This is a genomic window from Nitrospiria bacterium (genome assembly GCA_035517655.1).
In the GTDB taxonomy this organism is placed as follows: Bacteria; Nitrospirota; Nitrospiria; order JACQBZ01; family JACQBZ01; genus JACQBZ01.
In genome coordinates, this window is the sequence record DATIYJ010000056.1 from 1 (window position 1) to 57,671 (window position 57,671).

Here is a 57,671-nt window from a genome sequence, read left to right on the forward strand (position 1 = left end):
GCGGGAAGGACCGGCAGGATCAGGGCCTCCTCCGGCATTTTTCCCTCCAGGGAATGAAGAAACGCGACGATCGAATCGACCTCGTCGTCCGTCAGCTTCGCGCCGAGCTGAATCCGTCCCATGATCCGGACGGCTTCGCCAAGGTCCCAGATGGAGCCATCGTGAAAATAAGGAGCGGTCCGCGTGACGTTCCTCCACATCGGCACCTTAAAGAAATACTTGTCCGCGTCCTTCTTCGTCACGTTGTACCGGCCCAGATCATCGCTGTATTCGTAGCGGTCCCGGATGCCGAATTTCTGAAACATGCCCCCACCGGCCCCCACCCCGTTGTGGCAGATGATGCAGCCCTTCTTGATGACCAGTCCCAGCCCTTTTTTCTCCGGATCAGTCAGTGCGTCCGACTTTCCCTTGAGAAAGTCGTCGAATCGGGACGGCGTCAACAACGTCCGCTCGAAGGCCGCGATGGCCCGGGCGATGTTGTCATAGGTGATCGGATCCGTATCACCGGGAAAGGCCTTTTTGAACTTCTCGACGTACTCCGGAATGGTTCGGATCCGGGACAGCACCATGCCCTGATCCGGCATGGCCATCTCGATCGGATTTAAGATCGGCCCTTTCGCCTGCTCCTCGAGAGACGCCGCGCGGCCGTCCCAGAACTGGGCGAATTCGAGGCCCGCGTTGAGGACGGTGGGCGCGTTTCGGGGACCGAACTGGGCCAGGTGTCCCATCGACGTCGGAAGGTTGTCCACCCCGCCGGTCGCCAGATTATGACAGGAATTACAGCTGATCGTATCGCCTTTGGACAACCGCGGTTCAAAATAGAGCATCTTTCCCAGGGCAACCTTCTCGGGGGTGGTCGGATTGTCCGCGGGCGCGGGCATCGCGCTCGGAAGCGGTTTAAAAAACTGGTTGGCCTGCTTGATCAGATCGGCGTCTTGAGAATAGGCCTCGGGAGCGCCTAAGATTATACCCAGCCATACCAGTCCCCACGCCGCAATTTTCTTTCGTCGCATTCGATCTCTCCTCTCGTTTCATCCGGGATTTATTAAAGCGCCGATTCCAAGCGAGATCGGTCTCGACCGCTCAACCTGAATCGCGAAAACTTCTAAATCTTCTCCTTGACCATCTCGATCGCGCCGCAGGGACATTCCTTCACGCAGATGCCGCAGCCCTTGCAGTAGTCGTAATTGAAGGCGAAGCGTTTCCCGGGGCCGAGCTTGATCACGGCGTTGTCGGGGCAGACGCCGTAACAGTTGTCGCACTCGAAGCAGTTGCCGCACGACAAACAGCGCCGGGCCTCGAGCAACGCGGATTCCGGATCGAGGCCCCCCGCGACCTCATCGAAGGTGGAACGCCGCCGGGCGGCTTCCAGAACCGGTTGTTTGGACCGTTCGGCGTCGGTGTAATACCACGTGTTGAGCTTGTCAAACGTCGCGACCGGGTGAGCCGCCGCTTTCACGTAACGGGTCCCGCGCAGATAGGCGTCGATATGCCGCGCGGCTTTTTTCCCGTGGCCGGTGGCCACGGTGACCGTGCGCTCGGACGGAACCATGTCGCCCCCCGCAAAGACGCCGGCCCGCCCCGTCATCATCGTCTCGTCCACCCGGATGATGCCGTCCTCGGCGATGACCAGGCCGGGAACGTTCCGTAAAAAACCCGTATCCACGTTTTGGCCCAACGCCAGAATCACCGTGTCCGCGTCGATTTCCTCAAACCGGCCGGTCGGCTTCGGACGGCCGGTTTCATCCAACTCCATCACCTCGACCGTAAACTTTACGTCGTCCGCCTGTTTGATCGTCCGAAGCCAATGGATGACGACCCCTTCTTCGAGCGCCTCTTTAAGCTCAAAATCGTGGGCCGGCATATGCTCGCGGTCCCGCCGGTATACGATCACGGCCTCCTCCGCGCCCAAACGCTTCGCGGTCCGCGCGGCGTCGATCGCGGTGTTTCCCCCGCCGTAGACCATGACCCGCCTTCCGATCTTCGGAGGAGTTTTGCCCTCCATGCTTTTCAGGAAACTCGCCGCATCCAGGATTTTCCCCGCGTCGCGCCCGGGAATCTCGGTCCGCTTGGCGAGATGGGCTCCGACGGCGAGAAAGGCCGCGTCAAACTTTCCTTCGATCAGGGCCGCCTCCAGGTCCTCAACCTTATGATTCAACCGGATCGTAACGCCCATCGCTTCGACCCGGGCGATCTCGGTGTCCAGAATGTCGCGCGGGAGACGGTATTTCGGAATCCCGAAGCGCATCATTCCGCCCGCCTTGGGACCGGCGTCGTAAATCGTCGCGGCATGGCCGAAGCGGGCCAGATGGTAGGCCGCCGACAGGCCGCTGGGACCGGCGCCGACGATCAGGACCTTTTTTCCGGTCGCCGGTCCGCAGACCACCCGCCAGCCTTCCCGGATCGCCTGATCGCCCAGAAACCGCTCGACGGCGTGAATCCCGACCGCCTCATCCAATTGGGCCCGGTTGCAGGCCGTCTCGCACGGATGATAGCAGACACGGCCGTGAAGCGCCGGAAAGGGATTATCCAGCATCAGGACTTCCCAGGCTTCCTTGTACTTTCCTTCCTCGGCCGGGTACAGCCAGCCCTGGATATCCTCGCCCGCCGGGCAGGCGTGGTTGCAAGGCGGCAGACGATCGACATAGACCGGGCGCTCGGTCCGCCACATGCCGGTGTGGTTGGCCAGGCTGCTGTTCGGGTCGAGGCTGATGGCAAAGGGTTTACGTTCCATGGGAGCCCGCTCCTTCCATCAAGCCGTATTCGGCGATATGGCGGTCCGCGACGGCCTGAATGGCCGCGAGGGTTTCCCGATGGGACGGATCCTGGAACAAATGCTTGAAGCGGCCCTGCAGCTCGAGGTAACGTTCCACCGGAACTTTCCGCCGGATCAGGGTCCGGCCGGTGATTTGTCCATGCTCGGCCTCAAACAACGGAAACAGACCGGACTCGACCGCGAGACGGGCGACCCGGATCGTGAGCGCCGGGTCGTGCGCCCATCCCAGCGGACAGGGAACATGGATATGAATGTATCTCGAACCGGTAAGCCCCATCGCCTTCGTTACTTTGGCCTCCAGGTCCCGGAGGTCCGCCACCGAGGCTGTCGCCACGTAGGGAATGCCGTGGGCCATCGCGATGCGAGGGACGTTCTTTCCGGTCTCGAAGGAATTCCCCGGATGCTCCCCCACGGCCGGCGTGGTCATGGTCCGCGCGGCCGGCGGCGTCGAGCCGGAGCGCTGGACGCCGGTGTTCATGTAGCCCTCGTTGTCGTAACAGAGGTACAGAACATCATCGTTGCGCTCAAGCATTCCGGAAAGACATCCGAACCCGATGTCGACCGTCCCCCCGTCCCCGCCCTGGGCGACCACCTTTACGTCCGCGCGGCCCTTGGCCCGAAGCGCGGCCGCGACGCCGGCGGCCACGGCCGGGGCATTGCCGAAGAGCGAATGCAGCCAGGGAATCCGCCAGGAACTCTCCGGGTAGGGAGTCGAGAAAACCTCCAGGCATCCCGTCGCGTTGACCGCGATCAATTTGTTCTGCGCGGCTCGCATGGCGGCGTCGATCGCGTAACGGGCGCCCAGAGCTTCTCCGCAGCCCTGGCAGGCCCGGTGGCCGGAGTTGAGGGAATTGGTCCGGTCCATCCTGGACTGGACGGTCCGGTCCTCCTCCCCCAACAGACGATTTCCCGCGGTGAAGGTTCCGGTTTGATAAAACTTGATCCGTTGCCGATCGGCCATATTGATATAGGGGCTCACGTCGCCCCCTCCACAAGCAGAGCTTGATGGAGCCTCCCCCTCTCGCTCGCGTTGCTCGCTGGGTAGAAACTTTGTTGTCTACCCTCTATAGATGAGACTCCCTTTCACGTCAGCTTCGAGTTGACGGCATTGACGGCCCGCAAGACATGCTCCGGCATCGGGCCCGACCGCCGCCGGCGTTGCTGCCGTTCAAGCTCCTGACGGATCACGGTCCAGTTCAGATCCAGGAAGTGGGGTTCGTCCAGCTTTCCGGCCCGGGCTTCCCCGATCAACCGGATGAGCGACGCCTTCGTGATCGAGCGGCCGCCCAGGCCCGCGATCACGGTCTGGACAACGGTCGGAAGACCGCGCAACGCCATTTTAACGTCGCTGGAGACGATCCCTCCCTTTCCGGGCGCCAGGTCCTTTTCGACCACGATCGCCCGTTTCGCCGGATGAAGAACGGCCCGCACCTGCGCCGTCGGAAACGGACGGTACGAACCGATTTTTAAACTGCCGACCTTCACGCCCTGCTCCCTTAATTCATCGACCGCGTCCCGGATCGTGCCGTTGACCGAGCCCAACGCCACCAAAATCGTATCGGCATCGTCCGTCCGGTAGGCGTCGGTCAAACCGCCGGAGCTTCGTCCGAACCGCCCACGGAATTCGGCGCAGAGCTGTGGAATCCGCTCCAACGCGAGCAGCTGTTTGTGATGGGCGAGATACCGCACCTCGGCGAAGGCCTCCGGGCCGACCATCGCGCCGATGGTCACGGGATCGGCCGGATCCAGAACCTGGATGGGATCGTACGGGGGCAGGAAGGCATCGACCTGCTCCTGAGCGGGAAGCTCGACCGGCTCGTAGGCGTGCGTGAGGATGAACCCGTCCATGCAGACCATGACCGGACAACTCAACTCCTCGGCCAGGCGAAAGGCCTGGATGTGCAGGTCCACCGCCTCCTGATTCGTCTCGGCGAAAACCTGGATCCAGCCGGCCTCCCGCATCGACATGCTGTCGGAATGGTCGTTCCAAATATTGATCGGCGCTCCGATCGCCCGGTTGCCGATCGTCATGACGATGGGAAACCCCAGCCCGGAGGCGTTGTACAGCGCCTCGGCCATGAACAAGAGTCCCTGGGACGCGGTCGCGGTGTAGGTTCGGGCGCCCGCCGCGGAAGCCCCGATCAGGATGCTCAGCGCGCCGAATTCGGACTCGGCGTTGATGAACTGGCAATCTCCGATTTCCCCCCGACGCACGCGCGCGGAAAGGTTTTCCACGATGTGGGTCTGCGGCGTGATGGGATAGCAGGAAATCACTTCCGGCCGGCAGCGCGCCACGGCGGCCGCCACGGCCTGCGAGCCCTCAATTTGTTCCGGCATGACTTTTCTCCCTCGACGGCCATGGACGGCCGGACGCGACGGCCTGATAGGTCGTCTCGGCCGCCTCCGCGTTGGCCTCCCCGACCTTCCCCGGAAATTTCCGGCGTATGGCCCGGCCTACGGCCTCCGAACGGAGAAGACCGGTCAAGGCCACCAGGCCGCCGATCAAGGCCGCGTTGGGAAGGGGGCGGCCGGTCTTTTCAAGGGCGATCTCGGAGGCCGGAGCCGTTCGAAGGTGGCCGGCCGGCAGGCGGGAAATCAACTCGTCCATTCCAAGTTCCTCGGGGGTCCGGGCGGAGTTGATCAGGATGTACCCCGACGGACGGATGCCCGCGAAGAGATCCACCTGATGGAGGAGCGTGGGATCCTGGATGATCAAAGCATCGGGCTCCATCACCGGCTCTCTCAGCCGAATCGCGCGGTCGGCAATCCGGCAGAAGGCCGTAACCGGGGCTCCCATTCGTTCGGATCCGAAACTGGGAAAGGCCTGCGCGTATTTACCCTCCAGAAAAGCCGCCACGGCCAAGATCTCGGCGGCCGTCACGACCCCCTGCCCGCCGCGCCCATGGATGCGGATCTGGAACATTATTTTTCCCTCAGACCGCGTGGATCAACGGGTATCCAGAGCGGATCCGGATTTGGCGGCCATGACTTTTTGCCGAACGGGCGCCTTGGCATCGACTTTGGCTTTGGTTTCGACCTTGGCCTTGGCATCGGCCTTGACCTTCGTCGCGGCCTGGATCAGGCGCTCGGCCTCGAGCCAATCCTCGATATCGTGGCCGTGGAGGCCGCCCCGTTTTTCATACAGCTCATAGGCCTTTTGCGCAACCTGTTCACGAAGCCGGTCCTGAAAAGCAGACGCGTTGGGCCAAACCGATTCGCCACCTTTACCGATCTCGTTCGATATTTTCTTCATTGCCATGCCCTCCCATCATATTCTCAACCCTTTTTAGTTGCAAGGTCCAAAGGTCTGATTGATCAAGATGCCATCTCCCGCCCCTCTTTCCGCTTCAAACGGTTTGAATTTCGGTCAACGGCTCAAGAGGGTTCAGCTTCTCCAGCATGATTTTAATCCGCCGCTCCGAACCCCAATCGCTCCAGTACACATCCCGTACCGGTAGCACTTCCAAATGGGACGCATACTGCACCGAAATAGCCTCCAGCAGTCCTTTCGAAAAATTCACGGGTTCTATTCTCCGGTAAACGTCTTCCACAACCTCGGATTCGGCGGGCGTCCCGACCGAATGCCAGATCCGCTGGAAGGAATGCCAGAGAGCCGGGGCCACTTTACTGGCCAGCGCCAGAAGGGTCTTGGCCTTGAAGGCCATCACCATCGTGTTCCACAATCCTCCATTATGGAACAGTTCCTTCGCGGCGCGGCGGTCCGGCTTTTCGATGAACCGAGAGACCGGACAAATCCCGAGTCGGGAGGATGGGCTCGTGTCGTCGACCGGCAGAATATAGCCGTACTCCGGTTCCGGGGCACGCGGCTCCACTCCCAGCAACACCAGGCGAGACGGATCCTGCTCCACCACACGACAGGCCTGGTCCACGTAACGCATGAACAGGTCTTCCTCCAGCACGAAATGATCGGACGGGAAGACCGCCACCACCGCTTCGGGATATTGCTTGTGAAGATGCATCAGCGGGAGGAAGATCCCCGGTCCGGTCTCTTTGTTCAGGGGCTGAAGGATCACGCTCCCCTTCGGACGATCCGACAGCTGTCGCCAAACCTCCGGATGCCTTAGATGGTCCCGACCCACCACCGTGAAGAGACGATCGGACGGGATCAACCTCTCGGCGCGGTGAAAGGTATGCTCCAACATCGAGCGCGTTCCGACGAAATTGACGTACTGTTTGGGAAGATCCTTCCCGCGCAACTGCCGGATGAACGGCTGAAGGCGTTTCCCCTCCCCGGCCGCCAAGATAATTCCACAACGGACCTGCGAATGGAACAACGGGCTCATTTCATTTCCTCCTTGTGGCGTTTCCTCCTGATGACTCAGGCGCCTGATTCCAGCTTTGCAATCCCTAAGGCCCTTAAGATGGCTCTCTCATAATAGGGCTCGCTCACACCCCCCTTCATCTTGTGCAGAAAATACTTCTCCAGGGCGATCTTGGCCAGATGCACCCACCGCCCCTTTTTGGCCCACGTCACGTTTCGGGGCGCCATTTGAGGCAGCGCCACGAATGCGATGCCGGTATCGCCCATGTCGGCCAGGCAAATCGCGTTCCAGGTGGCGGTCTCCCGCTTCGGGTCGTTCTCGATGTCGGCCTTGATGTTGTGGACCGCGGCCGAGACCATCGACTCGATCATGTAGCCCGTTTTCGGCGCTCCGGTCGGAACCGCCGTCTGTTCCACCGGCGGAATGGCCACGCATACCCCCACGGCGTAGATATTCCGATGGCGGGGATTCGCCTGATAGGCGTCGATATTTACGAACCCCTTGGGATTGCACAGACCGGCCGTCCCGGCCATGGCATCCACGCCGAAAAACGGCGGGATGAACATCGCGTATCGGAACGCGATTTCCTGCCCGCCTTCCAAGAGCAGCTTCCCCGGCTGCACGTCCTTGATCGCGGCGTTTACGACGGACTGAATGGAGTGGTCGGCAAATTCATCCTCCATCAATCGGCGGGACTTGCCGACACCCGCCAGCCCCATGTGACCGACGTAGGGCTCCGGCGTGACGAAATAGATCGGGACTTTCCGTCGCAGCCGCCGCTTCCGGAGATCGGCATCCAGGATAAAGGCCATCTCGTACGCCGGGCCGAAACACGACGCCCCTTGCGCCGCGCCGACGACCACCGGCCCGGGATCCTTCAAGAAGGCCTGGTAGGCTCCCCACGCCTGTTCCGCATGGTCCACCGTGCAGACCGATTGAGTATGCTCGCTCGGTCCCAATCCCGGAACGGCCGCAAAATTCAATTTGGGCCCCGTCGCAACGATCAAATAGTCGTAGGGAACCTGGCCCCGGGCGGTGATGATCCGATTGTGTTCCGGATCGATCCGGTCGGCCGCAGCGTGGATGAATTCGACCCGCTTCTTCTTGAGGATCGGCGCCAGCGGGAAAGAAATATCCTTCCGCGTGCGTCGCCCGACCGCGACCCAGGGATTGGATGGAACAAAGTGGAAGAAATCCACGTTCGAGACCACCGCAACGTCGTGTCTCTTGCCCAGGAGCTTCTGACATTCGTAGGCCGCCGGCAATCCGCCGATGGACGACCCGATGACCACGATGCGCGCCATGATTCTCCTCCATCCCGATGTTCACGGGTCCGATGCCGGCGACGGGCCATGCTTCTATTTCTGTAAATCACCCTTCAGGTAGATGACCAACGCATCCGCTTCGGCCTCCGAGGCCATTCCGCTGGGCATCGGGTTCGCAATGTTCGCATACTTCTTTTCCTTTTCCGTCCGGCCCATCATGATGACTTTTTTTATTTCGGCGGGCGCTCCCTGGATGATAAACGGATCGCCTTTCAAGGTCGGACCCACGGGAGTGCCCTGTCCTTTGGGGCCGTGGCAGGGGGTGCACTTGGAAGCGAACAGCTGGGCGCCGTCCATCGCGAACGAAACATCCGGAATGAGCAGCGTCGCCCAGAAAAAGATACCGACCGCCGCCGCTTCGAGTCGGGCCCGCGGATAAACGTTTCGCATCATTCTAGACCCTCCTGGTTCATCACGTTCCTGATAGGCGTCGCTGCTTCCTCCCTTCGACCGGCCGACGATCCCTTCATCCCGGCATCCGGAATCAAGTCTTGCGGTCGGTCTTCGCCATGAAACTGCTGATCAGTTGCTCCACCTTTTTTGAACCGCAGCCGGGGCAGGACACATTTTTCTCTTCGTGTTCCCGGAGCGACAAAGCGGCCGTGAAAACCTTTCCGCACCCGCTGCATTCATATTCATAAATAGGCATCGGCTCTCTCCTCTTCTCCCTCTCGAGCGCATCACCGGTTATACCGCCCCTATCGTTTAAGGTTGCCGGTCCTGGAGCGGCTTCGCTTGAGGATTGTGATCACCTCTTCGTCGGAGACCTGGGGAAATTCAAGAAAAAATTGCCCGACCGCATAAAAAACTTCCGGAACTTCCAGACAAACGACCTCGTCCGCCAGCTCTTGAATCATTGGCAAGGCCTCACGGGATGCGACCGCCGTTGCGGCGATCAATTTAGACGGCTTTCGGGCCCGCACGGTTCGGAGCGAAGCCACCATGGTGGCGCCCGTGGCGATTCCGTCATCCACCACAATCACAACGCGACCCGAAGGATCAACGGCGGGATGTACGGGCGTATAGCGCGCGCGCCGGCTGCGCAAAACCGTCATCTGCGCTTTCTTTTCACGGACGATGTATTCGTCTCCGACTCCCAAGCGGCCGGCATACTCGCCCAAATAGACATGCCCTTTCTCGTCCACCGAACCGATCGCCAATTCGGGCTGACCAGGCGCCGCCAGCTTGTGCACCAGAACCACATCCAAATCGCCGTCCAGAGCCTCGGCGATCGCCTCGGCCATGGGAACGGCGCCCCGAGGAATGGCCAAGATCAACGGATTTCGCCCGCGGTACCCGCTCAACTTCTCCGCCAATAAGCCTGCGGCTTCCGCCCGGTCTTTAAAAAACATAGGATCCCTCGCTTTTAAAAACCCGACATCCTAAACACGTCTGTATGATTTTCCTTACTAAAATAGGATTGCAATGGTTATGCCACCTCCAGCGGATGGAACGGGAAACGATGGGGAAGAGCAAAACCTCTCGATATCACAAGGTGATATTGTCTCGCTACGAACATGCTCGTGCCCGGATAACGCACAATCCGTTTTATTCTACCAGATAATGTCAAAATGGGTGGACAATTTAAATTAAACACGTCGGCGGGTCTTTACTTTTCAGACGATTCCGATCTGTTCAAGACCTTAGACAGTTTTCAATCCGTTTTACACTGCTCATTAATAAATAGAGCGGGCATGGATCACGGCCCCCCCCTTATTCCAGGATCGGGACGACCGACACATCGGGTCCGAACACCCGAAGCAACATTTTGGCCTGATTGACTTTTTCCTAGGCATAACGGTAAAATGATCTTGAATTGAATCCCTGGCTCACAAACCCATGAAGCACTCCGACTTCGTCCATCTCCATTGCCACACCCAGTACAGTCTGTTGGACGGCGCGAACCCCGTTAACGCGCTGCTTCAACAGGCCGTTTCTTTCCGGATGCCGGCCCTGGCCATCACCGATCACGGAAACCTTTTCGGTGCCATCGAGTTCTACCAGAAAGCGCGGGCGGCCGGGATCAAGCCCATTATCGGCTGTGAGATGTATGTCTCGCCCAAAAGCCATCGCGACAAGGAGTCCGGCGGACTCCATCATGAATATTATCACTTGATCCTGCTCGCGGCCGACCGTACGGGATATAAAAATCTGATCAAACTGGTGAGCGCCGCTCACCTGGACGGCTTCTACTACAAACCCCGCATCGACAAGGACTTGCTCCAAAAACATCATGAAGGGCTGATCGGCCTGTCGGCCTGCCTCCGGGGCGAAATTCCGAGCCTGCTCGCCAACGGCGAACCCGAGAAGGCGCTGGCCGCGGCCGGCGCCTACGAAGAGATCCTCGGAAAGGGAAACTTCTACCTTGAAGTCCAACACAACGGGCTGGAGGCCCAACAGAAGATCAACAAAGAACTGGTCGAACTCCATCGAAAAACGGGGATGGCCCTCGCCGCCACCAACGACGCCCATTATTTAACCCGCGGTCACGCGCGCGCGCACGACATCCTCCTCTGCCTGCAGACCGGAAAGACGGTGAATGAACCGGACCGGATGCGGTTCGGATCGGAAGAAAACTATCTCAAGTCGGCCGAGGAAATGGCCGCGAATTTCTCGGAGCTTCCCGAAGCCGTCCTCAATACAAAGCTGATTGCGGAACGCTGCAACCTCGATCTGACCTTCGATCAAATCCATCTCCCTCATTATAAAGTTCCAAACGGGTTCACCCGCGAACACTATCTGGACAAACTGGCCCGGGAAGGGCTGGCCGCGCGGCTTAAAAGCAAGTCTCCGGATTGTCCTTCGGACGAGGTGTACGTTCAACGTCTCGCGACCGAGTTGGCCGTCCTCAACAGCATGGGCTACGCCGGGTATTTCCTGATCGTCTGGGACATCATCAATTATGCCCGGTCGCACGGCATCCCGGTCGGACCGGGGCGGGGCTCGGCGGCCGGAAGTCTCGTGGCCTATGCGTTGAGGATCACGGATATCGATCCGATGAGGTACGATCTTCTGTTTGAGCGGTTTTTGAACCCCGAACGCGTCTCGCTCCCCGACATCGACATGGACTTCTGCATGGACCGGCGGGAGGAGGTGATCCGTTACGTCACCGAAAAATTCGGCCCGGATCACGTCTGCCAGATCATCACGTTCGGAACGATGGCGGCCAAGGCCGTGATCCGGGACGTCGGGCGCGTGCTGGAGCTTCCCTACGCCGAAGTGGACAAAGTGGCCAAGCTCGTTCCGAACACGCTCGGGATCACCCTGGACGAAGCCGTCAAGGCCGAGCCGCGCCTGCAGGAACTCTCCAAGACCGATCCCAAGATCCAGGAGCTTCTATCGTTGGCGCGCTCCCTGGAAGGGCTGGCCCGCCACGCGTCCACGCACGCCGCGGGCGTCGTCATTTCGGAGGAACCGCTGACGGAACATGTGCCGTTGTACCGGGGCGCCAAGGGCGAAATCGTCACGCAATATGCCAAGGATGATCTGGAAAAAATCGGATTGGTCAAATTCGATCTCCTGGGCCTCCGGACGCTCACGGTCATCGATCAAGCGGTCAAACTGATCAATAAGAAACGTTCCATCGAAGAAGCGATCCGGCCCAGCGATATCCCCCTGGACGATGCGAAAACGTATCAACAGCTCTCCTCCGGAGAAACCGTCGGCATCTTTCAACTGGAAAGCCGGGGCATGCGCGATCTCCTGGTTAAACTCAAGCCGGAAGGGTTCGAGGATCTGATCGCCATTCTGGCCTTGTACCGTCCGGGTCCCATCGGAAGCGGGATGGTGGATGATTTTATCAAGCGAAAGCGCGGTCTCGTTCCGATCAAATACGAGTTGCCGGAACTGAAAGAGATATTGAAGGAGACCTACGGCGTCATCGTTTATCAGGAGCAGGTGATGAAGATCGCCAACGTCCTGGCCGGATTCAGTTTGGGACAGGCCGACCTGCTCCGGCGGGCGATGGGAAAGAAGAAGCCCGAGGAGATGGAAAATCAGAAGGAACGCTTCATCAAGGGAGCGCGGGACAACGGAATACCCGAAAAGAAAGCCGAGAAGCTCTTCGATCTCATGGCCTATTTCGCCGGGTACGGATTCAACAAATCCCACAGCGCGGCCTACGCCCTGATCTCCTACCAGACCGCCTATTTAAAAGCGCATTATCCGGTCGAGTTCATGGCCGCACTGCTTTCCAGCGAAATGGGGAACGCCGACAAGGTGGTGCGGTACATCACGGAATGCCGGTCCCTGTCGATCAAGATCCTCCCGCCCGATGTCAACGAAAGCCGGCGGGATTTCACGGTCGTGGAGGACGGAATCCGCTTCGGGCTGGCCGCCATCAAGAATGTGGGCGGAAACGCGATCGATTCGATCCGGGAGGCCCGCGAACTGGGCGGGCCGTTCACGTCCATTTTCGACTTCTGCCGGCGCATCGACTCCCGGAAGGTCAACCGGCGCGCCATCGAAGGGCTCATCAAGAGCGGCGCCCTGGACTCGACGAAGGCCAGGCGGTCGCAGATGACGGCCGTCCTGGAAAAGGCCGTCGAGGAAGGGAACGTGGCCCAGCGAGACCGGCTGCAGGGGCAGGCCGCCCTGTTCGGTCAGGACTCCGGCCCGGAAAAGACATCCGGCCCCGACCCGCTTCCGCCGCTGGAGGAGTGGGACGAGTCGCAGAAACTCCGTCTTGAAAAGGAAAGCATCGGCTTTTACATCACGGGCCATCCCCTGGCGCGGTATGCGAATGAATTACGATACTATGCCACGGCCAACGCCGAAACCCTGGACGACGTCCCGGAAGACCGGCAGGTCAAACTGTGCGGCATCATCGCCCAGCAAAAGATCGCGACGACCAAACGGGGCGACAAGATGGCCTACCTGACGCTGGAAGACCTGCAGGGCTCGATCGAGATCCTGGTTTTTCCGGATCTGTACAAGAAGACCTCGGCCATTCTGACGCCGGACACCCCGCTTTTCGTCACGGGATTCGTCGACAAGGGCGAAAAGGGGGCCAAGGTCAAGGCGACGGGCATCGAACCCCTGGCCCAGGTCCGGGAACAGAGCACCCGCCGCGTCGATATCTGCCTCAATTCCACCGGCCTGACCTCCCAGGACCTTCACCGCCTGAAGGACATCCTGCTCCGGCATCGCGGTTCATGCCCCGTCTATCTTCGCCTCGGGATGCCCAATCAAACCGAGTCCACCATCGCGGTGAATGAAGAGGTCCGGATCAAACCGACCGATCTTTTTGTGACCGACGTTGAACGGGAGTTCGGAAAGGGAACCGTTGTCTTGCGATGATCGTACAGGATTCGCAGGGCACGAAGGAGTCTCCTAGTGAAGGAACACCTGGATTTCGAAAAACCTCTCGTTGAATTCGAAGAGAAGATCGAAAAATTAAAGCCCTTCGCCAAGACCGACCCGCTGATTCACCGCGAGATCGGAGTGCTTGAGAAAAAAGCCCAGGAAGTCCAGGCGGAAATTTACGCCAAGCTCACCCCCTGGCAGCGGACCCAACTGGCCCGGCACCCGAACCGGCCCAACACCCTGGACTACATCGCGTTCATGATCCACGATTTCGTCGAACTCCACGGCGATCGCCTCTACGGGGACGACCACGCCATCGTCGGCGGCATCGGGATTTTCCGCAACCGCCCGGCCGTGATCATCGGACACCAGAAGGGCCGGAGCGTGAAGGAACGGGTCGATCGAAATTTCGGCATGCCCCACCCGGAGGGATACCGGAAAGCGTTGCGCCTGATGAAACAGGCCGAAAAATTCATGAAGCCGGTGATCACCTTCATCGATACGCCGGGCGCTTATCCGGGAATCGGGGCCGAAGAACGCGGGCAAGCCGAGGCGATCGCCCGGAACCTGATCGAGATGGCGCGACTCGCCGTGCCGATCGTCGCCGTCGTGATCGGCGAAGGCGGGAGCGGAGGCGCGCTGGCCCTGGGCGTCGGGGACCGCATCCTGATGTTGGAGCATTCCATCTACTCCGTGATCTCGCCGGAAGGATGCGCCGCCATTCTCTGGAACAACAGCGCCAAGGCCCTGGAGGCGGCGGAGGTTTTGAAAATGACCGCCAAGGACCTACGGTCCTTGGGCGTCATCGACGAAATCATTCCGGAACCCGTCGGCGGCGCCCACAAGGATCCGCCGCAGATGGCCGAGATTCTTGAAAAAGCGATCGAAAACCAATTGGCCCAGCTCGACGGCTTGAAAACCGACGACTTGCTTGAACAACGCTATCAGAAATTCAAAAAGATGGGCGTCTTCGGCGAGGACATCGTGCCGTAAGCCGGCGAACCGCTACAACAACACCTCAAATGCCGCGCAAGTGGGTGGCGCGGGCCACTTTTTCGATCGCGACGATGTGGGCGGCCACCCGAAGCGTCGCCTTTTTCTCTCGAGCCATCGAGGCCACGTTTTGATAGCTCCGGGTCATGATCGTGCGGAGCTCACGGTTCACCTGTTCCTCCTCCCAGGAAAGCTGCTGCAGGTTTTGCGTCCACTCGAAATAGGAAACCGTCACACCGCCCGCGTTGGCCAGTATATCCGGGATGACGACGACCCCCTTCTTTTCAAGGATCTCATCCGCCGTCGTGGTCGTCGGGTTGTTGGCCCCTTCGGCGATCACCCTGGCCTTGATCCGGTCGGCGTTGAACTTATGGATCACGCCCCCGAGCGCGCAGGGGATGAGAACGTCGCAATCCAGTTCCAGCAGCGCCTCGTTCGTAACGGCCCGCGATTCCGGAAATCCGGCCAGACTCCGTTTTTCCGATTTGTAGGCCAGGACGCGCTCCATCGGAAGACCGTCGGGATTGTAAATTCCTCCCCGGCTGTCGCTGATCGCGATAATCCGGCCGCCCAGCTGGCTCATCAACCGCGCGGCGTGGCTTCCCACGTTGCCGATGCCCTGAATCACGATGCGGGACTTCCCGAGATCGAGATCGCACGCCCGGGCGGCTTCCTGAAGCACGAAGACGCACCCGCGGCCGGTCGCCGCGTCCCGGCCCTTCGACCCCCCCACCTCGACGGGTTTGCCTGTGACCACGCCGGGCGTGTAGCCGTGCCGCCGGCTGTACTCGTCCATGATCCAGGCCATGACCTGCGCATTGGTGTTCACATCCGGAGCCGGGATATCCTGATACGGTCCTATCACCGCATCGAGCATCGAGATGAAGGTCCGGGTCATCCGCTCCATTTCCGCGGGCGACAGGCGCTTCGGATCGCAAACGATCCCCCCCTTGGCGCCCCCGAACGGGATATTGACCACGGCCGTTTTCCAGGTCATCAGGGCCGCGAGCGACCGGACTTCGCCCAGATCGACCTCGGGATGATAGCGGATCCCGCCCTTCATCGGCCCACGGGCATTGTTATGCTGGACCCGATAACCGACAAAAATCTCCAGACGGCCGTCGTCCATACGGACCGGTATTTTGACCCGGATCTCCCGGTACGGCATTTTGAACAGCTCCCGGGTTTCCCGGTCCAACGCCATCGCGTCCGCCGCCCGGTCGAACTGGAACCGGGTCATTTTCTCGAAATCGATCCGCTCGTTTTCCGGCACGCCGGCCACCTTCCCGCTCCCCCTCTAATCCAACCAGACCCGGTCCGGATTATCGGGATCATCGATCGGCGAAGAAACGAAGAGAACCTGGGTCGGCTCGGTCTGGAATTCGCCGCCGTGAGGCGTGTTGGCCGGAATCACCCAGATGTCCCCCTCCCGGACTTCCTGCACCCGATCGCCCACCGTGACTTTTCCCGTTCCTTTCAAAACATAACCGATCTCGTCGTGCGTCACGTGGACGTGTTTCTTAAACGGCCCCTTGTGACCTTGAAAAACAAAAACGCTGGACTGCTTGCCGTGGCCGATGTACGTCCGCTTGAACGCGTCCTTCGCGCCGAGCTTGTCTTTCTCCACCGCGTCGGCGACGCTTTGGATGTCGATCTTGGTCCGGTCCAACGATTGCTGACAGCATGAACAGGTATACATGGCGATCCTCCTATTTTTATTTGGGGGCCCGTGCGGAGAATAGATTCCGCGTCCTCCGAACCGCCTGCCGGCAGGCAGGTGCCCACAAGCCCCGCCTCTCCCGCGGCACGGCCGCGAACCGGCTTTATTATCCCGGCGGACCGCTTGGGTTTCGCCCCGAGCGCGCCGCGACGGCCTCGAACAGAAAATGATAGACTTCGGCGTGCCGTTTGGTCTCCCAAATATCCGCTCCCCAAATATAGGCCCCGTGATCCCGGACAAGGATGCAGAAGCTTTCCTGGAAAAGAGGGTTCTCGAGCACCCGACGGATTTCGCCCAGAAGATCCCGCTCCCGGGACGTGTTGTGGATCACGGGGACGGCATGCTTCGTCTGGTTTGAAACCCCCCGGATGCCCTTCAGCATTTCCAGCCCTTCGATGACGATATGATCGCGGTCCCCGGCCAGATCGGCCGCGAGGACGGAAGACAGCGCATGACTGTGCATAACGGAACCGGCGCCGCGCCGGTCGATGACGGCGCAGAAAATAGGATTGCATTCGGATACGGCCAAGGAACGATTCCTGGGCGGTCTGATGACGGCGCCGTTTTGGCAATCCACGACAAACAGGTCGGAGGGTTTGATTTCTTCTTTGTGAACACCGGTCGGCGCCATCAGAGCCGTTTTGGAGCCGTTGACGGCGCAGATCCCACCGCCGGTCCCGGCCACCCATCCCTTGTCGTAGAACAACCGAAGCATGCGACAGAGGAGTTGGGATTGGCCCATTCTGGATGCGGAGGGTTTTGCCATGGCGGTCATGATTTGAAGAACCCCAGCCTTCCAGCCGGGGATTCTTCGATCCGGGTGGAAAAGGCCCCATTTTGATTCGCTCGCAAACCCCGCCTCAGAGGCTGGGGTTCGCTCGCTATGCGGATTCAGGTCGGTCGGAAATCCTCGATACGAAGCGGGGGGGGTGACGCAGCCCTCTAAGACAAACGGATTAATGCGTCACGTCGCCCGCCGGTTCATGGATCGGTTCGTGTTCCGGCAGGGTTTCGGCCACCTCTTTAAATTCCTTCAGAGCGGGCAATTCGGTAAGATCCTTCAAACCGAAGTACTGGAGAAATTCGCGCGTGGTGCCGTAAAGCATGGGCCGGCCCAATCCCTCCCGCCGCCCGGCGATTTTCACAATGCGGCGCTCCAGAAGCGTCTTGAGAACATACGCCGAATCCACGCCGCGGATCGCTTCGATCTCCCCGCGCGTCACGGGCTGTTTGTAGGCCACGATCGCCAGGGTTTCGAGCCCGGAATGGGACAGGCGGGCGGCGGTCTTGATCTTCTCGAGGGACCGGATCCACGGCGCGCACTCGGCGCGCGTGGCGATCTGGTAGCCCCCGGCCACCTCCGCGATCTGAAGCCCCCGGCCGGCGGATTCGTAGCTCTGTTTCAAACGATCCAAGGCCCGTCGGATCCGGTCCGGATCGGTCCCCTCGAGGACCTCGGACAAATCCTCCACCGACATCGGCTCACCCGAAACGAAAAGAACCGCCTCTAGAACGGCTGTAAGCTCGTGCTCTTCCATATGCGTATCGCACCAAAAAGTTCGGTTTGAAGAATGCGCAGCCGTTTCAGCCGAATCAATTCCAACAACGCCAGAAAGGTCACGACCATCGCAATGCGCGTGGTGTCGTCGTCAAACAACGATGTAAAGGTGATGCTTTCACGCGCGTCCAGCCGGTCCAGGATCAGGCCCATCCGTTCCTGGACCGACAACGCATCCACCACGATCTCCATGTCCTTTTTCTCCGGCGCGCGCTTCACCACCCCGCGAAGCGCCTCCAAGAGATCATACAGGCTCAGATCCACGAGGTTGATATCCCCGGTTGACTCGCCGCTCCCGATCGACGGCGGGCGATGGAACACCTCGCGCCATTCCTGTTCGCGCGCTTCCAGACCCTGTGCGACCTCCTTAAAGCGCTGGTACTCCAGCAACCGCATCACCAGCTCAGTGCGCGGGTCTTCGTCCTCCTCTTCTATGTCCGTCTCGGACGGGGGGAGGAGCATCTTGGATTTGATATGAATCAGCGTCGCGGCCATCACCAGAAATTCTCCGGCGACGGCCAGGTTGAACGACTTCATCAGGTCGAGGTATTCCAGATACTGCCGCGTGATGAGCGCGATCGGGATATCGTAGATGTTGATTTCATTTTTTTTAATCAGGTGAAGCAAAAAGTCCAGCGGACCTTCAAAGGCGGGCAATTTGACGGCGTACGATGTTTGGGGATCGTCCATGCTCACGAGGCTAATATTAGTCCCACCTCAAAAGGGATGTCAAGGGGTCATGTCTTTGAAACCGCCGTGACTCTGCCGCCGATGCTCTTTCGGCTCGCGGCGGGATTTCAGTCCGAGGATTTCGTTGGCTTCCCGCTTCATTTTCTGGAGTTCGGCCATCAACTCCAAAAGCGTCTTCTCGGCCGCGGGGTCCGCGGGCCTCGCGTCGTAGGCTTTGTTCAGCCAGTAAATCGTGTTGTCCAACTTTTGATTGATGACGGCCTGGATCTGTTCTTTGGTCAGCGCCGTTTCGGCTCCGTGTGCTTCCTGCGCCATATAATCTCCCTGACTACAAGATATGGTAGCCGCTCGGATAGGTGCTACTATAACAGAACCTTTCTCGTTGTCAAGAAGAAATTCAAGATATGGGGGAATAGAACGGCAAGCTAACGAGATCTTGTGGTTACGATAGGATGCTTATCACTTCACCACTCGAGATATCCGTAGAGGATCCCCTGGCTGAAGGTGGTCAGACGTGCTCTAGTCGTTATGTGAAGCCTCACGGCGAAATTCCCGGAGGCGACTCAAAATTTCCTCAAGCGTCTCCATTTTTTCCCGCAGACCCCGGATCTGGGCCGTTAACCGTGCTTCGGTTCGGGTCTTTTGGTCCAGAGCGATGGCCATCGCCTGCTCGATCCCTTGCGCCGTCTGATCCACCCACCGATCCAGCGCCGCCTGAAATCCGTCGATCTCTCTTTTCAGCCGCTGCAGAAAGTCCGCGCGAACCCGCCCGCAGTGCCGGTCGATTTGATCGTTCAAGGCCCGCTGTGCCTCCTGAAAGACGAGCCGACGCGAGAACCGTGAGGGAAGCCGGTCGATCAACAGTTGGACGAGGGGTTTCAGGAAGGACGGCTCCAGTCGAACATCATAATAATAGAAGCCGCCTTGGAACGTCATGGCGTCCGTCCAGCCGAGGGGCTCGAACCGGACCCCGAATTGGCCTGCGGAAACCTCCATGAGGCGTTCGACCACGGAGTTGATCCGGTCGGCGAAGAGTTGGGTAATGCGAGCCGCGTCCTTTGAGATCTTCTTCTCCTCGGTGGCGAGCCATGCATTGAACGCGTTCTGGATGCTCTCCTGAATATGGTCGTACAGCAGGCGCCGGAGGGCGCCGGCCTTCTCAGAGCTGGCCTCGAAGGTCTCCGTGAGTTGCGCCGACAATCGCTGCGCGGGGCCCCATTTGAAGTCGGCCAAATCCTGTTCGAGGATCGAGAGCAATTGATGGATCTCCCCTTGGAGTAGGTGATGAGCCGCCGCCTGCCTTTTAAGAATGGATTCCTTCTGCCGTTTGAAGGCCGCCTGTTTTTCCGGCAGAGCACCCAACGGAGCGTTCAGAACGGTTTCTTGGAGAGAGAGGGTGAACCGTTCCTGATCAATCATCTGCGCCGCCCTGCCGATCGTTGAAAGGAGCAGGACCCTTCCTTTCTCATCCATCAGAAAAGCCTCCAGATCCTTTTCAAATTCCGGAATCCGGCTCTGGGAAAGTTTCGACGGGTCCGGCCGGGTTTTGCCCTCCAGGGCCAGTCGGGCCGAGATCGGATAAAGCCGGATGGAAGACACACCCAGAACGTCGCAAAGTGTTCCTCGGGTAAATTCCAGAGCCTCCCGTTGATCGCTCTCCGTTAGCAAATCGGTCTTGTTCAAAAGAAAGAAGAGCTTCTCGACATAGGGACGGAGATGTTTGAGGTAGGCCAATTCAGCCGCGCCGATGGGCGGATCAGCCGAAATCACGAACAGGGCCGCGTCCGCTTGCGCAAGAAATTCAAAAGCGACCCGGGTGTTGTGTTCATATACCGATCCCACGCCCGGAGTGTCGACCAACCGCACACCCCCTTTAAGGAACGCGGCGGGAAACGTGAGCCGGACCTGCTCCACGCCCTTTTCGTTTTTCGGATTCTCCCGTTCGGTCACATAGGCGGGGATGGTCTCAAGCGGGATCGTTTCCTTCCGCCCGTCTTTAAACCTTGCTTCAACCCGCAGGGCCTCCCCGTATTCCACCACGGTAATGACCGAAGTCAGTGGAACCACGGCCATCGGCAGGAGCGGACGGCCCAAGAGGGCGTTGATGAGGGTGCTCTTGCCGCGTTTGAACTCTCCGAGAACTGCCAGGTTCAATCGGTTCTCGGAAAGCTTTCCAAGCACGGCCGACAGAGCATTGGCAAAGTCCTGCCTGCCTTCTTCCCGGACGCGCGCGGCAAGCGCCTGAAGATCTTTTACCGTTTTGTCTTGAACATGAGTATACCGACTGAACATTTATTCACTTAATCCGACTTCAGGGTTTTTCAACGGTGTCGGAAGGTTCGGCGCGGCGCTCCTGTCAAAGCAGCGCAATCACCAGCGCCGCCAGCAACGCCAGCAGCACGTAGGCGGCATAGACGTTGATGCGTCCGTGATGCATCGCGGCCAGCCCGCCCGCGAACCAGAACGCCGCGGTCCGGACCGGCAGAAACACCAGCTTGTCCACCAAATGCACGCGCTCTTTCTCGCGGCGGATGGCGGTGCGAAAATGTTCCGCCACCGTCTCCCGCGTGTCCTCCACCGTCGTCGGTCGAAACACCGCGTCGAAAATCACCCGCACCGGGTTGGAAAAACCCGTCGCCGTGTACGTCATCTCCGGCAGCAAGCGCCGCACCCCGCCGTCCCATCGCTCGCGCCGCGCCAGCCGTCGACTCCGCGTCAGCCACAACCGGATCACAACATAAGTGACAATCAGCAGTGAAATGAGCGCCACAAGCATGTAGGAGGTGGACATGGCAAAGACGACCGGGTTCTCCGGGCCGCCGCGATGCAGCACGACCAAGCCGCGGCCGGGCAAAACACTTTGACCGACTTGCGCGCCGAGGTCGTGGAATTCGCCGACGAACGCGGGCGGCAACGTGTCATGCGCGGGATTGGGGGCAAAAAACGGCGGCACCAGGGCGTCGGCGGCGCTCGCCCCGGCCAATGAACCTGCCGCCGAGTCTAATGCCGGAATCACGTAAGTCGGCAACACGCCGAAGGCAAGGCACAACACCGCGAGGATGGCCATCGGAATGAGGGCGCCGGATCCGGCTTCGGTCACGCGTTGATTTCCGTCCAATCGGCGCATCCCCAAAAAGCTCATTGCAAAAACTTTCACGAAGCACGTCACCGCCAGCGCCGCCGTGAGCGCGAGGCCCGCGCCGCACAAAGCGAAAACCATTTTCGCCGGCGTTGAAGCCAGTTCCGCCGAGCGCAGCATGGTTTGCAGCGTGAGCCATTCGCTGACGAAGCCGTTGAACGGCGGCAGGGCGGCGATGGAGAGCGTCCCGGCGAGGAAGCCCAGCGCTGTCCATGGCATCCATTTGATCAGCCCGCCCAGCCGGTCCATGTCGCGCGTGCCGGTTTGCCCTTCGACCACCCCCGCGCCGAAAAACAGGAGCGTCTTGTAAAGCGAATGATTGATCAGATGATAAAGCCCTGCGACAAACGCGATAGCCGCCGGCACGGGATGGGCGGTCGCAACGAAGACCATTCCCGCGCCGAAACCCGCAACCACAATGCCGGCGTTTTCGATGGAACTGTGCGCCAGCATCGTTTTGAGATCGTTGGCCGTGGTTGCGTATAGAATCCCGACCAACGCCGAAAGCGTGCCGACGATGAGCGCCACGAGACCCGGTCCGACTTGCGTCGACGACATGAGATCGGCATTGACGCGCAGAATGCCGTAAAGCCCGAGATTCAGCGTGGCCCCCGCCAGCACGGGAACAAACGCGCGCGGCGCAACGGCGTAGGCGCGCGGCAACCAAAAATTCACCGGCACAAGCCCGGCTTTCACGCCAAAGCCAAAAAACGAAAGCAGGAACACCGCCCATCGCGCGCTCGGGCCCAAAGGAGACGCGGCGGATCTGATCACGCCGAAATCCAGCGAACCCGCGCCAACCGCAAGCAGAATAAAACCAAGCGCCGCGGCAAGCGTTCCGGCTTCACCCATGGCGAGCAGCAGATAACCCGCACCCGCACGGCCATTTTCACGATTCCGGTCGCACAAAACGAGCAGATAGGATAGAACGGACATGACTTCCCATGCGAGAAGAAACAGCAGCACGTCGCCGGCCACGAAAATCAGACCGATGGATGCATACAACCCGAGCAGCATCGCGGTGAACGCGCGTCCTTCGCGACGCTCCGGTGTGACCCTCAATTCCCCGCCCGCGAATATCGAAGCCGGAAAAAGCACCAGACCCGTGATGACCGCAAATACCGCCGAGAGCCGGTCCAGCTTCAATGTGAGCGTCCCCAATTCCGGCAGCGGCCACAGTAGTTGATTGAATGTCTGGTCGGCCAGCAACGCGTTTGTGCCCGCCCACACCAGGGTAATCGCACCGAGACAACCCACCCAGGCCAGCAGTGCTCCCTGCCGCGACTCGGGCCACACCAGCGACAGCAGAACGCCCGTGCCGCACAATGCCAGAAACACAAGAATGAGTGTTTGTGATTCCATCATGGTTCCGCTGGATTTGTTTTAACAGCCGATGGCGTCGAGACGAGCGACGCCGGCGGTTTGCGTCCGACCGCCACCAATAAACCATGCAGAATCGCCAGCGGCGGCGGGGGATGCCCCGGCACTTCCACATCCACCGGCAGTACGTCCGCCAGCCCTTTTTCGCAGACAAAGCTTTCCGCGAACACGCCGCCGGACAGCGCGCAGGCGCCGACCGCGACGACCCGTTTGGGGGTCGGCATGGCGTCGTACGTCTTTTGCAATGCCACGCGCATGTGATCCGTCACCGGGCCGACAACCAGCAGCACGTCCGCGTGGCGCGGCGTGGGCGTGATGAAGAATCCCAGCCGGTGCATGTTGTAATAGGGATTGTTGAGCTGCTTGACCTCGTTGAGGCACGCTCCGCAGTCGCCTGCGTCCACAACGACGATATGGATGGAGCGACTGAACGCCGGGCCGAATTCATTTTGAGGTCTGCGGGTGGCCGCCCATTCGTAGGTGGTCTCCCAGTCCAGCGGAGGTTCAACGCCGCGGACGCAGCGATGGCAGTGAACACAGCGGCGGTAATCCACCGATACACTTCCATCCGTCCGACTCAGGGCCTGCACGGGGCAACGGTCCACGAGCGCCGCGGCCGCTTCAGCGGAAAACTCGCCGCCGACAGGCAATCCCGGTGTAACACCGGCGGCGCGTTCCGCATCGCGCGGATACGCGGTGGTTTTTATTCCCGTGCGGATGCCTTTGAGAACCCACTGGCTCATGCGTCGCTCACCTCCTGTCGCCTGCGAAGGATCACCGATCGTTCTCGGCCACGGACAGATCGAACGTGGAGAGAATGATCGGAAAGTCTTGAAACGCGAAATTCTCGACGGCCAGGCGGAACCCATGCCAATTCGGAAACGACGGCGGAACGACGCGGTAGCGGGCAACCCGTCCGCTCTCGTCCAGCCGCACCCAATGAAACGCTGCGCCGCGGGGGGCTTCGACCCAGCCCAACGCCGCGCCCGGACAAAGCGTGACCGGCTCGTGAACACCCCCATCCTTCAGCGCCGCGATGGCTTGTTCCATGACGCGCGCCGATTGCCGGGCTTCGGCGAACAAAACGCGCAACCGTGCGTAGCCGTCGCCTTCCTGCTCCCCGGGCACGTCGAAGTCGAACCTTTCGTAGCCGGAATACGGTTGCGCCCGGCGCAGGTCGCGGACGAGTCCCGACGCGCGCGCCACCGGACCGACTAGTCCGAACGCTTTGGCGTCCTTAAACGCGATGACGCCGACTTCCTCCAGCCGGTCGAGAAAACTGCTGGAAACGCGCAACCGCTTTTCCAGTTCGTTTAGTTCCGCCAGGACCTTTTGCGATTGAGCGAGCGCCCTGCGGCAGGCGTCGTTCGTCAGATCGCACAATAACCCGCCCGGCGCGAGCAGACCGAACAGGTAACGATGGCCGGCAAGTTCGCCGGAAATCCGCAACAAATCCTCCTCCAAAATCCCGGCCTGGTTGTTGGCGACGACCAGCGCCGTGGACTCGCAAATCTCCTGGATCGCGCCGGCATGTTGGCGCAAGCGTTCGAGTTCCGCCAGAAACACGCGCAACAGCAACGCGCGCGCCGGAACAGCCGCATTGGTGATGGATTCAACCGCCTGACAGAAGCCCAATCCGTGGGCAAAGGCGGTCGTCGCCGCGAACCGTTCCGCAAGCAGCAGGACATCCCCCACGGTTTTTCCCTCAGCCAGTTTCTCGATGGCGCGCCATTTGTAAAACAGGCGCGGCACGGCGCGGATGACGTCCTCGCCGACGGTTTCGAGCAGGAAATGAACGGACTCGGTCGCACCGGAGTATTTCGGGCCGATCGGCATGACGAACGCGCCCGCTTCCTGAACAACGCGCCGCGGCCGCCAGTCGGCGGCCGGCTTGCGATGAAGCATCGCGGCGCGCGCGTCGAATCGGTGGCGCATCGGCTCAACGTTTTCCTGCCAGGCATCGTTGTGCAGCACGAAATCGCCGAGGCGCGGATGGCCTTCGAAAACCAAACCGAATAAATCCTCGGCTTCGCGCTCATGCCAGTCCGCAGCGTGAACAAATTTAACAATACTGGGGAAAGCCCGCTCGGCCGATGGAGAATTCACCAGCACGTGAACTCGGCCGGCTTCGCGCTCGCCGTAAAAGACATAGCGCAATTGCCACTCGGCCGCGCCTTCTTCGACAATCAGTCCCGCAAAGCTGTAGCCCTGCTCCGAAAACAGCCAACCGCACAGCTCCGCCAGCGCGGCTCGACCGCAGGTGATTTCGCACGCGAACGTCGCCGCGACGAGCCGGCAGCGCGTCATTCCGCGCCAGCGCTGTTCGATTTGTTCCGTCAATCCGGCAAGGTTCATCGGCGCCTCATTTTGTCAATGCGGCTGCGGCCAGCGTCAGCAGGTCATGCAGCGGTTCGGGAACGTAAACGCCGAGCACCAGCACGGGTGCTGCGGCCAGGATCAATGCCAGCCTGCAACTGAACGGCAGCCGGAACTTCTTTGCGTCTTCTCGGTCCGGATGGCCGTTCGCCGGCGCGCCGTTCTCCCGCACCCCGAAGACCATCCGGTTGAGATGCAACAACACACCGAAAAACGCGATGACGATAAAGACGGCGAGCAGGCCGGTTGTCACATAATGCCCCTGCGTCAAGCCCGCTTTGAGAATCGAAAATTCGCTCAGAAAAACCGCCAGCGGCGGCGCGCCGGCGATGGCCAGTCCGCCGAAAATCAAGGCGGCGCCGGCGGCGGGTGAGAGGCGGATCAGGCCGCGCACGGCGGCGATTTCGCGCGTTTCCACGGCCAGCAACGCCGCGCCGGCGGCAAAAAAGCAAAAGGATTTGGCAACCGAATGAGCGACGATCTGCTGCACCGCGCCGTAGCCGGCGGCCGATGCGCCCAAGCCGACCGCCGTTAGAATAATGCCCATGTGTTCCACAGTGGAAAAGGCGAAGAGCCGTTTGTAATCACGCACCCGCAGCAGCAAAAACGCCGCCGTACCGACCGAGATCAGGCCGAGGGTGAGCGCCCACGCTTCCGCATGGGAATCGGGCGCGGCCCGCATGACCGGAAACAGCCGCAGAATCACGTAGAGCACCGCCGTGGTTTCAACGCCCGAAAGCAACGCGCACACCGGTGAAGGCGCCTGGCTGTGCGCATCCGGCAGCCACGTGTGCATCGGGACCAGCCCGGCCTTCGTTCCGAGGCCGATCAGGATCAGCACAAATGCGGTTTTCAGCAATACAGGCGGCATTTGCGGCGCCGCCGTTACGAGTCCGGCCCACGTGTAAGTGTCGCCGCCCGCCGCCTGCATCGCGGCAAAAAGGACGAGGAAGCCGAACAAGGCCATGCCCGCGCCCATGAGCGACAGCACCACGTACTTCCAGGCCGCCTCCAGCGCCGCGTGCGTGTTCTCGAACGAGACGAGCAAGGCCGAACACAGCGTCGTCAGCTCGACCATAATCCAGACCAGCGTCGGCTCCGCCAGGACCGGAACCGCCATCATCGAAAAGATGAAGAGGTTGTAGTTCGCATAATAGAGCCGCAGTTTGCCAGGCGACAGGGACCGGCGCGCCATGTAGCCGAAGGAGTAAATAGCCGCCGTGGCTCCGACCAGCGCAATCAGCAGTAGAATCAGCGCGCTCAGGCCATCCACGGCGATCCATTTCAACAGGCCGACCTGAAGGGCGCTCACGAGGGTGTTGCCGGCCGAGATCCACCACGCCAGCCGAGCCGCCAGAATCAGATTGACCACGGAAGCCACGACCGTCACCCCCGGCGCCCACCGCTTATCGAATGGAATACAAACCAGAGCGGCGGCCACCAACGGAAGCGCCAGAATGAGAATGACGTTCATTTGGCCGGCACCCCTTTCTTTGCGGGATCCGTCGGCGCTTCCCTCAAGCTCGCCAGTTCGCCAACCGCCGTCGTGCCGATGTGCTTCTGAACCGCACGGGTCAGCACGCCCATGATGAAAACGATAATCAGCCCGTCCGCCGCGATGGCGAGTTCGACCAGCAGCGGGAGATCGCGCGAAATGGCGATGCCCGTGAAGAACGCGCCGTTCTCCATGGCCAACAATCCCATGAGCAGCGGTACGGCCTCCCGTCGCACCGTGAGCGTGTAGGCCCCGAGCAACAGTCCCGCGATTCCAATCGGCACATTCGGACCGCGGAATTCCGGAGCGATCGAATTCAACACGGGCGCCCCCAGAAAGTAGGCCAGGATCGCCAGCGCCAGCGCGATGAGCAACGCGGTTGGAATATTCAACGCCTGGTCAATTTCGCGCCGGGTGTAAATTTCCTCCGGAGATGTCCGGCGCAGAAGCCACGGAACGATGAACGGCTTGCTGACCAGGTTTACGAGCGCCACTCCGTAGAGATGCCCCGATTGATGCCGAAGCCCCAGCAGCAAGGCGGAGGCCGCGAGCAGCAGCGACTGAGTGATGAACAGGTTCAAACAACCTTTGACTTGCCGCATCGCCACCATGCCGAACGCTATCAGCAAAAACAATCCGCCCACCAAGGCATTGAGATTTTCCAGCAATTCATTCATCGTACCGTCCATCTTCGCCTTTCGTTCAAGGTAAAAAAACCCGCGCAATCATGGCCGCCACCGACGTGATGAACGCCGCGCCCAAAAATTCGGCGATCCGAAAAAGCCGAAGCTTGGACAACGACGATTCGATGACCACCAGCACGAGCAAAAAACAGAAGATTTTGAACAGCACAAGCGGAACGGCGATGAGCACCGCGCCCAACGATTGCTCGCCGGCCAGACCCCACGGCATGACCAGCACGTTGAGAAAAATGCAGAGCAACACGAACATTTTCATGTAGCCGCCCCATTTCATCAGCGCCATGCCGCGTCCGGAGTATTCCAACGCCTTGGATTCATCAATCATCGCCAGCTCGAAGTGGCCGGTCGGATTGTCCACCGGGATGCGTCCGCCCTCGGCCAGAATCAACATAAGAAACGCCAGCACGAGCAACACGTGGGACGGCTCGAAGAAATTCGCCGGCGGCGTCACCCACTTTTGCTGAACGATGTAAGGTATCGTGGAACCGGCGACAAACGAAACGGTAAAAAAGACGATCATGAAAACCGGTTCGGCCAGAAACCCCACCATCCGCGTGCGGCTGGCGCCCATGGGGCCGTAGGGATTGGCCGTGTCCACCGCCGCGAGCGTGGCGAAGAACCCGCCCAGCGCAAGCACGAAACCGCCACCCAGCATGTCGCCCATGAAGGCAAAGAACAGCGGATAATCCGTCAGCACGGGAATCAGCAGCACGACGAAGATCGGCGCGACGAAAACGATGTAGGGCGTGAAGCGAAATATCCACGAACTGTCTTCCGACACGATTTCGTCCTTGTGAAACAGTTTCCACAAATCCCGGTAAGGTTGAAAAATGCTCGGCCCGCGCTTGGACTGCACCATCTCCTTGAGCCGGCTCAACGTTCCGGAGACCAGCGGCGCGAATGCCACGGCCACGAACACTTGAATCAGGTTGAACAGGACGCGGTTGGACATGATGGGTGCGTTATTCCTTTGCCGTGCTATCTGCGGCGGGTTACAAAAAGCCCCTGCCGTTTGCTGAGGGCAGAGGCTTTCTCAGGACAAAATAAAACCCCTACCTTTTATATTGGTAGGGGTTATCAGTCCACGTATTGCTATTATAGAAGAGTGGGACGGTTAAAGGCGAACCCCATCGCCTATCAAATTGATTTCAAAATATCATATCCTTCCCCGATTGTCAACGGGTGCTTACTCGAAGAAGGCCGGCGTGTCGTCGATCCGTTCGCGGGTTTGACTCACGCGGTGTTTTCTTCGGTCGACCAGGCCGTCGCCCACAGACTCCCCAGCGCCATGACGATCATGTCCAGATAGACATAGAACATGACCGAGCCCATGGGCGGGTTGGTGGTGGACAGAATGCCAAACGGCCGGGGGGCCCAGGACCAGCAGCCGAAGGCCGTTCCGACGAACTCGACGAACAGGACAAAGAGCGGCATGAACATGTAGATCACGCGCTGCTTCATGGCCAAAACGCCCAGAAAATAAAGCAGGCCGAGAAGGACCGTGAAGCTGTCGCGAAAGACGAGGAACACCCCGAGGAAGACAACGGCGTAGAGCGCCGAAAAAAGCTTGATGATTCCGTCGGAGCGCCGGTGAACCTCCGATCGCCACAGGAGCTGGAACCCGCTCCCGACGACGAGCGCGTGGCCGAACGGAACGTAGATCGGAACATACCCGAACTTGTACGTGTAGAGGTCGATTCCCATGCTGAAGAAGACTTCACCCACGGCCGACACGGGAATCGTGATCAACATGATCTTCTTCAGCCGTTCATCCGGCAGGGTCCGGTACATCGCGTAGACATAGAGCGGAACGAGAATGTTGTCCAGAACCTGGCCGTTGAAGCCGTGGGCCAGAACCCATTTCGAATCCAGAAACAGCATGGCCGCGGTGAACGGCACGAAGGCGTAGAAGGACCAGTGGAACGGTCTCGGCCGGATCATTTTTTCTTGAGCCTCGGTTTTAAAATCACCTGAAGAGCCCCGAACGTTTCGATTTCGAACGGCATGCCCTGGGCCGTCAGCGCCTTTTTCGTTTCCTCAAGGTCCCGCGGATTGCCGTACGCAAGCAGCAACCGGCCGCAGCCGTCGCAGGTCGCGACGTCCCGGGGTTTCTTGATGTACCGCTTCATCGATTGAAGGCAGCAGGGGTTCAACGCAGTCATCCTTCATTTAACGGATGCATAAGCGGGTGGCCGGAGGCGGGGCGCCCCGTCCGCCCGCAACGGAGGGTCCCCACCGGGTGGGGATGGCAGGCCCGACCGGAAAGTTCAGCGGAGTGAGGACGGATGGGGCTGCCGAAGGACAGGACCCGCTTATGCGCATGGTCTCATTTCTTTTTTGATTTTCCGGACGGAAGCGCTTTTGGCTCCCAGAGCCTGTTCTTGACGATGTACCCGCCCGCGATGAGAACGAGCACAAGACTCGCCACGTGCGGCGCGCGAAACGGGCCGAGATACAGATCATCGGCGCGGAAGAGGGTCACGATGGACCGGACGACGGAATAGCAGATCAGATAGAGGCAGAAGATGAAACCATCGCCCCAGGGCCGCTTCCGGATGGACCAGAGAAAGGCGAAGGTCGTCACGTTCAGCACCAGCTCGTACAGCATGGTCGGATGGAGCGGGACCGATCCGAACTGCTGTCCGGCGATGCTCCCCGGCGGAAAGACGATGCCCCACGGCATCGTCGTCGGCGTTCCGTGCGCGTCGCCGTTCATAAAGTTTCCGATCCGTCCGAAGGCCTGGCCCAGGATGATGCTCGGCGCGCCGGCGTCGGCCAGTTGCCAGAACGAGACGCGGTGGCGGCGAACGAACCAGATTCCGATCAGCACCCCGCCGATCAGACCGCCGTGAATCGCCAGACCGCCGTGCCAGATCGCGGGGATCTCGGACGGATTTTCTCCATAGTAAGGCCAGTTGAACGCGACGTAATAGATCCGGGCGCCGAGGATCCCGCCCAGAAGGCAGTACATGATCAGGTTCCAGCTGTCGTCGGCCGAGAGCGGGATGCCCTTGCGACGGACCTCCTTGGCCAGCAGCCATCCGCCGACCATCGCCGCGATAAAGTACATCAACCCGTAATAGCGGATCGTGACGGGACCGAACTGGATGAGAATGGGATGCATGTTACAGCTTCATCGCCTCCCGCACTTCTTCCATCGTTTGACGGGCCGCCTGGCCGGCCTTCTTCGAACCTTCGGCCGCGACGGCTTCGACCTTTTTGGGATGCTTCAACCACTTTTCCCGTTCCTTCCAGATCGGGTCGAGCCGTCGGACCATCCGGTCGGCCACCAGCGTTTTGCAGTCGATGCAGCCGATGGAGGCCGTCCGGCATTCCGTGTTCACCCGGTCGATCACGCCGATCTCCGAGAAGATCTTGTGGAAGGAAAAGACGGGACAGACATCCGGGTTGCCCGGGTCGGTCCGCCGGATCCGGGCCGGATCGGTCACCATCGTCCGGAGCTTTTCACGAACGACCGGCTCGGGATCGGAAAGATAGATCGCGTTGTTGTAGCTCTTGCTCATTTTCCGCCCGTCGGTCCCCAGAAGTTTCGGCACCTCCGTGAGCAGGGGCTGCGGTTCGGGAAACACGGGCGCGTAGAGATTGTTGAACCGTCGCGCCAGCTCGCGCGTCAACTCGAGGTGCGGAAGCTGATCCACGCCCACCGGCACCACGTCGGCCTTGTAGATCAGGATATCGGCCGACTGCAGGACGGGATATCCTAAAAAACCATAAGTCGTCAGATCCCGTTCGCGAAGCTCCTCGATCTTTTCCTTGTAGGTGGGGTTCCGCTCCAGCCAGGGCACCGGGGTGATCATCGACAGGAGCAGGTGCAGTACGGCGTGATCCGGCAGACGGGACTGAATGAAGACGGTGCATTTCTCGGGATCGATTCCGGCCGAAAGCCAGTCGATCAGCATTTCCTGAATGTACTCCCGGATTTTACGGGTATCGGCATAATTGGTCGACAGGGCATGCCAGTCGGCCACAAAAAAATAGGCGTCGAACTCGTTCTGGTATTTAATCCAATTGTCCAGGGCCCCCAACAGATTGCCCAGATGCAACCGCCCGCTGGGTTGCATCCCGCTCAGCATGCGCTTCTTCCGCGATTTCACAGTGGGACACCTCCTAGATGGTCGTTCAACCCCAGAATCCACAGCATGATGTTAACGATCAACGGCGAGATGATTTGCGACCAGAACCCGAACGGGTCCAGGAAGACGAGCGCGATGATGATGAAAAACCCGAACGGCTCGATGCTGGCCCAGGCCGCCGACTGCCGGTCGGGAAGCAGTCCGACCAGCACCCGCCCGCCGTCCAGCGGCGGAATGGGGATCATGTTGAAAATCGCCAAAACGACGTTCCACTGCACGCCCTTCAAAAGCATGTACATGACCGGGACCAGCACCATCCCGGAAGGATCGTTCCAGTTGAACGGCCCCCCCCCGAGACGCAGTTGCAGGACGAGACGGGGGTCGATCATCAGGACCAGACGAAACAGAAGACCGCAGGCCACCGCCAGGATCAAATTCGTGGCCGGACCCGCGCCGGCCACCCAGACCATGTCTTCCTTCGGATGGCGGAGGTTCATGAAATTGACCGGCACGGGCTTCGCGTAGCCGAACACGAAGCTGCCCTTCGTGGCGATCAATAAAAAAATCGGAATGACGACCGTTCCGATGGGGTCAATATGCGACAAGGGATTGAGCGTCAGCCGGCCCATCATCCGGGCGGTCGGATCCCCCCGCTTGTTGGCCACCCAGCCGTGGGCCACCTCGTGTAAAATGACGGCCAGAAGGATGGGGATGGCCGAGATCGAAATCTCCTGGATGATATGATCGATGTTCATCATACTAGTTGAGCTGGACGAATTTGCCGTCCTTGGCCTGTATCACGTAAAGCCGTTTGGCCAAATCCCCCTCCGGCGTGTAAGTGATCGGGCCGGTGACGCCCGAATAATTTCGAACCCGGCCGAGGAAGTCCCGCACCGCTTCGCCGGTCGCGGCGCCCTGTTGCATCGCCCGGAGAACCAGGCCGGCCGCGTCGTACGCCTGGGCCGCCAGAAGCGTCGGGTTCTCCTCGTAACGGCTTCGGTAGCGCTCCACAAAGGACTGCACCTGCGGGTCGGTGCTGGCGGGAAAGAACCCGTCCACAAAGATTCCGCCGTCGACAAATTTCCCGCCGAACCTGAAAAGATCCTGGGAGTCCCACCCGTTGGTCCCCAGAAGCGTCACCCCTTCAATATTGTAAAAAGCCAGCTGGGCCGCGATCATTCCGGCCTGATCGTAATCGCCGGGAAGAAAAATGGCGTCGAATCCGGGCCGGTATTCGCGAATTTCGCCCTTCTGCTGCGGCGGGGGGCCCAGGACGCCGTATTTGGTCAGGTCGGTTTCTTTGAGATATTTGATCTGCGGCCCGAAATCGGTGGCCTGCGGATCGTAGGACGCCCGCGCGATGACCTCCCCGCCCAGTTTCGCGATCGCCTCCGAAAAAACCCGCATCATCTCCGTTCCGTATCCGTCCGCGGAATGCAGGATGCAGAAGCGCTTCAGGTGGAGCGAATTGACGGCGTAGGCCGCGATCTCGCCGGCCTGTTGCCGGTTGGTGATGGAGTTTCTCAAAACATATTTCCACGGCTTGGCCCAATCCTCCGACGCCCCGGGCGTCAGCAACGGGATCCGGTAAGCCTCCGCCCGGGGAGCCACGGCCGCCACCTGGCGGCTCAGCATCGGTCCGATGACCGCGCTCACGCGGTAGTCCCGCGCCAGTTCGTCCAGGCCGCTTTGCAGGACCGTCGCATCCCCTTCCGTGTTCTTGACGACGATCCCGACGAATTTTTCAGGAACCGCGGTGGACGGGGGGTCCAACGCCAGCCGGATTCCGTTGAGCACCTCCTGCCCGAACGGCTGCAGCCGGCCCGACAGCGGAAGCAGGACGCCGATCAAATGCTGATGGCTCAGATACAATTGCTTGATGGCCGCGAGCCGGCTCCGGACCTTCGAAACGGCCCGATGCTTGGGGTAGATGAACAAAAAGCGGCGCAGTTCACGCTCGGCCTCAAAATATTCCTTGGACGACTCGTAAAGATCGGCCAGCTTCAAAAGGGCCGCGTCTCCCGGATACCCTTTCGGGAATTGACGGATCAACTCCTTGAGTTCCGACCGGGAGCTCTGGGCCAAAAGCTCCTGCACCCGGTTCTCGACGGCCTGCTTTTCCTCTTCCCGGCTCATCTCCTTTTTCAGCAGTTCATGGACGGCCTGGACGTCATCCTTCTTCTGAAGATAGACGTCCACGATGCGGTCGGTCAACGCCTGCCGGGCGGCGAGGTCCGGACTTAAGCTCCGCTCCCGTTCCAGGATCGGGATGGCGCTGTCGTACTGGCCCAAACCGATATACGCCACGGCCAATTGATCCCGGGCCCGGTCGGCCAGCGGCGAGGCCGGGAACTCGCCGATCAACTTTTGATACTTAAGAACCGCATCGGCATAATTTTGCTGCTGCTGATCGATTTGGGCCAAGCCCATATAGACCTGGTCCTTCAGCGGCGATTGCGGATAGGTCGTGAGTAAAAGTTGATACGTCAGCTGCGCTTGCTCCAGATCACCCGCGGCGGTGGCCGCCGAGGCCTTTTCCAGCAATTCCCGAGCGTCGGCGTCGGGGGACGGCGTCGGCACAATGGCCGGCGCCGGCGATTGTAGCTGTGGTTGTGGTTGTGGTTGTGGTTGAGCTTCAAGTTGCGGCTGCGATTGAGGTTGTGCTTGCGCCCACGCAGACATTGTCAACGACGTCATCGAAACGAGGAGGACGCCAATCATTCCGGCTCCGGCTTTGAAGCTGCCCGCAGCAGGCTGCCGGGAATCTTCGATGCGCAAAGAACAAAACCATGATTGCATGCGGCCCAACCCCGCCCCCCAATGCGGGCATTGCGGCCGATGCGCATTCACGCTCGCGATTTTTGAAATCATCGTCGTCATATTCGCCAGGAATCACTATAAGGGATGCCGGATACCTTGTCAACAGAACGGAACGGGAACGGGTTGTATGGGTTGTATTTCATGAAATAATTAATTATAGTGACGGGAGCATCTCAAATCCTTTCCCCGACAAGGAGCCGCAGCGGATGCCGATCGGATTAAAAGAGATCAAACGCGCCGGACGGACGATTCGATCGTCGGTCGACCCGACCCCGCTGGTTTCGTCGCGCTCGCTGAGCCTGCGGGCCGGGGTTCCCGTTTTTCTGAAGCTTGAAAATCTTCAGAAGACGGGATCGTTCAAGGTCCGGGGGGCGTTCAACCGGATTGCCCTTCTGACGGCCCCCCAGCGACGAAGGGGCGTGGTGGCGGCTTCGGCGGGAAACCACGCCCAAGGCGTCGCCCTCGCCGCCCGAACCCGCGGCATCTCGGCCACGATCGTCATGCCCGAAGGGGCCTCGATCGCCAAACAGGAGGCGAGCCGTTCGTACGGCGCCCGGGTGATCCTTCACGGAGACGACTTTGACTCGGCGATGGATAAAGCCCGGGAGATCGAACGGTCGGAAGGAAGCGTCCTCATTCACGCCTTCGACGACGAGGCGGTGATCGCCGGCCAGGGAACGATCGCGTTGGAGATCTTGAAGGACCGCCCGGACATACGAACCATCCTCGTTCCCGTCGGGGGAGGCGGCCTTGCCGCCGGAGTCGCGACGGCGGTGAAAGCCTTGAAGCCCGGGGTCCGGGTCCTCGGGGTCGCCGCCCCGGCCCGTCCGACCCTGGCGGATGGAATCGCCGTGAAATCCCCCGGAAGGATTACGCGGCCGATCTTGGAGCGGTGCCTGGATCGCATGGTCCGGGTCGCGGAGGACGAAATCGCCGAAGCCGTCCTGCTGCTGATCGAGCACAAGCGGATCATCGCCGAAGGGGCCGGCGCCGTTCCCCTGGCCGCGCTTCTAAACCACGGGGGCCGGCTTCGGGGTCCGGTCTGCCTTATCGTCACCGGCGGGAATATTGACGTCACCCTCCTCGAGCGGATTATCGAGCGGGGTTTGGTCCGGACCGGCCGTCTCCTGCGCCTCTCGGTCGTTCTTCCCGACCGCCCCGGAGCGCTGGCCGGACTCGCCGCCGCCATCGGCGAGGCGGGCGCCAACATCCTGCACATCGTTCACGATCGTCTCTCGTCAGGGCTTCCGATCACCCGGAGCCGGGTCGATCTCTCTCTCGAAACCCGGGGCGCGGAACACAGCCGCTCGATCACGGCCCGTCTGAAACGGAGCGGCTATCCCTTGCGTTGACGGGAGCATCGGCATGCGCGAACGCGTCCAACAGTTCCTTCAATACCTGACGGTCGAGAAGGGGCTCTCGCTCAACACGACCGCGGCCTACGGCGCCGATCTGAACCGGTTTCTGGAGTTTCTCGGGGCCCGGGCGTTGAACCGTCCGGAAGACATCACCCGGCGGGACCTCCTGGATTTTCTGGCCGCCCGAAAACAAAACGGCCTTTCCTCCCGTTCGCTCGCGCGCCAGATCGCGACCCTTCGCAATTTTTACCGCTTTCTCAACCACGAAAAAATACTCCGGACGGACCCCACCCAGAACGTGGAATCCCCCCGCGACTGGAAACGATTGCCGAAGACGATGGCCTTCGAGGAAGTCGAACGGCTGCTCAACCTTCCCAAGGGGTCCACGTCCTCGGCCGTGCGCGACGACGCCATGATCGAATTGATGTACGCCACCGGCCTGCGCGTCTCGGAACTGACCGCGCTGCCCCTCCAGGCCGTCAACACCGAAGTCGGATACATCCTGGCCACGGGCAAGGGCAACAAACAGCGGATCATCCCGATGGGCGAAGTGGCGCTTCAAAAACTCAAGACGTACCTGGCGACGGCTCGGGGAAAACTCGCGAAAGGGCGGGTCTCCGACCGGGTCTTCCTCAACCGCTCCGGGCGCGGTCTCACGCGGCAGGGCTGTTGGAAGATGCTGAAGAACTACGTCCGACGGGCCGGGATCAAGCGTTCCGTTTCGCCCCACATGCTCCGGCACTCCTTCGCGACGCATTTACTGGAACGGGGGGCGGACCTGCGTTCGGTCCAGGCCATGCTGGGCCACGCCGACCTATCCACCACGCAGATCTACACGCAGGTCACGCGTCACCGCTTGAAACAGATTCATCAACAGCTTCACCCGCGGGGATGACACCGCGGGATCCCCTCATCGTCGGGCGGTCGTTACTTGACGGTGACCTTGCGCATCGCATCGCCTTTCCGGATTTTCTGGATCACGTCGAGACTGGCCTTGTCCGTCACCTGACCGAAGACGGTGTACTTGCCGTCCAGAAAGGGTTGCGGAGCGAGGCAGATGTAGAACTGACTGTCGGCGCTGTCGGGATCGCTCGAGCGGGCCATGGCGACGGTCCCGAGAAGATGCGGCGTCTTGTTGAATTCGGCCTTCAGCTTGACCCCCGAACCGCCCGTCCCGTTGCCGTTGGGGTCCCCGCCTTGAATCACGAAACCGGGCTCGACGCGGTGGAAGGTCAGTCCGTTGTAGAATCCCTGCTTGATCAGTTCGGTGATCCGCGCGACGGTTTTCGGCGCCGCATCCGGCAACATTTCGAAGATGATATTTCCCTTGTCCGTCTCAATGGTCACCACCGGTTTACCTCCCTGGGCCCAGGCCGTCTCGATGACGAGCCCCGGACCGCCCGCGCTGAGGGTGAGTGTTCCTATCACGATCGCCATGATCCAATTCCGTTTCATCGGCCGTCCCCTTTCCGTTCGTTTCCCGCCGTGACGTTGCGTTCAAACCAATCGATCAATACCCCTTCTCTCAACCCGTAATCGCTCACCACCACCTCGTTCGCTCCAGCCAGGCGCATCGCGACCCACAGCAAGGCGGCGCCGGCCACGATGAGATCTTCCCGCCCCCGCTCGAGGCCGACCAGGCGCCGGCGTTCTTCCAACGTCATTCCGGCCAGCTTCCGATACCAGCTCTCGACGCGCCCGAACCCCAGGCGCATGTTCTGCACGCGCGCCGGATCGTACGTCGCGAGCCCCAACTCCAGCGCGGCCAGGGTGGTCACGGTCCCGGCCACGCCGATCAAGCGATCTCCGGACCGCCCGCGGAGGACGGGACTCATCGGCCGGAACTTTTCTTCAACGGCCCGGACCAGCCGATCCAGGTCCTCGGCGGACGGAGGGTCGCCGGCGAGATAACGATCCGTCAGCTTGACGACCCCGATATCGAATGTCCTCATTTCCTGAACCCGCCCGGCCGTCACGACGATCCATTCCGTGCTGCCGCCGCCGATGTCCAACACCAGCAGATTCGAATCGTCCGGCTCCAGACCGTACCGCACGCCCAACAGCGTCCGGCGGGCCTCCTCCTCTCCGGAGATCACCTCGATTTCCAGCCCGGTCTCCTTTTTCACCCGGTCGAGAAACAACGGACGGTTGTCGGCCTCGCGAACCGCGCTGGTGGCCACGCCGACGATCCGGTCCACCGGATGATCCGAAATCGCCGCCCGGAACTCGGCGAGCGCCCGGAGCGTTCGGGACATGGCGGACGGAGACAAGCGGCCGCTGTCCACAATCCCTTCCCCCAAGCGGGTGATCCGGCGGTCTTCGAAGATCGGCCGGAGGCGGACCCGGCCCCCGACCGACCGAAGCTCGGCGATCAACAAGCGCAGGGTGTTGCTCCCGATGTCGATGCCGGCGACGACCATGTCACGATCGGGCGTCCCGTTCGCGGTCATCCCGGGTGAAGGCATCCCCTTCCGCGACCAGCGTCTCCCGTTCCGCGCGTTTCGCCTCGATTTCCTGAATCAGATGCAGCCCTTCTTTTTCTTTCAGGACGACCGGACGGCCGGCCTTCAATTGCGTCAAGCCGTGCTGACCCAGCGCCCGATACGCGTCGGCCAGCTGCCGTTCGACCGCCCGGAGCCGGTACCGATGCTTCAAACGGTCGGTTTCCTCCGATGACGCGACGGCCGCCGACCGAAACCCGTTTCGCACCCGCACGATGCCGTTATAGAGATCTTCTTTGACGCGCGACCACGGAAACATGGTTTGGTATCCTATCCAAAGTGCGGGCAAAGATCAAGTGCGGGGGCGGCCGTTCGTCTCCGAACGGATCGCGCGGCCTCAACTCACGGTGAACAGTTCCAACTTCCCCTTCCATTTTCTCGCCAGCGCGGCCTTCAACGCGGCGTCCTCGGGCCGGTTCAACAACGGATCGTCCGAAAGCAGCCTCCGGGCCTCTTCCCGCGCCTCTTCCAAGAGCTTCGCATCCCGCAGAATGTTCGCGACCCGCAACTCCGGAAGGCCGGACTGGCGCGTTCCGAAAAATTCCCCGGGACCCCGGATCGCCAAATCTTCCTCGGCGATCACGAACCCGTCCTGGCTCTGGACCATCGTGTCCAGCCTCCGTTTTCCCTCTTCCGAAACCGGCGCGGCGGCCAGCAGGACGCAATAGGACCGGTGACGGCCGCGGCCCACCCGGCCGCGAAGCTGATGGAGTTGTGAAAGCCCGAACCGCTCGGCATGCTCGATGACCATCACCGTCGCGTTCGGGACGTCGATCCCGACCTCGATCACGGTGGTCGCCACGAGGATCTGGATTTGACCCTTCTTGAACCCCTGCATGATCCTTTCCTTTTCGTCCATCGGCATCCGCCCGTGCAACAGACCGACCGTGAAGGAGGGGAACACCTCGCGCTGCAGATGGTCCGCCATTTTCACGGCCGCCTTGAGGTCCGTTTTCTCCGATTCCTCCACAATGGGATAAACCACGTAGGCCTGACGTCCCTCCGCCGCCTGCTCGGCCACGAGGGCGTAGGCCCGGTCGCGTTTTGATTCGTAATAGAGGCGGGTCTCGATCGGCGACCGGCCCTGCGGCAACTCATCGATCACCGAAAGATCCAGATCCCCGTGGACGGTCAGGGCCAGCGTCCGCGGGATCGGCGTGGCCGTCATGATGAGAACATCCGGGTGGTATCCCTTTTTCTGCAGAAGGGCCCGCTGCATCACGCCGAATTTGTGCTGCTCGTCCACGACGACCAGGCCCAGACGGCCGAAGCGCACGCCTCCCTGGATGACCGCGTGCGTTCCGACGACGAACGCCGGGGTGTCGGAGGCCGCGACCTTCAGATCTTTCGCCGCCGCCCGTTTGGACCGGCCGCCGGTCAGAAGAAGGCAGGGAAGATTGAGCGGCTTCAGCCATTGCCGGAGGGTCAGATAATGTTGCTCCGCGAGGATCTCGGTCGGGACCATGAGGACGGCCTGATGCCCGTTGTCGGCCGCGATCGTCATCGCGGCCAGGGCGACGACCGTTTTACCGCAGCCGACGTCCCCCTGAAGCAGACGGTTCATCGGATGCGGGCGGGCCATATCCCGCTTGATCTCCTCCAAGACGGCCGTCTGGGCCGCGGTGAGCCGGTACGGGAGCCCCGCGAGGAATTTTTTCAGATAAGGTCCGTCGGTTTGAAAAGCGGTTCCCTTGGGCTCCTCCGACGCCTCCCGCCGCTTCAGGCCGAGGCCGAGCTGAAGGAGAAAAAATTCATCAAACGCCAAGCGGCGGTGGGCTTCGCTCCGGCCTTGATTCAACAACTCCAGGGCGGCTCCCTCCGCCGGAAAATGGACCCGGCTCAGGGCTTCCGACAACGGACTCAACGAATGGGTTTGGAGAACGACCGACGGCAGAATTTCAGGGAGTTGCGGGGCATATTCATCCAGAATGGTTTTCATGAGCGAGCGGACCGGACGGCTCGTCAGGCCGCGCGTCTCGTGATAGATCGGCACGATCCGGCCGCTGTGCAGCCCCACCGTCGCGGCGTCCTGCCCGCCGGCAGGCGCGGCGGCGTCCAGGAATTCGTACACGGGGTTCTCGATCTCCAGGACGCGGCCTTGATAGCGGCTCATTTTCACCATCCCGCTGAGCATGAGGCGTTGCCCGTTCTTAAATCGTTTTTGCAAATAGGGCTGATTGAACCACTTGACGCGGATGGAGCCGCTCTCGTCCCCCAGAACCATTTCAAAGATCTGAAATCGGCGGCGGGACGTGATCGTGAGATGCGTCGCCTGAACCACGCCGCAGACGGTCTGGTCTTCCCCCGGAATCACCCGGGCGATCGGCTTGAGGCGGCTGCGGTCCTCGTAACGCCAGGGCAGGAAATAAAGGAAATCTTCCAGCGTCCGAATCCCCAGGCGGGCGAGCCATTCGGCCCGCTTGGGGCCCACTCCTTTCAGGTATTGGATCGGCCGGTCCCATAAAACCGTGTCGTGATGCGACCCGGGCCCACCGACGACCGGAACCGTGTCGGACGTCCAAGAGGCCGCCGGACGCCGGGCAAGGCGATCCAAAAGCTCCTGAGCTTTCCGCAAGCGGCTCTGCCGCGCCGGCTCGGGAAGTCGGTCGTAATCCGCGAAAAGATCCTTGAGTCGGACCAGGGACCGCGCGTCTTCTTCGGAAGGGTTCTGCGCGAGGGCCGCCTGAACCTGTTGCGTCACAAACGCGGCCAATCCCCGGACCTTCATGAGATGGGCGAAGTTTTTTTGAACGGCGTATCGGATGGGCTTCTGAAGACGGTCGAGGACGGCCTCCAGCGATTCACCTTTGCTGATCATAGACAAGAGGGCCGGGGTTCGGCAGGGGCGCATTACAACGCGTCACTGCATGGATGCGGAAAATACCTTGTCACACGCCGGGGATTATGGTAGCATAGCCGGATGGTTTCTGCAACGGGAACGAAAGAGAAACAAGGATAAAAATAAAATGACAAGGAGAACATCGTGGCGTACGTTTGTGCAATCTGCGGCAAAGGAAAGACGATCGGTTTTAAGGTCAGTCATGCCCATAATAAAACAAAGCATCCCTTCTACCCGAATCTCAAGTCCGTCAAGGCCCTCGTGGACAACACGACCCGACGGATCAAAGTCTGCACCCGTTGCATCCGTTCCGGTTGGGTGAAAAAAGCGGTCTGAGGTTCCGAATCCCTCGCGCGGATTCATGGTTCCGGAGCGACGATGATCCAGATCTTTGCCTTCTCAAAGCAAAACGGTCTCCGGAGAATACCGGAGGCCGAGTCCCTGCCCGGCCTGCTGAAGGACGACGCGGAATCGGTCTGGGTCGATCTGGAGTCGCCGACGGAGGAAGAGACCCTGATCCTGTCCTCCGTCTTTAATTTTCATCCCCTGGCCATCGAGGACTGCGTCGCCGAATCCCACCTTCCCAAACTGGACGACTTCGGCGACTACCTTTTTCTGGTGCTCCACGGAGCCCGGAGCGGCGATGTTCCCGGAACGTTCAAGGCGGTCGAGCTCAATTTCTTCCTGGGAAAACGATTTCTGGTCACCTACCATCAGCAATTGTCCCGCAGCATCATCCGCACGAAGGAGCGCTGTCTTAAGAATTCCCTCACCATGTCGCGGGGAATGGATTTTCTGCTCTACGAGATCCTGGACAGCGCGGTCGACAATTACTTTCCCATCCTGGACGACTTCGACGAGGTGTTGGACGAACTCGAGCGCGAGGTTACGGCCTCTCCCGGCAAGGAAACCCTGAACAGGATATTCACGCTGAAACGGGACGGGATGTCGCTCCGGCGGGTGACCAGTCCGCAGCGGGAGATTCTCAACCGCTTGAGCCGCGACCCGTTCTCGGTGGTCAACAAACGGACGGCCATCTATTTCCGAGATGTGTACGACCATCTCGTTCGGATCAACGACTTGGCCGAATCGTACAAAGACCTCACGACCGGCCTCCTGGAGGCGTACATTTCCATGGTGTCGAACCGCTTGAACGAGATCGTAAAAGTGCTCACGGCGCTCACCGTCGTCTTTATGCCGCTCACGGTCATCACCGGCATCTACGGCATGAACTTTAAGAACATGCCCGAATTGGAATGGCGCTACGGTTACCCCGCCACCATCGGGACCATGGTGGGCATTGTCGTCATGATGTTGTGGTTTTTCCGCAGAAAGAAGTGGATTTAGAATTGATATCGGAATCCCGCCGATAAACTGTAATCCGGACTGGCCGGGGTCAACCCCGTGCTCCAGGTCGCCGTCAGCGCCATGGCGGGGTCCAGATCGTACAGCAATCCGACCAGCGCCGACAGCGGGCCCGCCGAGGTCTTGGCCGAAAGCCGGGACTGAAATTTGGACGTCTTCGGGTACCGGTTCGTCTCGCCCGCCAGTTCGCCGAGCACGTGAACCCGATCGGCCGTCGTCAGGTAGTCGAAGGCCAAGCTGTAGGTGAGGATATCGTTCAAACTCGTGTTGGCCGGATTGCCGATGAAGACATATCCCAAATTCAGATCAACCGTCACGGGGAAGAATTCCTTCGAGGCGATCGCGCGGATTCCCACATCGGGCTCCCCGGTGCATTCCGGGGAAAGGGCCTTGTCCTTGTCGCAACTCGGAAACTTCACGGCCAATTGCCCGGCGATGGAGACCGGATTGGCTTCCCGTCCCTTGATGAATCGGACCTTGGCCTTCAGCGTCAAATCGCCCAGGCCGTCCTCATCCCCCGGGCCCTTCTGATTTCGGAAAATATAAGGAGCGTCCACCGCGAACTCGAGATTGTTGATCAGGCCGTAACTCAGTTCGGTCATGAGGGTATAGGTGGAGAGATCGCTGTTCCAGCGATCGTCCCGCAGACTGATATCCAACCTTGATTTGCCTCGGTCCACCGGGACGGCGGATTCCGTATCGAGATACGGCATCAGCGCAAGAACCGGACGGGATTGAAGGAGAACCAGCAACGTCAACAATCCGAGGGAAAAAACACGCGTGGCCATCTTGCCTCCTCCGAGGATCGGATCGACCCGGATAAAAACTGGCCGCATTCTAATAGGTGCGCGCGACATTGTCAAGGCGCCTCGGCGTCGATCGGGACGGGAACCGTCAGTATTTCCCTCGCCACTTGGCCAACAGCTCCCGCGCGCGTTCCTCTGCGGCCTGATCCTCGACCCGGAATTCCGGACGGGGCGTATCGTGAACCAGGTCCTCGGCCAGCTTCAGCGCCTCGGGCCGAGAGGCGTTGTTCAAATCCCAGAGCGCCTCGGCCAGGTACAGCCGGTTGGCGGAATTGCGAGGGCCGATCTGATTGGCCTTCCGCAAAAATCCGACGGCCTCCTTGGTGGAGGCCCAGCCGGTGAGGAAGGGAATATAGGGTGTCTGATGATAAAGACGGCCCAGGACGCGATACCCTCCTCCTTGCGCGTACGCGGGGTCCATCATGGTCACCGCGGTCGCCAACTCGCGAATTTTCCCGGCGGCGCCTTGTCGGACGGCCTGAAACTTTCCGTACGCCAAGGCCCACATTCCCCAGTCGGCCGACGACCAGAAAAAGCAGCCGATGACGTCGGGAGAATTTTCAAACACGGGGGCCAATTCGACCGGACCGGCTTTGTCGAAGGACTTGCCGGCGCGCCGTGAAGCCTCCTCCCGGATCAACTGAAGCGCCTTTTCCCCGATCGCCCGGCCCTCGCCGAAAATCTTCCGCTTCTCCCCGTTGTCTTCCGTTGCGTACTCCCCCTTGAAGAAGAAGGCCCGCATCAGCCGCCACCGCGCGGCCAGGGATTCCGGATCGGAATCCAGGGCTTCACGATACGCCGCGATCGCCCGATCGACCTCCTTGGAGTCCGCCGTCGAGCCCTTCGCGTCTTGGGCCCGAAGGTCCCAGTGCCGGTCCCCTTCCTCGATCAGGGACGAAGGGGGCGGCGCGGTTCCCTGGGAATAAGCCGGGGCGGATAAAAAAAACGAGGGGATAAGAAAGAAGATGAGGATCTTCATCGACCGTTCCCGACCATCGACCGCCTTATCTTAAGAAAAAGACGACTCTACCATATCATAGAATACAACCGGTGGATACAACGAGGGGCACGGCGTGCCGTGCCCCGCTGAATGGAACAAGAATTATGATAACTGGAGCGGGCGACGGGATTTGAACCCGCGACCAAGAGCTTGGGAAGCTCCTACGCTACCGCTGCGCTACGCCCGCACGCTCGCGATCATTATACACCATCCGGAAAGGCTGTCAAAGGCTTTTGTCACAGGCTCACGGAGACAAAGCGCTTCTTGCCGACCTTGATCTGGTAGGTTTGACCGCGGGCCAGCGTGTGATTCGGATCGGTGATCCGTTGTCCGTCAATATCAACGGCCCCTTGCCCGACCAGACGCCGTGCCTCGCTCTTGCTTTGGACCAATTTTGTTTCAACAAGCACGTGAACGACGTCTGTTTTGACGGAGTCCGAAAGAGCGACGGTGTCCGCAAGGTTTATAACCCTGTCACGTTGTCTGAACTTCTGTTCAAAATCACGTCGGGCTTGATGGGCGTCGTCCTTGGAATGGTATTGAGCCACCAACTCCCCGGCGAGCATCAGCTTCGCCTCCATCGGATGCATCGCGCGGATCGTCTCCAGGTCGTGGTCCGTCAACAGCTCGTAGTAGCGGAGCATGAGCCCGTCGCTGATCGACATGATCTTTCCGAACATCTCGGACGGCGGATCCTCCAGGGCGATGTAATTCCCGTAGCTCTTGCTCATCTTCCGGACCCCGTCGGTGCCTTCGAGCAGCGGCAAGGTCAGGACGACCTGCTCTTCCTGGCCGTAGCGCCGCTGGAGCGTCCTGCCCATCAGAAGGTTGAACTTCTGATCCGTCCCGCCGAGCTCGACGTCGGCCCGCAGCTCGACGGAGTCGTACCCTTGAAGGAGCGGGTAGTAGAACTCCAGAATGCTGATGTCCCGCCGCTCCTGAAATCTTTTGGTAAAATCGTCGCGTTCCAGCATCCGCGCGACGGTCACCTTGGACCCGAGACGCGCGAATTCGATGGAGCTCATCCGGCCCAGCCATTCGCTGTTGAAGCGGACGCGCGTCTTCTCCCGGTCCAGGATCTTGAACACCTGCCGCTCGTAGGTCTTGGCGTTCTCCCGGACATCGTTCTCCGTCAACGGTTTCCGCGCTTCCGTCATACCGGAGGGGTCTCCGATCATGCCGGTGAAGTCCCCGATCAGAAAGATCACGTCATGGCCCAGATCCTGGAACTGTTTCAGCTTGTGCAGCAGCACCGTGTGGCCCAGATGGAGATCGGGGGCGGTCGGATCGAAACCGGCCTTGACCCTCAACGGCCGCCGGAGCTTCAGTTTATCCGCCAGCTCTTTCTCCTGAATGACCTCGACGACCCCGCGGAGAAGAAGCTTCATCGGCGCCTCGGCCGGCTTCATGCCGACCCTTTCCGTCGGGGAAGATGGATCGCGGAACCGTGAACGTCCTCGGCCGCTTCCATCATCGCCTCCGGCAGCGTGGGGTGGGCGTGGATCATCTCGCCGATGTCCGACGCCTTGGCGCCCAGCCGCATCGCGATCGCCGCCTCATGGATCAGGTCCGACGCATGCGGGCCCATAATATGGACGCCCAGGATCCGGTCCGTCCCCTCTTCCGCAATCACCTTCACCAGGCCGACGATCTCATCCATCGTGTGCGCCCGCGCCAGCGCCCGAAACGGATACCGCCCGACGCGGACCTTCAGACCGAGCTCGGCGGCCTCCCATTCCTTGAGGCCGACCGTCCCGATCTCGGGCATTGTGAAAATCCCGGCCGGAACGACGGCGTAATTCATCGAATGGCGGTCGGAACGGGAGACGGCGTTGGCGGCGGCCACCTTCCCCTCCGCCGACGCCGCATGGGCCAGCATGATCCGTCCGACCGCGTCGCCGATGGCGAAGACCCCAGACGCCCGGGTTTCCATTCGATCGTCCACAACAATCTCGCCGCGCTTCCCCAGAACCACCCCGGCCTCTTCCAGACCCAACCCTTCCGTGTTCATCCTCCGTCCGATGGAAACGAGGATCCGCTCGACCGCGATCGTCCGTCCATCGCTCAGCGTCACGACGGCCTGCGCCGGCTCGATCACCGCCTTTTCCACGCGCACCTCCAGATGGAGAGTGATCCCGCGCTTGGTCATCTCCCGCCGGACGAGGGACGAGATTTCCTCGTCCTCGGTGGCCAGGGGCCGGTCTTTCATCTCCACCATCGTCACGGAAACGCCCAGCGCCCGGTACAAGAACGCGAACTCGCATCCCTCGACGCCGGCGCCGACGATGAGGAGGCTCCCGGGAAGGACGCGCGGTTCCAGGGCCTCCTCGCTGGTCATCACCCGTTCGCCGTCGAACGGAAAAACCGGGGGCTTGATCGGTTTGGAGCCGGTTGCGAGAATCACGCCGTCCGCTTCCAGGCGCCGGACCGCCCCGCCGGCCTCGGCCACTTCGACCGCGCGCGGACCGCTCATTCGGCCGCGGCCTTTGATCAGGGCCACGTCCCAGCTCTTCAACAACGAATGAATCCCGCGGACCTGCGTCTGCACGATCCGCTGTTTGCGTTCCAACATCCGGGTGACGTCGTAGTCCGGTTCGCGGACCACGCGCACGCCGAATTCGTCGGCGCGCTTGAGCAGGTCCAGGACCTCGGCGTTGAAGATCAGGGCCTTGCTGGGAATGCAGCCCTTGTTGAGACAGGTCCCGCCGACCTCCTGCTCTTCGACCAGACTCACCTGAGCGCCGAGCTGGGCCGCGCGGACGGCGGCGACGTAGCCGCCCGGACCCGCGCCGATCACCACGATCCGTGGACGGGCTTCCATCGCGCGTCAGTCCGCCTTTTCCTTTAGATACGCGCCGTACTGTCGGGCGTCCATGAGTCGCTTCACCTCCGACGGATCCGACATCCGGATCTTCACGATCCACCCCTTCCCGTAGGGATCCTGATTCACCAGTTCCGGTTTCTCTTTCAGGTCCTCGTTCACCGCCAGGATCTTTCCGCTGACGGGGGTGTAAATCGCCGACGTGGTCTTGGTCGATTCCACTTCGCCGATTTCCTCGCCGGAACGAACCTCGGCGCCGATCTTCGGGAGCTCCAGATACACGACGTCGCCCAGCGCGTCCTGGGCAAAATGGGTGATGCCCAGCTCCGCCGTTTGATTGTCCTCTCGGATCCATTCATGCTCGGTGTGATAACGCAATCCTTCCGGTATCATGTGTCCTCCGTTGTATGTGGGGGCCCTCGAACCCCTGTCGCCCGTGTGGAATCTGCCCAGCGAGCACGCGAGGAGAGGGGGAGGCTCCATCCGGCTTCGCCGGCTTGCACTCGGCGGTTTGCAGCCGATGTGTGAAGGGGGCGACGCGAGCCCCTATAAAATTGATCGACCAAATACTAAATTAGTGACGCCGCCTTGTCAAGGGAGTCTTCGGCGCCTCCGCGGCTTCGGTCAACAGGAGTCCCGCCCCCTGAAAATCGCCGGAATGCGAGACGGCCCACTGCGCTTGCGTCATCGGGACCAGGGCGATTACCCGTTTGGGGTCGCCGATCAAGTCCACCGCCCGATCCAGAACGACCAACGGATTGTCCGGTCCGGAGTCCGCCGAGACGGCGATCCCGAAATAATCGAAGCCGCGCAGTTTTTCCTCCAGAAGATCGATGCCCGAGCGGGCCAAGGCCACGTTCGGCTGCGTGACGGCGGAAGCCGGAACGACGCGGACCCACTCCACGGAGGGATACCGATTTCGAACCGCCTTGATGATTTCGGCCATGTGGCTCAACACCTGGCGGTTTTTCCAGCCGGTCCATTGCCAAAACAGCGGCGTCCAGGCCGATTCCGGCGCGGGGGCTTTCCGGCCCGGCGGGTCGGAGGCCGCGATCAGGCGATCGGGCCGCAGGACTTCGCCGAAATCCAGCAGAAAAGCGGCCCGGGCCGTCGGACTGAAACCCTCCCAGGGACCGATCAACGGATCTTCGTCGATCAGAAAACCGTCCGGGCCCGCCGCCGCGAGATCGAGGTAGAACCGTTCCAGGCGCCCCAGCGTTTCCGGGTTGAAGAAATCCAGGGCATCCGTCGGCTCCAGTCGTTTTCGAACCGGGTCATAGCGGGTATCGCGTTCCGCTCCCGGAGCTTTGAACCAGGGAAGATTCCGTATCGGAATGCGAATCCAAACCCTGTCGCCGCGCCGGTGGACCGACCGCACCGCGTCCCCCGTCGCTTCGCGGATCACCGAGGCCTGGTCCGTCTTGAAATATACCCCGCCGGGGCCGTAACCCTGAAGAACAACCACGCGGGTCCCTTCGGCCGGGACATCCTGCAGGGCCCGGTCCAATCGGCCGACCGCGGCCTGCGGATCCCCGGAAAGGACGACGCCCACATACCGTCGGAAGAATCGTTCTCCTTTTTGCTGACGGAGCATGCCTTTCAGGAAATCGATGCGCAGTTCGGCTTCGTAACGGTGAGCGGAGTTGGGAAAATTCGCGGTGAAGGACAGGTACTCGGCCAACGCGCGGCCGAATTCGTTGGACGATTCATAGGTCTTCCCGATCATCCATTGCGCCTCCTCCAGAAGGGGGGAACCGGGAAAACGGAGGATCACGGATTGAAAAAGTTTCAGGGCCTTCGTGTAGTCCCGCTCCTCGTAGGCCTTCATGCCTTCATCCAAGGCCTCCAGTTGAACCGACGGAATGGGAACGGTGGCTACGGCCGCCGGCCGCGGCGTCACGCAGCCCGCGACGGCCAGACAGACCCAAAAAGCGAGGCCCATCCGAACGAGGTTCCTTGTCGTCAAAATTTTCTTCACCGGTCAGGTATTTTTTGCAACCAGGTTGGCCAGCTCCACCGCCGAGCGGGCCGATTCCAGGGCGGCGGCGGGGCGGCGGCCCCGGTCCGGAATCAGATAGAGATTTTTGAGAGAGGTCAGGTAGTAGCAACCCCCGTCCCGCGTAACCCGCCGGGTGGTCCTGATTTGCTCCGCCAGCTTGACGGGAATCCGGGTCGCGGCCTCCGTTTCCCCGAGGTCGTCTCCCAAAAAGGTCAGGACACCGTCGGAGAACGGCATCAGCCAGGTCAAATGGGCCGTAACCGATTGAACGAGAGTCTCCCGAATTTCATGCCTCGGCCGGTCCGTCTCCGGAAGATACCCGATGACCTGGAGGGCCCGCTGGCCCTTGGGCGCGGCCCATTCTTCCTGCGTCGAATTCATTTGAAGGTACAGAAAATTGTCGGAGAGGGACGGCCGCTGGTACGATCGCAGGAGGAGAAGATGCTCCTTCATGGGGGACGGGACGGCCTGGCCGGCGACGCCGAAGTAAAGGGTAAAGGCCCGTTGAAAGGCGGACGGCTCGGAAACCGAGGGCCAGGGAAGGTTGAGGATCACGGAGGTTCCATGCACGGTCTCGCCGTCGACGGTCCGGACGCCGTCCGGCGATCGGTGGCGGAGGACGATTTCGGCGGCCTGCTGACGATAGACGACCTCGCCGTGGTGCTCCTGGATCACCTTGACCAGCAGCTCGGATAGGCGGGGGATTCCGCCGCTGATCGTGACCATGTCGCGCTGGAGAAGACCGAGCAGATGGACCAGATCCAGTCCGCTCGCCTCCTCCATCGACCGTCCGTTAAAAATCAGGAGGAGCAGCTCCAGCCCGCGTTGAAGGTCCGGCCCCAGCCGATGGGGCCGGAGAAAATCATCCGCGCGCTGGCGGCGAAGGGCTCCGACCATGGAGGAATACCGCATCCGTTCCCGGACGTTGTGGATCCAGTCCCGCGCGGTCGCCGGATGGGCTCGTTGGGCCTGGTGCATCCTCGGACGAATGATCTCCTCGCACCGCTCCACCTCGGACCAGAACGCCTTGAGTTCCTGGGCCTGGTCCGGGAATTCCCTCCGGAGTTCCTCGGCCCATTCTCCCGGGTCCGTGAAGCAATCCAGGCGGTGATCCGGCAGGACCATCTGGAGCGGCGGCTGGGTCTTGCGGAACAGGACGCTCTCTCGCTTGAGCAAGGACAGCGACAGGCCCATCTCGGTAAAAAGACGGTCGTAGAGTCCATCCCGCTCAAATCCCAAAAAAAGGGTCGGTCCGTTGATAAAGGTGTAACCGGCCTTGGTGAGTCGAAAAGAGGCCCCCCCGGCCGTCGGAGCTTCTTCCAGCACGAGGACCTGCTTGCCCCGTTTCGCCAATAAAGCGGCGCAGAGCAGTCCCTCCAGGCCAGCGCCTATGACGATCGCGTCGTACCGTCTGGAGTTGTTCAGCATGACCCTTTAGACCGTGGATTCATTCATCACTTTTTTAGCGCGGCCTCTCATTGACACCGCCGGGAAGGATCAACCCGGCGAGCAAAGCGAGCGAGAGGGGGATGCGGATCGGATGCAAGACGCGGGATGATGGATGCCGGTGAAGAATCGCTTCATCACCCGCATCCTTCATCCAGTATCCAGTCCCCGTAGTCCGGGGTTGACGCGAGCCCCTATGATTGCAGTTCAAGGCCGCTGAAAAAGTACCCGATCTCAAATTGGGCCGATTCCCGGGAATCCGATCCGTGAACCGCATTGTGCTCGATGTCCGCGCCGAAGTCCCGGCGGATCGTCCCCTGGGCGGCCTCTTTCGGATTGGTCGCTCCCATGAGATCGCGGTGGCGTTTAATCACGTCCTCCCCTTCCAGCACCAAGACCACCATCGGCCCCCCCGCCATGAAGCTCGCCAGGCTTTCGAAAAAAGGGCGCTGTCGGTGGACGTGATAGAACCCTTCCGCCTGGGACTTCGTGATGCGCGTCTTTTTCATCGCCACGATTTTGAATCCCTGATGCTCGTACCGCTTGATGATTTCCCCGATCAGTTGACGCGAAACCGCATCCGGTTTGATTATCGCCAATGTCCGTTCCACCACGCCGCCGCTCCTCTTCGTCATCGGATTTTTTTTGAAGACCGAAAAACGATCTATTGTAATAAAATAACCCCGGAATTGCAACGGGTATTCCGGGCGGACTCGGAGTCAATCGTCCCGCCCAAAGAGGCGGGGCGCATCGACTGCAGAGGCGGCAGTTGATTTGCGCCGGGCGCTGTGTTAATTTTAAAACATGAAACGGACCGTCGTGAAGAAAATCCGGGATTACCGCGAGGTGGTTCAGGCCGTCGACCGCGCGGCCCGTGAAATCCCGTCGCTCCGGGCGGTCGAGATGGGCGCGGTGCCGGCGGCACCGAAGCCGTACCCTTTTTATCATCTCACGCTGAAAGGCGCAAAAACCGGAAATCCCAAACCGCGGCCGGTCTACATCGGAGGCGGAATTCACGGGGACGAGCCGGGAGGCGTCTGGGCCGTTCTGGAATTTCTAAAACGCTACCCGGCGCTTCCGGACTTGTATCAGCGATTCGAGTTTACCATCCTGCCGTGCACGAATCCGTTCGGGTATGAACACAACACCCGGGCCAACGCCGCGGGAATCGATTTGAACCGTCAATTCAAGCATCCTTCCCCGCCGACGGAGGTTCAAAATGTCAAGCAGGCGGTCGGCGACCGACCGTTTCTCCTCGCCATGGAGTTTCACGAAGACGTCGATACCCCGGGATTCTACCTCTACGAACTGACGAGGGATGGAGAGCCCTCCTGGGGCCGGGAGATGATCGCGCGGATCGGCGCGAAATATCCGATCAACCGGAATGAAGAGATCGAGGGGATGCCGGCCGTCGAGGGCCTGATCCACCGCGAAAGCGCGGACGACGACTTCCGGAATATGATCGAGCAGCGTCCGGACTGGCCTCAGGCCTTCTACCATTACGCCAACGGCAGCCGTCACGGCTTCACCACCGAGACGCCGGTCCATCTGACCCGGGAGGAGCGCGCCGAAATCCATCTCACCGCCCTCGACGCGGCCCTCCGGAAATTATGGGAATCCTGAAAGCGGCCTCTCCTGTGAAGCTGCTGGTCGGAATGATCGCCGGACGGCCGACGATCTTTGAAGAAGTCCGGCCGTTTCTCACCGCCCGTTTCGGCCCGATCGATCTTGAAAGCCCCGTCTATCCCTGGAACCACACGACTTACTATGAAAAAGAGCTCGGGCCGGATCTGAAACGCCGGTTCTTTTTCTTCAAACGGACGGTCCCGCAGGATTCGCTGCCTGAAATCAAACGATTTACAAACGCGCTGGAAGAACGGTGGCTCCGGGAAACGGACGAAGGAAACCGCCGACAGATCAATCTTGATCCGGGATACATCGCCCCGTCGAAGATCGTGCTGGCGACAACCAAGGACTACTCGCACCGGATCTACCTTCGGGACGGAATCTACGCCGAGGTCACGCTCATCTATCAGGGAAAGAGTTTCGTTCCGCTCCCCCACACGTATCCCGATTTCCGTTCCGAGGAATACATCGCGCTCTTCAACCGGGCCCGGGCGTCGATCTGATTCGCCGGCCGCTTTCCCCCGGAGCCCAAAAATTGTATACTGATGGCCATGGAACCTGCCAACCAACCGCCGACCCGGAACGAACGGTGGAAATCCGAAAAAACGGGATTGCGCCGACCCGGAACCTCCGCGCCGACCGCCCAGCGCGTCGTTCTCTGGGCTTCCGCACTGATCGTTCTCGGGTTGACCGTCTTGATCATCGTGAATTTGTCCCGGCCGCCCCGCGCTCCCTCGTCCCCGGGTTCCCCGGAGCCCGTTGAACTGATGACGACGGACTGGGTGAAGGGACCGGCCGGCGCGAAGACGGTCTTGATCGAGTACAGCGATTTCCAATGTCCCGCCTGCGGGAGCTATCATCCGATCCTCCGGAAGCTTCTCGCCGAATTCGGCGACCGGATGCGGTTCGCCTATCGTCACTTCCCGCTGAAACAACACCCGAATGCCGAACCGGCCGCGCGGGCGGCGGAAGCGGCCGGAAGGCAGGGAAAGTTCTGGGAGATGCACGACCTGCTTTTCGAGGGCCAGTCGACCTGGTCGGACTTGGCCGACGCGGAAGGAATCTTCGACGGTTACGCCCGTCGACTGGGCCTCGACCTGGCGCGGTTCCACGCGGACTTGAATTCGGCCGAGCTTCGGAAGACGATCGAAGAAGACCGACGAAGCGGATCCCGGCTGAACCTGCCGGGCACTCCAAGCTTCTTCCTCAACGGAACGTTGATCTTAAATCCCGAGGGCTATGATGAATTCCGCAAAATTCTTCAGCAGTCCGTCCGGCAAGACCCCTAGCCGGGTTCCCGCCGCGTTCCTGATCCTCAGCTTGATCGGTTTTGCGGACGCGACCTTTCTGACCGTAAAACACTATGCCGGAGGACCGCTGAACTGCTCCATCTTTGAAGGCTGCGAAAAGGTCACGACCGGTCCCTACGCGAGCCTCGTCGGCATCCCGCTGTCCCTTCTGGGCGCGGCGTACTATCTTGCGATCTTTCTGCTCACGATCGCCTATCTGGACACACGACGGGGCGGCATTTTGTATTTTACGGCCGGCATGACCTTCGTCGGGTTCGCGGCATCGGCCTGGTTCGTCTATCTTCAGCTCTTTGTCATCCGCGCCGTCTGCCCGTATTGCATGGTGTCGGCCCTGACCTCGACGGTCCTGTTTATTCTGGGGGGGATCGCGCTTCGATCGCGGACGCCCTCCGAAGGCGGTTGACTCCCGGCGGTTGCTTATGCCAAGTTAGAAGAAACAAAACGCGGAGCCTCCGACAAGAGGACGGACGACATGCGGATCACAAAGCACAAAATCGTGACAATCGATTACACCCTGACCAACGGGAAGGGATCGGTTCTGAACAGCTCCATCGGGGGCGAGCCGTTCACCTACATTCAAGGCATCGGGAGCATCCTCCCCGACCTCGAAGGCGCGCTGGAGGGGAAAAACCCCGGCGACCGGTTCACCGTCCGGATCCCCCCCGAAAAGGGCTACGGGCCGAGAAATGAATCGTTGACGCGGGTCGTCTCAAAAGACCGATTCAAGGGCGTCGAGGAACTCCGCGCCGGCATGCAGTTCGAAGCCCGGACGGAGGACGGGAAACACATGCTGACGATCGTCGGGATCGACGGGAACGACGTGACGATCGACGCCAATCATCCGCTCGCCGGGGAAACCCTGAACTTCGACGTCACGGTCCGCGACGTCCGCGAGGCCACAAACGAGGAGCTCACCCACGGCCACCCCCATGGTCCGGACACGGACCATTAAGGTCCGCTCGAATGCCGGATGATCTGAAACGGGTCCTGGCCTACCATCAAGCCGGCAAACACCGGCTGGACCGGTACGCCCCGGGACCGCACAACCTTGATTGGGGAACGCAGCCCGATCCTTTTCGCCGATATACCGGCGCGCCGTTGATCCGACTGGAGCACGTCCCGCCCGAAGACCTCCCGTTGTACGAGCCCTCCTTTATGGAAGGCCGGCTTCCGGTCCAACCGCTCGATCGGATGAGCGTGTCTCAACTCTTCTATGACAGTCTGGCGATCTCGGCCTGGAAAAAGGCCGGCGACGTGAGCTGGGCGCTCCGCGTCAATCCGTCCAGCGGCAATCTCCATCCCACCGAAGGCTACCTGATCTGCGGTCCGATTTCCGGGCTGTGTGACCGCCCGATGGTCTGTCACTATGCCCCGAAGATCCATGCCCTGGAGCGGCGCGTCGAGTTTTCCCTGGAAAGCTGGAAGGGCCTCACGGCTCGGCTTCCGGAGGATGCGATTCTGGTGGGATTGACCTCGATTCATTGGCGCGAGGCCTGGAAATACGGAGAGCGTGCGTTCCGCTACTGCCAGCACGATGCGGGCCATGCGATCGCCGCTATCAGTCTGGCCGCGGCCGGTCTCGGATGGAAAGCGACGCTGCTGGACGAACTTTCAACCGATTCCCTCGCCGACCTGCTGGGCGTCTTCGATCCTCAAGGCGTCGAGGCGGAGCAGCCCGAATGCCTCCTGGCCGTCTCACCGCAGGGAAAGAGCGGGATCGAGCCGGCGCTTCCTTTAGAGGTGACTGAAAACTTCAAGAGATTTCACTGGCAAGGCCGCCCCAACCGGCTCAGCCCCGGCCATGTTGAGTGGCCGATGATCGAGGAGACGGCGGCCGCGACGCGGAAACCCGTAACCCGTCGCATCGACGGAACGGTCGTGGCGACGGGCGGACTCCCGGAGGGCGAACCGGCGCCGATCTCCTTTCGAAAGATGATCCATCAACGCCGGAGTTGTCTGGCCTTAAACGGGCGGACCGGAATCACGCGGGATGCGCTCTATCACATCCTGATGAAGACCCTTCCGGCGCCCGGACGATTTCCATTCAACACGATCCCGTGGCCGCCCCGCATCCACCTCGCCCTCTTCCTTCACCGCGTGCAGAACCTCGACCCCGGCATCTATTTTCTGGTCCGGGATCCGTCCCGGATGAAGTTGTTATCGTCGGCCATGAAGAAGGAGTTCGCCTGGGAAAAACCCGAAGGCTGCCCGCCGGCCCTTGAGTTCCATCGTCTTTTAACCGGCGACACGAGAGAAATCTCGCAGCAGATCGCCTGCCATCAGGAGATCGCGTCGGACGGCTGCTTCAGCCTCGGCATGATCGCGGATTTCGAAAAGCCGTTGAATGAGTACGGCGCTTGGTTTTATCCGAGACTGTTTTGGGAATCCGGACTGGTCGGCCAGGTGCTCTATCTCGAAGCCGAGTCCCTGGGCCTGCGGGGCACCGGCATCGGCTGTTTCTTCGACGATCCGATGCATTCGTTCCTGGGACTGGAGGGATTTAAATATCAGGACCTGTATCACTTCACGATGGGAGGACACGTCGAAGACCCGCGGCTCACCACCCTTCCGGCCTACCCGTCCACTTCAGGGAATCCGGAATAATCGAACCGGAGCCGATTAGACCCGCCGTGATCAGTAAAGATGCCGTCCGCCGTCCACGCGGATGCATTCGCCCGTGACGAAGTCGGTCTCGATCAAAAAGAGAACCGCCTTCGCGATCTCTTCCGGCCCTCCCCACCGTCCCAGCGGCGTGGCCCGTTGGACCGCGCGGTTCTCCTTGGCCGACAGATCCGGCGGCGGCAGGATCGGCCCCGGCGCGATCGCGTTCACCAGAATCTCCGGCGCAAGTTCCAGGGCCAGCGCCTGGGTCAGACCGACGACGCCCGACTTCGAAACGTAATACGGGAGATACTCTTTATACCGAGGCCGCCCGCTGGCCGCGACCCAATCCGAGAAATGGATGATGCGCCCCTCTCCCCGCCGCCTCATCCACGGCGCGCACCGCAGTGAAAGGAGGTAGGCGCTTTCCAGATTCGCCGCCATGTTTTTTTTCCAGACGCCGGCGTCGAGCGACGCGAGGGACGTCTTTTCGTAGATCGAGGCCAGGTTGACCAGAATATCCAATCCTCCGAAGACCGAGGCCGCTCTCTCGACCGCATGGACGAGGTCGGCCGGCTTTGTCAGATCGGCGCGCAGCGCCAGCCCCCGGACGCCCAGGGCCCGCGTTTCCTCTACCGTCTCTTCGGCGCTGGTCTTCGAGGTCCGGTACGTCATGGCCACATTCGCGCCGTGACGGGCCAGGACCGCGGCGACGACCTGACCGATCCTCGCGCCTCCCGTGATCAATGCCGCTTTGCCGTTCAATTCCACGGACGCCCTCCCCGGGCGACCCAACCGGGCCCGCTTGCATGAAGATTCCGCCACAATACCCAACCGGTCCCCGCGTGTCAAGCAGCCCAAGGCCGACAGGCGAGCGGCATCCCCGCCTTAAAAGACGAACGCCCCCGCACGCGACATATCCGCGGGACGGAGCGTGATCATAAAGTTGTACATACTCCGATCGGGAAGACGCTCATAAGAAATCGCGAGGCCCAGACATTGGCCGATGTATTTCAAACCGTAATCGCTTTCTGTGATGGCCCGGTCCTGGATGTCGTAGTATTCCTTGGCGGACAGGATTACTTTGCCGGGCAACTCGATCTGGGTCTCCGCCGTTAGAAAACGGATCAGAGGGGCCGGAAGGTCGTACCAAAAGTCCGGATTTACCGGTCCGAGGGGATTGAAGGGATCCCCGCGCGGGGTCAACGCCCCGTCGCGGGTGTAGCGCTGCCCGACCTTGATCGTCCAGGGACGCGAAACTTGAAGCTGAAGATCGGTGTCGAACGAAACCGTTTTGTGCCGGTAGAGATCGTAGAAGGTGTCCATGTCCACGCTCGTTCCGGTC

The 57,671-nt window shown here is 60.7% G+C and carries 56 protein-coding genes, 1 tRNA gene and 1 riboswitch (1 of these 58 running past the window's edge); of the genes, 12 read left to right on the top strand and 45 right to left on the bottom strand.

Annotation, left to right across the window (positions count from 1 at the left end; genetic code table 11):
* The 11 genes from VLY20_10140 to VLY20_10190 form a co-directional block, all read right to left on the bottom strand.
* A partial coding sequence (locus tag VLY20_10140; GenBank protein HUK57004.1) for a cytochrome-c peroxidase occupies positions 1-1,013 on the bottom strand: 1,013 nt, incomplete at its 3' end.
* Between the two features lie 92 nt (positions 1,014-1,105).
* A complete protein-coding gene (locus VLY20_10145) occupies positions 1,106-2,734 on the bottom strand; it encodes an NAD(P)-binding protein (GenBank protein HUK57005.1) in 1,629 nt (542 codons plus the stop codon).
* On the bottom strand, positions 2,724-3,737 hold the full coding sequence (locus tag VLY20_10150; protein HUK57006.1) for a thiamine pyrophosphate-dependent enzyme: 1,014 nt from the start codon (positions 3,735-3,737) through the stop codon (positions 2,724-2,726). Before VLY20_10150 ends, VLY20_10145 begins: the two co-directional genes overlap by 11 nt.
* 122 nt (positions 3,738-3,859) lie before the next feature.
* Positions 3,860-5,113 carry a pyruvate ferredoxin oxidoreductase gene (porA, locus tag VLY20_10155; GenBank protein ID HUK57007.1) on the bottom strand — a complete coding sequence of 418 codons (1,254 nt, stop codon included), beginning with the start codon at positions 5,111-5,113 and terminating at the stop codon, positions 3,860-3,862.
* Positions 5,097-5,699, bottom strand: a complete 603-nt coding sequence (locus VLY20_10160) for a 2-oxoacid:acceptor oxidoreductase family protein (GenBank protein ID HUK57008.1) — start codon at positions 5,697-5,699, stop codon at positions 5,097-5,099. Before VLY20_10160 ends, porA begins: the two co-directional genes overlap by 17 nt.
* A 24-nt stretch (positions 5,700-5,723) precedes the next feature.
* Entirely contained in the window at positions 5,724-6,029 is a 306-nt protein-coding gene (locus VLY20_10165) for a DUF2934 domain-containing protein (GenBank protein ID HUK57009.1), read from the bottom strand.
* A gap of 94 nt (positions 6,030-6,123) precedes the next feature.
* On the bottom strand, positions 6,124-7,080 hold the full coding sequence (locus VLY20_10170) for a sugar phosphate nucleotidyltransferase (protein ID HUK57010.1): 957 nt from the start codon (positions 7,078-7,080) through the stop codon (positions 6,124-6,126).
* A gap of 35 nt (positions 7,081-7,115) precedes the next feature.
* On the bottom strand, positions 7,116-8,363 hold the full coding sequence (locus tag VLY20_10175; GenBank protein HUK57011.1) for an FAD-dependent oxidoreductase: 1,248 nt from the start codon (positions 8,361-8,363) through the stop codon (positions 7,116-7,118).
* Between the two features lie 54 nt (positions 8,364-8,417).
* Entirely contained in the window at positions 8,418-8,777 is a 360-nt protein-coding gene (locus VLY20_10180; GenBank protein ID HUK57012.1) for a cytochrome c, read from the bottom strand.
* A gap of 91 nt (positions 8,778-8,868) precedes the next feature.
* Positions 8,869-9,033: a zinc ribbon domain-containing protein gene (locus VLY20_10185; GenBank protein HUK57013.1), complete on the bottom strand. Its 165-nt coding sequence runs from the start codon at positions 9,031-9,033 to the stop codon at positions 8,869-8,871.
* Between the two features lie 49 nt (positions 9,034-9,082).
* Entirely contained in the window at positions 9,083-9,736 is a 654-nt protein-coding gene (locus VLY20_10190) for a phosphoribosyltransferase family protein (GenBank protein ID HUK57014.1), read from the bottom strand.
* Between the two features lie 487 nt (positions 9,737-10,223).
* Here VLY20_10190 and VLY20_10195 point away from each other — a divergent pair, with 487 nt between their 5' ends.
* Positions 10,224-13,682: a DNA polymerase III subunit alpha gene (locus VLY20_10195; protein ID HUK57015.1), complete on the top strand. Its 3,459-nt coding sequence runs from the start codon at positions 10,224-10,226 to the stop codon at positions 13,680-13,682.
* A 36-nt stretch (positions 13,683-13,718) separates the two neighbouring features.
* Positions 13,719-14,681, top strand: a complete 963-nt coding sequence (locus VLY20_10200) for an acetyl-CoA carboxylase carboxyltransferase subunit alpha (protein HUK57016.1) — start codon at positions 13,719-13,721, stop codon at positions 14,679-14,681.
* A 25-nt stretch (positions 14,682-14,706) separates the two neighbouring features.
* Here VLY20_10200 and VLY20_10205 read toward each other — a convergent pair whose 3' ends face one another.
* The 19 genes from VLY20_10205 to VLY20_10295 form a co-directional block, all read right to left on the bottom strand.
* The gene (locus VLY20_10205) at positions 14,707-15,921 is read right to left on the bottom strand and encodes a Glu/Leu/Phe/Val dehydrogenase dimerization domain-containing protein (protein ID HUK57017.1); all 1,215 of its coding nucleotides are present in this window, start codon (positions 15,919-15,921) and stop codon (positions 14,707-14,709) included.
* Between the two features lie 57 nt (positions 15,922-15,978).
* Positions 15,979-16,380 carry a cupin domain-containing protein gene (locus VLY20_10210; GenBank protein HUK57018.1) on the bottom strand — a complete coding sequence of 134 codons (402 nt, stop codon included), beginning with the start codon at positions 16,378-16,380 and terminating at the stop codon, positions 15,979-15,981.
* A gap of 127 nt (positions 16,381-16,507) precedes the next feature.
* A complete protein-coding gene (mtnB, locus tag VLY20_10215; protein HUK57019.1) occupies positions 16,508-17,176 on the bottom strand; it encodes a methylthioribulose 1-phosphate dehydratase in 669 nt (222 codons plus the stop codon).
* 181 nt (positions 17,177-17,357) lie between these two features.
* Complete coding sequence (scpB, locus tag VLY20_10220) at positions 17,358-17,939, bottom strand: SMC-Scp complex subunit ScpB (protein HUK57020.1); 582 nt, start codon at positions 17,937-17,939, stop codon at positions 17,358-17,360.
* Entirely contained in the window at positions 17,909-18,649 is a 741-nt protein-coding gene (locus VLY20_10225; protein ID HUK57021.1) for a segregation/condensation protein A, read from the bottom strand. The genes scpB and VLY20_10225 overlap by 31 nt, the downstream gene beginning before the upstream one ends.
* Positions 18,650-18,688: 39 nt before the next feature.
* Positions 18,689-18,964 carry a hypothetical protein gene (locus tag VLY20_10230; GenBank protein HUK57022.1) on the bottom strand — a complete coding sequence of 92 codons (276 nt, stop codon included), beginning with the start codon at positions 18,962-18,964 and terminating at the stop codon, positions 18,689-18,691.
* A gap of 204 nt (positions 18,965-19,168) precedes the next feature.
* Positions 19,169-20,941, bottom strand: coding sequence for a dynamin family protein (locus VLY20_10235; protein ID HUK57023.1), 1,773 nt, complete (start codon positions 20,939-20,941; stop codon positions 19,169-19,171).
* A gap of 64 nt (positions 20,942-21,005) precedes the next feature.
* Positions 21,006-23,153: a proton-conducting transporter membrane subunit gene (locus tag VLY20_10240; GenBank protein HUK57024.1), complete on the bottom strand. Its 2,148-nt coding sequence runs from the start codon at positions 23,151-23,153 to the stop codon at positions 21,006-21,008.
* Positions 23,150-23,911: a 4Fe-4S ferredoxin gene (locus tag VLY20_10245; protein HUK57025.1), complete on the bottom strand. Its 762-nt coding sequence runs from the start codon at positions 23,909-23,911 to the stop codon at positions 23,150-23,152. Before VLY20_10245 ends, VLY20_10240 begins: the two co-directional genes overlap by 4 nt.
* A gap of 31 nt (positions 23,912-23,942) precedes the next feature.
* On the bottom strand, positions 23,943-25,523 hold the full coding sequence (locus VLY20_10250; GenBank protein ID HUK57026.1) for an NADH-quinone oxidoreductase subunit C: 1,581 nt from the start codon (positions 25,521-25,523) through the stop codon (positions 23,943-23,945).
* A 7-nt stretch (positions 25,524-25,530) separates the two neighbouring features.
* Positions 25,531-27,018, bottom strand: coding sequence for a proton-conducting transporter membrane subunit (locus VLY20_10255; protein ID HUK57027.1), 1,488 nt, complete (start codon positions 27,016-27,018; stop codon positions 25,531-25,533).
* Positions 27,015-27,728: a hypothetical protein gene (locus tag VLY20_10260; GenBank protein HUK57028.1), complete on the bottom strand. Its 714-nt coding sequence runs from the start codon at positions 27,726-27,728 to the stop codon at positions 27,015-27,017. Before VLY20_10260 ends, VLY20_10255 begins: the two co-directional genes overlap by 4 nt.
* Positions 27,729-27,741: 13 nt before the next feature.
* Positions 27,742-28,692 (bottom strand): NADH-quinone oxidoreductase subunit H, encoded by a 951-nt coding sequence (locus VLY20_10265; GenBank protein ID HUK57029.1) that lies wholly within the window; start codon positions 28,690-28,692, stop codon positions 27,742-27,744.
* Between the two features lie 109 nt (positions 28,693-28,801).
* Positions 28,802-28,884: riboswitch (Fluoride riboswitch) on the bottom strand.
* Positions 28,885-28,973: 89 nt separating this feature from the next.
* Complete coding sequence (locus VLY20_10270; protein ID HUK57030.1) at positions 28,974-29,681, bottom strand: hypothetical protein; 708 nt, start codon at positions 29,679-29,681, stop codon at positions 28,974-28,976.
* Positions 29,678-29,893, bottom strand: coding sequence for a hypothetical protein (locus VLY20_10275; protein HUK57031.1), 216 nt, complete (start codon positions 29,891-29,893; stop codon positions 29,678-29,680). Before VLY20_10275 ends, VLY20_10270 begins: the two co-directional genes overlap by 4 nt.
* A gap of 173 nt (positions 29,894-30,066) precedes the next feature.
* Positions 30,067-30,864 carry a prolipoprotein diacylglyceryl transferase gene (gene lgt / locus VLY20_10280; GenBank protein HUK57032.1) on the bottom strand — a complete coding sequence of 266 codons (798 nt, stop codon included), beginning with the start codon at positions 30,862-30,864 and terminating at the stop codon, positions 30,067-30,069.
* 1 nt (position 30,865) lies between these two features.
* Complete coding sequence (trpS, locus tag VLY20_10285) at positions 30,866-31,834, bottom strand: tryptophan--tRNA ligase (GenBank protein ID HUK57033.1); 969 nt, start codon at positions 31,832-31,834, stop codon at positions 30,866-30,868.
* Positions 31,835-31,851: 17 nt separating this feature from the next.
* Positions 31,852-32,592, bottom strand: coding sequence for a site-2 protease family protein (locus VLY20_10290; protein ID HUK57034.1), 741 nt, complete (start codon positions 32,590-32,592; stop codon positions 31,852-31,854).
* 1 nt (position 32,593) lies between these two features.
* Entirely contained in the window at positions 32,594-34,414 is a 1,821-nt protein-coding gene (locus VLY20_10295; protein HUK57035.1) for a penicillin-binding protein activator, read from the bottom strand.
* 446 nt (positions 34,415-34,860) lie between these two features.
* Between VLY20_10295 and VLY20_10300 the strand changes: the two genes are divergently transcribed.
* Positions 34,861-36,006, top strand: a complete 1,146-nt coding sequence (locus tag VLY20_10300) for a pyridoxal-phosphate dependent enzyme (protein HUK57036.1) — start codon at positions 34,861-34,863, stop codon at positions 36,004-36,006.
* A gap of 13 nt (positions 36,007-36,019) precedes the next feature.
* Positions 36,020-36,907 (top strand): site-specific tyrosine recombinase XerD, encoded by an 888-nt coding sequence (gene xerD / locus VLY20_10305; protein ID HUK57037.1) that lies wholly within the window; start codon positions 36,020-36,022, stop codon positions 36,905-36,907.
* A 32-nt stretch (positions 36,908-36,939) separates the two neighbouring features.
* Here the strand turns inward: xerD and VLY20_10310 are convergent, their stop codons facing one another.
* From VLY20_10310 to recG, 4 genes are all read right to left on the bottom strand, one after another.
* A complete protein-coding gene (locus VLY20_10310) occupies positions 36,940-37,467 on the bottom strand; it encodes a peptidylprolyl isomerase (protein ID HUK57038.1) in 528 nt (175 codons plus the stop codon).
* A complete protein-coding gene (locus tag VLY20_10315) occupies positions 37,464-38,462 on the bottom strand; it encodes a Ppx/GppA phosphatase family protein (GenBank protein ID HUK57039.1) in 999 nt (332 codons plus the stop codon). Before VLY20_10315 ends, VLY20_10310 begins: the two co-directional genes overlap by 4 nt.
* A complete protein-coding gene (locus tag VLY20_10320; GenBank protein HUK57040.1) occupies positions 38,434-38,772 on the bottom strand; it encodes a hypothetical protein in 339 nt (112 codons plus the stop codon). Before VLY20_10320 ends, VLY20_10315 begins: the two co-directional genes overlap by 29 nt.
* A 78-nt stretch (positions 38,773-38,850) precedes the next feature.
* A complete protein-coding gene (recG, locus tag VLY20_10325) occupies positions 38,851-41,331 on the bottom strand; it encodes an ATP-dependent DNA helicase RecG (GenBank protein HUK57041.1) in 2,481 nt (826 codons plus the stop codon).
* Positions 41,332-41,496: 165 nt separating this feature from the next.
* Between recG and rpmB the strand changes: the two genes are divergently transcribed.
* Positions 41,497-41,688: a 50S ribosomal protein L28 gene (rpmB, locus tag VLY20_10330; GenBank protein ID HUK57042.1), complete on the top strand. Its 192-nt coding sequence runs from the start codon at positions 41,497-41,499 to the stop codon at positions 41,686-41,688.
* Between the two features lie 42 nt (positions 41,689-41,730).
* The gene (gene corA / locus VLY20_10335; protein HUK57043.1) at positions 41,731-42,699 is read left to right on the top strand and encodes a magnesium/cobalt transporter CorA; all 969 of its coding nucleotides are present in this window, start codon (positions 41,731-41,733) and stop codon (positions 42,697-42,699) included.
* Here corA and VLY20_10340 read toward each other — a convergent pair.
* From VLY20_10340 to ndk, 9 genes are all read right to left on the bottom strand, one after another.
* On the bottom strand, positions 42,696-43,505 hold the full coding sequence (locus VLY20_10340) for a transporter (protein HUK57044.1): 810 nt from the start codon (positions 43,503-43,505) through the stop codon (positions 42,696-42,698). The two genes, corA and VLY20_10340, sit on opposite strands and share 4 nt — an antisense overlap.
* A gap of 106 nt (positions 43,506-43,611) precedes the next feature.
* Entirely contained in the window at positions 43,612-44,502 is an 891-nt protein-coding gene (locus tag VLY20_10345) for a hypothetical protein (GenBank protein HUK57045.1), read from the bottom strand.
* A 133-nt stretch (positions 44,503-44,635) separates the two neighbouring features.
* A tRNA-Gly gene (locus VLY20_10350) sits at positions 44,636-44,710 on the bottom strand.
* 49 nt (positions 44,711-44,759) lie between these two features.
* The gene (gene tyrS, locus VLY20_10355) at positions 44,760-45,932 is read right to left on the bottom strand and encodes a tyrosine--tRNA ligase (protein HUK57046.1); all 1,173 of its coding nucleotides are present in this window, start codon (positions 45,930-45,932) and stop codon (positions 44,760-44,762) included.
* On the bottom strand, positions 45,929-47,344 hold the full coding sequence (gene lpdA / locus VLY20_10360; GenBank protein ID HUK57047.1) for a dihydrolipoyl dehydrogenase: 1,416 nt from the start codon (positions 47,342-47,344) through the stop codon (positions 45,929-45,931). The genes tyrS and lpdA overlap by 4 nt, the downstream gene beginning before the upstream one ends.
* A 6-nt stretch (positions 47,345-47,350) precedes the next feature.
* On the bottom strand, positions 47,351-47,737 hold the full coding sequence (gene gcvH, locus VLY20_10365; GenBank protein HUK57048.1) for a glycine cleavage system protein GcvH: 387 nt from the start codon (positions 47,735-47,737) through the stop codon (positions 47,351-47,353).
* A gap of 181 nt (positions 47,738-47,918) precedes the next feature.
* Positions 47,919-49,286 carry an outer membrane protein assembly factor BamD gene (gene bamD, locus VLY20_10370; protein HUK57049.1) on the bottom strand — a complete coding sequence of 456 codons (1,368 nt, stop codon included), beginning with the start codon at positions 49,284-49,286 and terminating at the stop codon, positions 47,919-47,921.
* A 39-nt stretch (positions 49,287-49,325) separates the two neighbouring features.
* Positions 49,326-50,771 carry an FAD-dependent oxidoreductase gene (locus tag VLY20_10375; protein ID HUK57050.1) on the bottom strand — a complete coding sequence of 482 codons (1,446 nt, stop codon included), beginning with the start codon at positions 50,769-50,771 and terminating at the stop codon, positions 49,326-49,328.
* A 212-nt stretch (positions 50,772-50,983) separates the two neighbouring features.
* Positions 50,984-51,400 carry a nucleoside-diphosphate kinase gene (ndk, locus tag VLY20_10380; protein ID HUK57051.1) on the bottom strand — a complete coding sequence of 139 codons (417 nt, stop codon included), beginning with the start codon at positions 51,398-51,400 and terminating at the stop codon, positions 50,984-50,986.
* A gap of 193 nt (positions 51,401-51,593) precedes the next feature.
* On the opposite strand from ndk, the gene VLY20_10385 reads away from it, so the two are divergent.
* From VLY20_10385 to VLY20_10410, 6 genes are all read left to right on the top strand, one after another.
* Entirely contained in the window at positions 51,594-52,412 is an 819-nt protein-coding gene (locus VLY20_10385; protein ID HUK57052.1) for a M14 family metallocarboxypeptidase, read from the top strand.
* Positions 52,400-52,918 (top strand): DUF4416 family protein, encoded by a 519-nt coding sequence (locus VLY20_10390; protein ID HUK57053.1) that lies wholly within the window; start codon positions 52,400-52,402, stop codon positions 52,916-52,918. Before VLY20_10385 ends, VLY20_10390 begins: the two co-directional genes overlap by 13 nt.
* 48 nt (positions 52,919-52,966) lie before the next feature.
* Positions 52,967-53,704 (top strand): thioredoxin domain-containing protein, encoded by a 738-nt coding sequence (locus VLY20_10395; protein HUK57054.1) that lies wholly within the window; start codon positions 52,967-52,969, stop codon positions 53,702-53,704.
* Entirely contained in the window at positions 53,658-54,128 is a 471-nt protein-coding gene (locus tag VLY20_10400; GenBank protein HUK57055.1) for a vitamin K epoxide reductase family protein, read from the top strand. The genes VLY20_10395 and VLY20_10400 overlap by 47 nt, the downstream gene beginning before the upstream one ends.
* A 69-nt stretch (positions 54,129-54,197) precedes the next feature.
* A complete protein-coding gene (locus tag VLY20_10405) occupies positions 54,198-54,677 on the top strand; it encodes a peptidylprolyl isomerase (protein ID HUK57056.1) in 480 nt (159 codons plus the stop codon).
* Positions 54,678-54,688: 11 nt separating this feature from the next.
* Positions 54,689-56,329 (top strand): SagB/ThcOx family dehydrogenase, encoded by a 1,641-nt coding sequence (locus VLY20_10410; protein ID HUK57057.1) that lies wholly within the window; start codon positions 54,689-54,691, stop codon positions 56,327-56,329.
* A gap of 30 nt (positions 56,330-56,359) precedes the next feature.
* Here VLY20_10410 and VLY20_10415 read toward each other — a convergent pair whose 3' ends face one another.
* Both VLY20_10415 and lptD read right to left on the bottom strand, forming a co-directional pair.
* Complete coding sequence (locus VLY20_10415; GenBank protein HUK57058.1) at positions 56,360-57,097, bottom strand: SDR family oxidoreductase; 738 nt, start codon at positions 57,095-57,097, stop codon at positions 56,360-56,362.
* Positions 57,098-57,214: 117 nt separating this feature from the next.
* Positions 57,215-57,671, bottom strand: partial view of an LPS assembly protein LptD gene (gene lptD / locus VLY20_10420; GenBank protein ID HUK57059.1) — the final stretch only. The gene runs 1,742 nt beyond the window's last position; only the last 457 of its 2,199 coding nucleotides appear in the window; its start codon lies beyond the right edge, outside the window; its stop codon occupies positions 57,215-57,217.

Bases quoted from the DNA above. Each gene is read 5' to 3' on its own strand.
- VLY20_10195 (HUK57015.1), top strand. From the start codon at position 10,224: ATGAAGCACTCCGACTTCGTCCATCTCCATTGCCACACCCAGTACAGT.
- VLY20_10265 (HUK57029.1), bottom strand. From the start codon at position 28,692: ATGTCCAACCGCGTCCTGTTCAACCTGATTCAAGTGTTCGTGGCCGTG.
- porA (HUK57007.1), bottom strand. From the start codon at position 5,113: ATGCCGGAACAAATTGAGGGCTCGCAGGCCGTGGCGGCCGCCGTGGCG.
- VLY20_10390 (HUK57053.1), top strand. From the start codon at position 52,400: ATGGGAATCCTGAAAGCGGCCTCTCCTGTGAAGCTGCTGGTCGGAATG.
- VLY20_10145 (HUK57005.1), bottom strand. From the start codon at position 2,734: ATGGAACGTAAACCCTTTGCCATCAGCCTCGACCCGAACAGCAGCCTG.
- bamD (HUK57049.1), bottom strand. From the start codon at position 49,286: ATGGGCCTCGCTTTTTGGGTCTGTCTGGCCGTCGCGGGCTGCGTGACG.
- VLY20_10175 (HUK57011.1), bottom strand. From the start codon at position 8,363: ATGGCGCGCATCGTGGTCATCGGGTCGTCCATCGGCGGATTGCCGGCG.
- mtnB (HUK57019.1), bottom strand. From the start codon at position 17,176: ATGACCGCCATGGCAAAACCCTCCGCATCCAGAATGGGCCAATCCCAA.
- trpS (HUK57033.1), bottom strand. From the start codon at position 31,834: ATGCTGAGCGGGATGCAACCCAGCGGGCGGTTGCATCTGGGCAATCTG.
- VLY20_10375 (HUK57050.1), bottom strand. From the start codon at position 50,771: ATGCTGAACAACTCCAGACGGTACGACGCGATCGTCATAGGCGCTGGC.
- VLY20_10160 (HUK57008.1), bottom strand. From the start codon at position 5,699: ATGTTCCAGATCCGCATCCATGGGCGCGGCGGGCAGGGGGTCGTGACG.
- VLY20_10345 (HUK57045.1), bottom strand. From the start codon at position 44,502: ATGAAGATCCTCATCTTCTTTCTTATCCCCTCGTTTTTTTTATCCGCC.
- lgt (HUK57032.1), bottom strand. From the start codon at position 30,864: ATGCATCCCATTCTCATCCAGTTCGGTCCCGTCACGATCCGCTATTAC.
- corA (HUK57043.1), top strand. From the start codon at position 41,731: ATGATCCAGATCTTTGCCTTCTCAAAGCAAAACGGTCTCCGGAGAATA.
- VLY20_10270 (HUK57030.1), bottom strand. From the start codon at position 29,681: ATGATCCGGCCGAGACCGTTCCACTGGTCCTTCTACGCCTTCGTGCCG.
- VLY20_10185 (HUK57013.1), bottom strand. From the start codon at position 9,033: ATGCCTATTTATGAATATGAATGCAGCGGGTGCGGAAAGGTTTTCACG.
- VLY20_10255 (HUK57027.1), bottom strand. From the start codon at position 27,018: ATGAACGTCATTCTCATTCTGGCGCTTCCGTTGGTGGCCGCCGCTCTG.
- VLY20_10210 (HUK57018.1), bottom strand. From the start codon at position 16,380: ATGTATACCTGTTCATGCTGTCAGCAATCGTTGGACCGGACCAAGATC.
- VLY20_10340 (HUK57044.1), bottom strand. From the start codon at position 43,505: ATGGCCACGCGTGTTTTTTCCCTCGGATTGTTGACGTTGCTGGTTCTC.
- tyrS (HUK57046.1), bottom strand. From the start codon at position 45,932: ATGAAGCCGGCCGAGGCGCCGATGAAGCTTCTTCTCCGCGGGGTCGTC.
- VLY20_10410 (HUK57057.1), top strand. From the start codon at position 54,689: ATGCCGGATGATCTGAAACGGGTCCTGGCCTACCATCAAGCCGGCAAA.
- VLY20_10165 (HUK57009.1), bottom strand. From the start codon at position 6,029: ATGAAGAAAATATCGAACGAGATCGGTAAAGGTGGCGAATCGGTTTGG.
- VLY20_10150 (HUK57006.1), bottom strand. From the start codon at position 3,737: ATGGCCGATCGGCAACGGATCAAGTTTTATCAAACCGGAACCTTCACC.
- VLY20_10205 (HUK57017.1), bottom strand. From the start codon at position 15,921: ATGACCCGGTTCCAGTTCGACCGGGCGGCGGACGCGATGGCGTTGGAC.
- VLY20_10315 (HUK57039.1), bottom strand. From the start codon at position 38,462: ATGACCGCGAACGGGACGCCCGATCGTGACATGGTCGTCGCCGGCATC.
- VLY20_10180 (HUK57012.1), bottom strand. From the start codon at position 8,777: ATGATGCGAAACGTTTATCCGCGGGCCCGACTCGAAGCGGCGGCGGTC.
- VLY20_10290 (HUK57034.1), bottom strand. From the start codon at position 32,592: ATGATGAACATCGATCATATCATCCAGGAGATTTCGATCTCGGCCATC.
- VLY20_10405 (HUK57056.1), top strand. From the start codon at position 54,198: ATGCGGATCACAAAGCACAAAATCGTGACAATCGATTACACCCTGACC.
- VLY20_10190 (HUK57014.1), bottom strand. From the start codon at position 9,736: ATGTTTTTTAAAGACCGGGCGGAAGCCGCAGGCTTATTGGCGGAGAAG.
- VLY20_10245 (HUK57025.1), bottom strand. From the start codon at position 23,911: ATGAGCCAGTGGGTTCTCAAAGGCATCCGCACGGGAATAAAAACCACC.
- VLY20_10385 (HUK57052.1), top strand. From the start codon at position 51,594: ATGAAACGGACCGTCGTGAAGAAAATCCGGGATTACCGCGAGGTGGTT.
- VLY20_10400 (HUK57055.1), top strand. From the start codon at position 53,658: ATGAATTCCGCAAAATTCTTCAGCAGTCCGTCCGGCAAGACCCCTAGC.
- gcvH (HUK57048.1), bottom strand. From the start codon at position 47,737: ATGATACCGGAAGGATTGCGTTATCACACCGAGCATGAATGGATCCGA.
- VLY20_10260 (HUK57028.1), bottom strand. From the start codon at position 27,728: ATGGACGGTACGATGAATGAATTGCTGGAAAATCTCAATGCCTTGGTG.
- VLY20_10250 (HUK57026.1), bottom strand. From the start codon at position 25,523: ATGAACCTTGCCGGATTGACGGAACAAATCGAACAGCGCTGGCGCGGA.
- VLY20_10300 (HUK57036.1), top strand. From the start codon at position 34,861: ATGCCGATCGGATTAAAAGAGATCAAACGCGCCGGACGGACGATTCGA.
- VLY20_10320 (HUK57040.1), bottom strand. From the start codon at position 38,772: ATGTTTCCGTGGTCGCGCGTCAAAGAAGATCTCTATAACGGCATCGTG.
- VLY20_10235 (HUK57023.1), bottom strand. From the start codon at position 20,941: ATGTTCAGTCGGTATACTCATGTTCAAGACAAAACGGTAAAAGATCTT.
- VLY20_10225 (HUK57021.1), bottom strand. From the start codon at position 18,649: ATGGACGATCCCCAAACATCGTACGCCGTCAAATTGCCCGCCTTTGAA.
- VLY20_10170 (HUK57010.1), bottom strand. From the start codon at position 7,080: ATGAGCCCGTTGTTCCATTCGCAGGTCCGTTGTGGAATTATCTTGGCG.
- recG (HUK57041.1), bottom strand. From the start codon at position 41,331: ATGATCAGCAAAGGTGAATCGCTGGAGGCCGTCCTCGACCGTCTTCAG.
- VLY20_10230 (HUK57022.1), bottom strand. From the start codon at position 18,964: ATGGCGCAGGAAGCACACGGAGCCGAAACGGCGCTGACCAAAGAACAG.
- xerD (HUK57037.1), top strand. From the start codon at position 36,020: ATGCGCGAACGCGTCCAACAGTTCCTTCAATACCTGACGGTCGAGAAG.
- VLY20_10395 (HUK57054.1), top strand. From the start codon at position 52,967: ATGGAACCTGCCAACCAACCGCCGACCCGGAACGAACGGTGGAAATCC.
- lpdA (HUK57047.1), bottom strand. From the start codon at position 47,344: ATGGAAGCCCGTCCACGGATCGTGGTGATCGGCGCGGGTCCGGGCGGC.
- scpB (HUK57020.1), bottom strand. From the start codon at position 17,939: ATGGAAGAGCACGAGCTTACAGCCGTTCTAGAGGCGGTTCTTTTCGTT.
- VLY20_10310 (HUK57038.1), bottom strand. From the start codon at position 37,467: ATGAAACGGAATTGGATCATGGCGATCGTGATAGGAACACTCACCCTC.
- VLY20_10240 (HUK57024.1), bottom strand. From the start codon at position 23,153: ATGATGGAATCACAAACACTCATTCTTGTGTTTCTGGCATTGTGCGGC.